The sequence below is a fragment of the Marinobacter sp. PE14 genome, assembly GCF_053566155.1.
In genome coordinates this window covers 1-55,710 of record NZ_JBQXNY010000006.1, presented here as the reverse complement: position 1 = coordinate 55,710, position 55,710 = coordinate 1, and the positions used below count along the sequence as shown (strand labels likewise).

Annotated in this window: 57 protein-coding genes and 1 tRNA gene (1 of these 58 only partly in view); 20 read left to right on the top strand and 38 right to left on the bottom strand. The window is 55.8% G+C overall.

The genetic code is table 11. From position 1 onward, the window contains the following. Positions 1–882 carry the 3' portion of a phospholipase A gene (locus tag ACWJ62_RS17560; RefSeq protein WP_449287356.1) on the top strand. It extends 246 nt beyond the left edge of the window, so the window shows 882 of its 1,128 coding nt (coding positions 247–1,128); the start codon falls outside the window, past its left edge; its stop codon occupies positions 880–882. 157 nt (positions 883–1,039) lie between these two features. On the opposite strand, the gene ACWJ62_RS17555 is transcribed toward ACWJ62_RS17560, so the two are convergent. The 12 genes from ACWJ62_RS17555 to ACWJ62_RS17500 all read right to left on the bottom strand — a co-directional run bounded on the left by ACWJ62_RS17555 (position 1,040) and on the right by ACWJ62_RS17500 (position 12,417). Then, positions 1,040–2,398: a phosphomannomutase gene (locus ACWJ62_RS17555; RefSeq protein WP_449287355.1), complete on the bottom strand. Its 1,359-nt coding sequence runs from the start codon at positions 2,396–2,398 to the stop codon at positions 1,040–1,042. 9 nt (positions 2,399–2,407) lie between these two features. Beyond that, positions 2,408–2,884, bottom strand: coding sequence for a bacterioferritin (bfr, locus tag ACWJ62_RS17550; RefSeq protein ID WP_349520715.1), 477 nt, complete (start codon positions 2,882–2,884; stop codon positions 2,408–2,410). 89 nt (positions 2,885–2,973) lie between these two features. Next, positions 2,974–3,180: a bacterioferritin-associated ferredoxin gene (locus tag ACWJ62_RS17545; RefSeq protein ID WP_449287354.1), complete on the bottom strand. Its 207-nt coding sequence runs from the start codon at positions 3,178–3,180 to the stop codon at positions 2,974–2,976. A gap of 108 nt (positions 3,181–3,288) precedes the next feature. Next, positions 3,289–4,575: a Xaa-Pro dipeptidase gene (pepQ, locus tag ACWJ62_RS17540; protein ID WP_449287353.1), complete on the bottom strand. Its 1,287-nt coding sequence runs from the start codon at positions 4,573–4,575 to the stop codon at positions 3,289–3,291. After that, positions 4,568–5,482, bottom strand: coding sequence for a LysR family transcriptional regulator (locus ACWJ62_RS17535; RefSeq protein WP_449287352.1), 915 nt, complete (start codon positions 5,480–5,482; stop codon positions 4,568–4,570). The genes pepQ and ACWJ62_RS17535 overlap by 8 nt, the downstream gene beginning before the upstream one ends. A 75-nt stretch (positions 5,483–5,557) precedes the next feature. Then, positions 5,558–6,568 (bottom strand): ABC transporter ATP-binding protein, encoded by a 1,011-nt coding sequence (locus ACWJ62_RS17530; protein WP_449287351.1) that lies wholly within the window; start codon positions 6,566–6,568, stop codon positions 5,558–5,560. Next, the gene (locus tag ACWJ62_RS17525) at positions 6,565–7,563 is read right to left on the bottom strand and encodes an ABC transporter ATP-binding protein (RefSeq protein ID WP_449287350.1); all 999 of its coding nucleotides are present in this window, start codon (positions 7,561–7,563) and stop codon (positions 6,565–6,567) included. Before ACWJ62_RS17525 ends, ACWJ62_RS17530 begins: the two co-directional genes overlap by 4 nt. Positions 7,564–7,567: 4 nt before the next feature. Further along, positions 7,568–8,500: an ABC transporter permease gene (locus ACWJ62_RS17520; protein ID WP_449287349.1), complete on the bottom strand. Its 933-nt coding sequence runs from the start codon at positions 8,498–8,500 to the stop codon at positions 7,568–7,570. Next, on the bottom strand, positions 8,497–9,546 hold the full coding sequence (locus ACWJ62_RS17515) for an ABC transporter permease (protein ID WP_273046249.1): 1,050 nt from the start codon (positions 9,544–9,546) through the stop codon (positions 8,497–8,499). Before ACWJ62_RS17515 ends, ACWJ62_RS17520 begins: the two co-directional genes overlap by 4 nt. A 77-nt stretch (positions 9,547–9,623) precedes the next feature. Further along, positions 9,624–11,186 carry an ABC transporter substrate-binding protein gene (locus ACWJ62_RS17510; RefSeq protein ID WP_449287348.1) on the bottom strand — a complete coding sequence of 521 codons (1,563 nt, stop codon included), beginning with the start codon at positions 11,184–11,186 and terminating at the stop codon, positions 9,624–9,626. 156 nt (positions 11,187–11,342) lie between these two features. Next, on the bottom strand, positions 11,343–12,068 hold the full coding sequence (locus ACWJ62_RS17505; protein ID WP_449287475.1) for an LrgB family protein: 726 nt from the start codon (positions 12,066–12,068) through the stop codon (positions 11,343–11,345). Next, on the bottom strand, positions 12,058–12,417 hold the full coding sequence (locus ACWJ62_RS17500; protein ID WP_449287347.1) for a CidA/LrgA family protein: 360 nt from the start codon (positions 12,415–12,417) through the stop codon (positions 12,058–12,060). Before ACWJ62_RS17500 ends, ACWJ62_RS17505 begins: the two co-directional genes overlap by 11 nt. 75 nt (positions 12,418–12,492) lie before the next feature. Between ACWJ62_RS17500 and ACWJ62_RS17495 the strand changes: the two genes are divergently transcribed. Beyond that, entirely contained in the window at positions 12,493–13,038 is a 546-nt protein-coding gene (locus ACWJ62_RS17495; protein WP_449287346.1) for a YaeQ family protein, read from the top strand. A 194-nt stretch (positions 13,039–13,232) separates the two neighbouring features. Further along, positions 13,233–13,309, top strand: a tRNA-Arg gene (locus tag ACWJ62_RS17490). A gap of 439 nt (positions 13,310–13,748) precedes the next feature. Here the strand turns inward: ACWJ62_RS17490 and ACWJ62_RS17485 are convergent. The 3 genes from ACWJ62_RS17485 to ACWJ62_RS17475 are packed head-to-tail and all read right to left on the bottom strand — an operon-like array spanning position 13,749 to position 19,437. Further along, positions 13,749–16,871: an efflux RND transporter permease subunit gene (locus ACWJ62_RS17485; protein WP_449287345.1), complete on the bottom strand. Its 3,123-nt coding sequence runs from the start codon at positions 16,869–16,871 to the stop codon at positions 13,749–13,751. Then, the gene (locus ACWJ62_RS17480) at positions 16,868–18,163 is read right to left on the bottom strand and encodes an efflux RND transporter periplasmic adaptor subunit (protein WP_449287344.1); all 1,296 of its coding nucleotides are present in this window, start codon (positions 18,161–18,163) and stop codon (positions 16,868–16,870) included. Before ACWJ62_RS17480 ends, ACWJ62_RS17485 begins: the two co-directional genes overlap by 4 nt. 5 nt (positions 18,164–18,168) lie before the next feature. Further along, positions 18,169–19,437, bottom strand: coding sequence for a TolC family protein (locus ACWJ62_RS17475; RefSeq protein ID WP_449287343.1), 1,269 nt, complete (start codon positions 19,435–19,437; stop codon positions 18,169–18,171). Positions 19,438–19,703: 266 nt separating this feature from the next. On the opposite strand from ACWJ62_RS17475, the gene ACWJ62_RS17470 reads away from it, so the two are divergent. Continuing rightward, positions 19,704–19,988: a hypothetical protein gene (locus ACWJ62_RS17470; protein WP_449287342.1), complete on the top strand. Its 285-nt coding sequence runs from the start codon at positions 19,704–19,706 to the stop codon at positions 19,986–19,988. 149 nt (positions 19,989–20,137) lie between these two features. Then, on the top strand, positions 20,138–20,404 hold the full coding sequence (locus ACWJ62_RS17465) for a hypothetical protein (RefSeq protein ID WP_181259083.1): 267 nt from the start codon (positions 20,138–20,140) through the stop codon (positions 20,402–20,404). Positions 20,405–20,523: 119 nt separating this feature from the next. Here ACWJ62_RS17465 and ACWJ62_RS17460 read toward each other — a convergent pair whose 3' ends face one another. From ACWJ62_RS17460 to ACWJ62_RS17415, 10 genes are read right to left on the bottom strand one after another with little or no spacing between them, the layout of a single operon-like run. After that, positions 20,524–21,012 carry a hypothetical protein gene (locus ACWJ62_RS17460; RefSeq protein WP_108019656.1) on the bottom strand — a complete coding sequence of 163 codons (489 nt, stop codon included), beginning with the start codon at positions 21,010–21,012 and terminating at the stop codon, positions 20,524–20,526. Continuing rightward, entirely contained in the window at positions 21,000–22,130 is a 1,131-nt protein-coding gene (locus tag ACWJ62_RS17455) for a hypothetical protein (protein ID WP_449287341.1), read from the bottom strand. Before ACWJ62_RS17455 ends, ACWJ62_RS17460 begins: the two co-directional genes overlap by 13 nt. Continuing rightward, positions 22,123–24,630 carry an FtsX-like permease family protein gene (locus ACWJ62_RS17450; RefSeq protein ID WP_449287340.1) on the bottom strand — a complete coding sequence of 836 codons (2,508 nt, stop codon included), beginning with the start codon at positions 24,628–24,630 and terminating at the stop codon, positions 22,123–22,125. Before ACWJ62_RS17450 ends, ACWJ62_RS17455 begins: the two co-directional genes overlap by 8 nt. Beyond that, positions 24,627–25,313: an ABC transporter ATP-binding protein gene (locus ACWJ62_RS17445; RefSeq protein ID WP_449287339.1), complete on the bottom strand. Its 687-nt coding sequence runs from the start codon at positions 25,311–25,313 to the stop codon at positions 24,627–24,629. Before ACWJ62_RS17445 ends, ACWJ62_RS17450 begins: the two co-directional genes overlap by 4 nt. 9 nt (positions 25,314–25,322) lie before the next feature. Beyond that, positions 25,323–26,069 carry an outer membrane lipoprotein-sorting protein gene (locus ACWJ62_RS17440; RefSeq protein WP_449287338.1) on the bottom strand — a complete coding sequence of 249 codons (747 nt, stop codon included), beginning with the start codon at positions 26,067–26,069 and terminating at the stop codon, positions 25,323–25,325. Between the two features lie 41 nt (positions 26,070–26,110). Then, positions 26,111–26,530: a c-type cytochrome gene (locus ACWJ62_RS17435; RefSeq protein WP_449287337.1), complete on the bottom strand. Its 420-nt coding sequence runs from the start codon at positions 26,528–26,530 to the stop codon at positions 26,111–26,113. A gap of 37 nt (positions 26,531–26,567) precedes the next feature. Next, positions 26,568–27,482 carry a DMT family transporter gene (locus ACWJ62_RS17430; RefSeq protein WP_449287336.1) on the bottom strand — a complete coding sequence of 305 codons (915 nt, stop codon included), beginning with the start codon at positions 27,480–27,482 and terminating at the stop codon, positions 26,568–26,570. A gap of 60 nt (positions 27,483–27,542) precedes the next feature. Next, positions 27,543–28,193, bottom strand: coding sequence for a methyltransferase (locus ACWJ62_RS17425; RefSeq protein WP_449287335.1), 651 nt, complete (start codon positions 28,191–28,193; stop codon positions 27,543–27,545). Further along, the gene (locus ACWJ62_RS17420; protein ID WP_163982083.1) at positions 28,186–28,416 is read right to left on the bottom strand and encodes a DUF2933 domain-containing protein; all 231 of its coding nucleotides are present in this window, start codon (positions 28,414–28,416) and stop codon (positions 28,186–28,188) included. Before ACWJ62_RS17420 ends, ACWJ62_RS17425 begins: the two co-directional genes overlap by 8 nt. Before the next feature lie 41 nt (positions 28,417–28,457). After that, on the bottom strand, positions 28,458–29,528 hold the full coding sequence (locus ACWJ62_RS17415; protein ID WP_449287334.1) for a YncE family protein: 1,071 nt from the start codon (positions 29,526–29,528) through the stop codon (positions 28,458–28,460). A 188-nt stretch (positions 29,529–29,716) separates the two neighbouring features. On the opposite strand from ACWJ62_RS17415, the gene ACWJ62_RS17410 reads away from it, so the two are divergent. After that, positions 29,717–31,009: a hypothetical protein gene (locus ACWJ62_RS17410; protein WP_449287333.1), complete on the top strand. Its 1,293-nt coding sequence runs from the start codon at positions 29,717–29,719 to the stop codon at positions 31,007–31,009. 41 nt (positions 31,010–31,050) lie between these two features. Here the strand turns inward: ACWJ62_RS17410 and ACWJ62_RS17405 are convergent, their stop codons facing one another. After that, positions 31,051–31,509: a hypothetical protein gene (locus ACWJ62_RS17405; protein ID WP_041338076.1), complete on the bottom strand. Its 459-nt coding sequence runs from the start codon at positions 31,507–31,509 to the stop codon at positions 31,051–31,053. A 784-nt stretch (positions 31,510–32,293) separates the two neighbouring features. On the opposite strand from ACWJ62_RS17405, the gene ACWJ62_RS17400 reads away from it, so the two are divergent. Next, entirely contained in the window at positions 32,294–32,806 is a 513-nt protein-coding gene (locus tag ACWJ62_RS17400; protein WP_449287332.1) for a DUF411 domain-containing protein, read from the top strand. Between the two features lie 50 nt (positions 32,807–32,856). Then, positions 32,857–33,579 carry a cytochrome c biogenesis CcdA family protein gene (locus tag ACWJ62_RS17395; RefSeq protein WP_285359621.1) on the top strand — a complete coding sequence of 241 codons (723 nt, stop codon included), beginning with the start codon at positions 32,857–32,859 and terminating at the stop codon, positions 33,577–33,579. A gap of 85 nt (positions 33,580–33,664) precedes the next feature. Here the strand turns inward: ACWJ62_RS17395 and ACWJ62_RS17390 are convergent, their stop codons facing one another. The 8 genes from ACWJ62_RS17390 to ACWJ62_RS17355 all read right to left on the bottom strand — a co-directional run bounded on the left by ACWJ62_RS17390 (position 33,665) and on the right by ACWJ62_RS17355 (position 41,691). Next, complete coding sequence (locus ACWJ62_RS17390; protein ID WP_449287331.1) at positions 33,665–34,051, bottom strand: DUF302 domain-containing protein; 387 nt, start codon at positions 34,049–34,051, stop codon at positions 33,665–33,667. Between the two features lie 31 nt (positions 34,052–34,082). After that, the gene (locus tag ACWJ62_RS17385; RefSeq protein WP_449287330.1) at positions 34,083–36,449 is read right to left on the bottom strand and encodes a heavy metal translocating P-type ATPase; all 2,367 of its coding nucleotides are present in this window, start codon (positions 36,447–36,449) and stop codon (positions 34,083–34,085) included. Then, positions 36,442–36,669, bottom strand: coding sequence for a hypothetical protein (locus ACWJ62_RS17380; RefSeq protein ID WP_022990675.1), 228 nt, complete (start codon positions 36,667–36,669; stop codon positions 36,442–36,444). Before ACWJ62_RS17380 ends, ACWJ62_RS17385 begins: the two co-directional genes overlap by 8 nt. A gap of 27 nt (positions 36,670–36,696) precedes the next feature. After that, positions 36,697–38,052, bottom strand: a complete 1,356-nt coding sequence (locus ACWJ62_RS17375) for an APC family permease (RefSeq protein ID WP_108019680.1) — start codon at positions 38,050–38,052, stop codon at positions 36,697–36,699. Between the two features lie 11 nt (positions 38,053–38,063). After that, on the bottom strand, positions 38,064–38,420 hold the full coding sequence (locus ACWJ62_RS17370; protein WP_449287329.1) for a hypothetical protein: 357 nt from the start codon (positions 38,418–38,420) through the stop codon (positions 38,064–38,066). Between the two features lie 152 nt (positions 38,421–38,572). Next, positions 38,573–39,322 carry a copper resistance protein B gene (locus ACWJ62_RS17365; RefSeq protein ID WP_449287328.1) on the bottom strand — a complete coding sequence of 250 codons (750 nt, stop codon included), beginning with the start codon at positions 39,320–39,322 and terminating at the stop codon, positions 38,573–38,575. After that, positions 39,319–41,076 carry a copper resistance system multicopper oxidase gene (locus tag ACWJ62_RS17360; RefSeq protein ID WP_449287327.1) on the bottom strand — a complete coding sequence of 586 codons (1,758 nt, stop codon included), beginning with the start codon at positions 41,074–41,076 and terminating at the stop codon, positions 39,319–39,321. Before ACWJ62_RS17360 ends, ACWJ62_RS17365 begins: the two co-directional genes overlap by 4 nt. Positions 41,077–41,163: 87 nt before the next feature. Continuing rightward, positions 41,164–41,691, bottom strand: a complete 528-nt coding sequence (locus tag ACWJ62_RS17355; RefSeq protein ID WP_449287326.1) for a cupredoxin domain-containing protein — start codon at positions 41,689–41,691, stop codon at positions 41,164–41,166. A 200-nt stretch (positions 41,692–41,891) separates the two neighbouring features. Here ACWJ62_RS17355 and ACWJ62_RS17350 point away from each other — a divergent pair, with 200 nt between their 5' ends. Beyond that, positions 41,892–42,557, top strand: coding sequence for a response regulator transcription factor (locus ACWJ62_RS17350; RefSeq protein ID WP_061331749.1), 666 nt, complete (start codon positions 41,892–41,894; stop codon positions 42,555–42,557). Next, on the top strand, positions 42,544–43,899 hold the full coding sequence (locus ACWJ62_RS17345) for an ATP-binding protein (RefSeq protein WP_449287325.1): 1,356 nt from the start codon (positions 42,544–42,546) through the stop codon (positions 43,897–43,899). Before ACWJ62_RS17350 ends, ACWJ62_RS17345 begins: the two co-directional genes overlap by 14 nt. On the opposite strand, the gene ACWJ62_RS17340 is transcribed toward ACWJ62_RS17345, so the two are convergent. Both ACWJ62_RS17340 and ACWJ62_RS17335 read right to left on the bottom strand, forming a co-directional pair. Continuing rightward, complete coding sequence (locus tag ACWJ62_RS17340) at positions 43,893–45,200, bottom strand: MFS transporter (RefSeq protein ID WP_449287324.1); 1,308 nt, start codon at positions 45,198–45,200, stop codon at positions 43,893–43,895. The genes ACWJ62_RS17345 and ACWJ62_RS17340 overlap by 7 nt on opposite strands. Before the next feature lie 13 nt (positions 45,201–45,213). Further along, the gene (locus ACWJ62_RS17335; protein ID WP_449287323.1) at positions 45,214–45,492 is read right to left on the bottom strand and encodes a metal-sensing transcriptional repressor; all 279 of its coding nucleotides are present in this window, start codon (positions 45,490–45,492) and stop codon (positions 45,214–45,216) included. An 80-nt stretch (positions 45,493–45,572) separates the two neighbouring features. Between ACWJ62_RS17335 and ACWJ62_RS17330 the strand changes: the two genes are divergently transcribed. The 10 genes from ACWJ62_RS17330 to ACWJ62_RS17285 all read left to right on the top strand — a co-directional run bounded on the left by ACWJ62_RS17330 (position 45,573) and on the right by ACWJ62_RS17285 (position 53,527). After that, entirely contained in the window at positions 45,573–45,935 is a 363-nt protein-coding gene (locus tag ACWJ62_RS17330; protein WP_449287322.1) for a hypothetical protein, read from the top strand. A 46-nt stretch (positions 45,936–45,981) separates the two neighbouring features. Beyond that, positions 45,982–46,716, top strand: a complete 735-nt coding sequence (locus ACWJ62_RS17325; protein WP_197463823.1) for a HupE/UreJ family protein — start codon at positions 45,982–45,984, stop codon at positions 46,714–46,716. 15 nt (positions 46,717–46,731) lie between these two features. Continuing rightward, positions 46,732–47,433: a hypothetical protein gene (locus ACWJ62_RS17320; protein WP_449287321.1), complete on the top strand. Its 702-nt coding sequence runs from the start codon at positions 46,732–46,734 to the stop codon at positions 47,431–47,433. A gap of 482 nt (positions 47,434–47,915) precedes the next feature. Continuing rightward, positions 47,916–48,623, top strand: a complete 708-nt coding sequence (locus tag ACWJ62_RS17315) for a c-type cytochrome (RefSeq protein ID WP_449287320.1) — start codon at positions 47,916–47,918, stop codon at positions 48,621–48,623. Between the two features lie 5 nt (positions 48,624–48,628). Then, positions 48,629–48,985 (top strand): c-type cytochrome, encoded by a 357-nt coding sequence (locus ACWJ62_RS17310; protein ID WP_449287319.1) that lies wholly within the window; start codon positions 48,629–48,631, stop codon positions 48,983–48,985. A 21-nt stretch (positions 48,986–49,006) separates the two neighbouring features. Next, positions 49,007–49,984, top strand: a complete 978-nt coding sequence (locus tag ACWJ62_RS17305; RefSeq protein WP_449287318.1) for a transporter — start codon at positions 49,007–49,009, stop codon at positions 49,982–49,984. Between the two features lie 57 nt (positions 49,985–50,041). Then, the gene (locus tag ACWJ62_RS17300) at positions 50,042–51,160 is read left to right on the top strand and encodes a multicopper oxidase domain-containing protein (protein ID WP_449287317.1); all 1,119 of its coding nucleotides are present in this window, start codon (positions 50,042–50,044) and stop codon (positions 51,158–51,160) included. Positions 51,161–51,184: 24 nt separating this feature from the next. Next, positions 51,185–52,135, top strand: coding sequence for a multicopper oxidase domain-containing protein (locus ACWJ62_RS17295; RefSeq protein WP_449287316.1), 951 nt, complete (start codon positions 51,185–51,187; stop codon positions 52,133–52,135). After that, positions 52,132–52,707 carry an RrF2 family transcriptional regulator gene (locus ACWJ62_RS17290; RefSeq protein ID WP_449287315.1) on the top strand — a complete coding sequence of 192 codons (576 nt, stop codon included), beginning with the start codon at positions 52,132–52,134 and terminating at the stop codon, positions 52,705–52,707. Before ACWJ62_RS17295 ends, ACWJ62_RS17290 begins: the two co-directional genes overlap by 4 nt. Positions 52,708–52,792: 85 nt before the next feature. Continuing rightward, complete coding sequence (locus ACWJ62_RS17285) at positions 52,793–53,527, top strand: Crp/Fnr family transcriptional regulator (protein ID WP_449287314.1); 735 nt, start codon at positions 52,793–52,795, stop codon at positions 53,525–53,527. A gap of 358 nt (positions 53,528–53,885) precedes the next feature. On the opposite strand, the gene ACWJ62_RS17280 is transcribed toward ACWJ62_RS17285, so the two are convergent. Continuing rightward, complete coding sequence (locus ACWJ62_RS17280; protein WP_449287313.1) at positions 53,886–54,422, bottom strand: hypothetical protein; 537 nt, start codon at positions 54,420–54,422, stop codon at positions 53,886–53,888. Between the two features lie 77 nt (positions 54,423–54,499). Beyond that, positions 54,500–55,357, bottom strand: coding sequence for a hypothetical protein (locus ACWJ62_RS17275; protein ID WP_449287312.1), 858 nt, complete (start codon positions 55,355–55,357; stop codon positions 54,500–54,502). Between the last annotated feature and the right edge of the window lie 353 nt (positions 55,358–55,710).

The window sequence follows — 55,710 nt, the reverse complement described above, 5'->3', positions numbered from 1 at the left end:
CTGGCGCCCAATGGTAAAGATCTAGATGCCGTTGCCGGCAATGGCCTGGAAGGCGATTCCGACGCAGGGGTCATGTCTGCGCTGGTGGACCGCTATGTGGCGGCCGAGAAAGCCGTGTTCTCCTTCTCTGGCAGCTTTGTGGGGCACCGGCCCACCTACATCCTGCCGGTGAGCTGGGTGAAAGACCCGAACGAATCACCATCCAGCCCCCGGCTCGGGTCCATCGGTTATGACTACGACCTGGAGCGCGAAGAAGCCAAGTACCAGATCAGTTTCAAGGTACCATTGCTGACGGGGATTCTGGATGACCGCACAACGCTCTGGTTTGGCTATACCCAGACCTCGTTCTGGCAGGTGTACAACCAGGACGACTCCGCGCCTTTCCGGGAGACCAACTACGAGCCGGAGATATTTGCCCGATACCAGGCCGACTGGGATATCGGACCGGGCCGACTAAACGGGTTGACTCTGGGGTTCAACCATCAGTCCAACGGCCAGTCGGATCCTCGTTCCCGAAGCTGGAACCGGATAATCGGTTCTGCCGCCTACAGCTATGATCGCTGGCTGTTCATGGTTCAGCCCTGGTATCGCATTCCCGAGAGCAGTGAGGATGATAACGCGGATATCGAGCGCTATCTGGGGTATGCCAATTACCATGCGGTATACAAGCTGACCGAGGATCGGACGTTTTCGTTGCGCCTGATGAATAATCTACGGTCGGATGATAACAAGACGTCGGTGGAGTTCGGGTACAGTTTCCCGGTGGGGGATACGGTTAAGGGGTTTTTCCAGTACTACAACGGGTATGGGGAGAGTCTGATCGACTATAACCACCGGATTCAGCGGTTCGGTATCGGGATTATGCTGAACGACTGGCTCTGACTTTGCCTTGACGCTTCGGTGCAAGACCGCTCGTCACGGTTCCCCTTCCTGAAACACGCTCCTTGCGGCACATCCCTGTGGCGCTTGGGCTCCGCCATCCATGGCTCCGCACAGTTTCAGGAAGGGGAACCGCGCCGATCGGCCCCAAGCTGCAGCGCTAACCCTCTTCATTCAATCTCTGCATTTCAGCCAGCAACTCTTCCGTCTTTTCTTCCATCAACGGAATATTCGCCCTTGATTCTACATTGAGGCGCACAACCGGCTCGGTGTTGGACATTCGCAGGTTGAAGCGCCAGTCGTCGAATTCGATGCTTACGCCGTCCACGTGGCTGACGTTCTTGGCGCCAACGCTGTATTTGGCTTCGATTGCAGCGATGACCTTGGGAGGATCAGCGATGGTGCGGTTGATTTCGCCGCTGGCCGGGTAGGCTTCGATTCGAGCGTCGATGAGCGACGACAGGGTCTGACCTGACTGGCAGAGGCGCTCGGCGACCAGCAGCCAGGGGATCATGCCGCTGTCGCAATAGGCGAAGTCGCGGAAGTAGTGGTGGGCGCTCATTTCGCCACCGTACACGGCATCTTCGTCACGCATTCTCTGTTTGATGAAGGCGTGGCCGGTCTTGCTCTCGATAGCTTCGCCACCGGCGGCTTTCACCAGATCAAGGGTGTTCCAGGTCAGACGGGGGTCGTGGATGACTTTGCCGCCGCCAGTTTTGCGCAGGAACTGGTCTGCAAGCAAACCAACAATGTAGTACCCCTCGATAAAACGGCCGTTTTCGTCGAAGAAGAAGCAGCGGTCGTAGTCACCATCCCAGGCGATGCCCATGGCGGCGCCTTCGGCGATAACGGCGTCGGCCGTCGCCGCCCGGTTTTCCGGGAGGATTGGGTTCGGTACGCCGTTGGGAAAATGGCCGTCTGGCTGGTGGTGCACTTTCACGAATTCAAAGGGCAGGTGCTGTTCGAGTTCGTCGATCACCAGGCCGGCGCCGCCGTTACCGGCGTTGCAGACAATGGTCAGCGGGCTGAGAGAGCCGGCATCGATGTATCCCAACAGATGGTCCACATAGGCGCTCATCACCTCAAGCGGTTCGTAGCGGCCCTGCTGGGGTGCATCACCGAACGGTTCCAGCACCCGGTCGCGGATTTCGTTCAGGCCGTTGTCGGAGCTGATAGGCCGGGACTCAGGGCCGACCATTTTCATGCCGTTGTGATCTTTGGGGTTATGGCTGGCAGTCACCATGATGCCGCCGTCCATCTTGTAATGGCTGGTGGCAAAATACACCTGCTCGGTGCCGCACAGGCCGATATCGAACACGTCTGCACCGGCGGCCATCAATCCGGAGCTGAGCGCTTCGGCAATGTCAGGGCTGGAGAGACGAATGTCGTAGCCCACAATCACTTTCTTCGCACCGGTGATTTCCACGTAGGCGCGTCCGATTTTTTCAGCCAGGATCGGATTCAATTGGTCCGGTACCCGGCCTCGCAGGTCGTAGGCTTTAAAACAGGACAAGTCCATTGTCTGGAGTTACTCCGCGGCGGATGACTGAAGCTGGATGTAGTTCTGGATACCCATCTGGGAAATCATTTCCAGCTGGGTTTCCAGCCAGTCGATATGCTCTTCTTCGCTATCGAGAATGCTGCGGAAAAGTTCACGGCTGGTGAAATCCTGCACTTCCTCGCAGTAGAGGATCGCTTCTTTCAGGTCAGTGTGAGCAATTTCTTCCAGTTTGAGATCGCAGGAGATCATTTCCTCGACGTTCTCACCAATCAGCAATTTGTTCAGATCCTGGAGATTGGGCAGGCCTTCGAGGAACAGGATCCGCTCGATAAGCTGGTCTGCATGCTTCATCTCGTCGATGGATTCTTCGTATTCCTTGGCGGCCAGCTTGGCAATGCCCCAATCCTTGTACATGCGGGAATGGAGAAAGTACTGGTTAATCGCGGTCAGCTCGTTACCGAGGACCTTGTTCAAGTGCTGGATGACCTTTTTATCGCCTTTCATGGTCGGGCTCCCTGATGGCCGAATGAATCAGCCTCTTAGGATAGCCCCTTATCGGACAGGAGAAAAATAGAACCGGACAATCGTGCCGGTCAGGCAGGCTGGGCGAGCATATTGGCCATGGTCAGGTAGTCGGGCGTGCGGCTCTCGCGCAGGATTTCGCGTGCAGTGCAGGCACAGCGTCCACACTGGGTGCCCACGCCCAGCTCTTTGCCAAGCTGGCGCATGGATGACACGCCGTTATCGGCAGCTTGGCGAATTTCCCGGTCGGTTACGCCGTGGCAAAGGCAAACGTACATAGCAGTGACTCACCCATGGCAATAAAAGTTAGTGATAATTATTGTCATTGTCATCTAGAAATGCAAGCTTTCTGGCTTAAATTTGTGCAACATTTTGCGTTGCGAGACTCACGAACCCCGGGTCAGATTCCGGGAGCCGGCCTCGGTGACCACCACGTTATCCTCGATACGAATACCCCCGCAGCCTCTCAGAAGGCCAATCAGCTCCCGATTCAGGTGCTGCCCCAACTCCCCTTCCAGCAACGGATCCAGCAGGGAAGGAATGAAATAAAGACCCGGCTCGATGGTTACCACCATGCCGGATTCCAGCCGGCGGGTCAGGCGGAGAAATGGCGCGTCTTCCGGAGGCGGCGTTGGTTTCCCAGCCACATCGTGAACCTGGACGCCCAGAAAATGACCGATGCCATGGGGGAAGAACACACGGGTGATGCCTTTTTCGACAATGTCCGCGTCGTCCAGGCCGGTGACCAGACCGGTGGCCGACAGCAGGGCAGCAAGCCCCTGATGGGCTTTGCGATGGATGTCGATGTAGTCCACCCCGGGCGCGACCATATGGCAGAGCCTGATCTGAAGTCGGTCGAGACCGTGGATCAGCGCCGCGAAGTGCGACTCTTCCGGGCCTGCCGTGGTGCGGGTGATATCGGAGCAGTATCCCCGAAAACGGACCCCGGCATCGATCAGCAGACTGCGGGGCTGCCCCGGAGGCTGAGTATCGTAATACTGGTAGTGCAAGGTGCCGGCGTGCTCGTTCAGGCCGATAATGCTGTGATAAGGCGCTTCGGCTTCCCGCTGACCAGTCGCCTGCTGGTAGGCCAGGTTGATGCCAAACTCGCTCTCACCGGCGAGGAACGCATCCCGGGCCGCAGCATGGCCTGCCAGAGCCAGTCTGTTGGCCTGTGCAAGACACTCGATTTCATACGAGGTTTTGCGCACGCGGGTCTCATCCAGTTCCCGCAGCAGGGCCTCCGGGTTTTTCTCACCCGGGATATTCGAAATCAGGGCAGGATCCCCGATCACCGCAAGGCTTTCGGGATCATCCAGCAACGGTGCCTCGGGTGAGGCACTGCTGCGAACCTCGATGAATTGCTGCCAGGGCTCTTCCGTCAATGGCGAGTTGGCGTGCCAGAAGTCGATCGGCTCGAACAGCCAGAGCACGGGCTTGTGCCCGGTCCGGATCCAGAGCCAGCAGTGTTCGCGACCGGCCATCCCGGTCCAGTGCAGAAACGGACCATAACCCTGGAAATGCCAGGCCTGGTCATCTCCATAACGGTAAGGCGCGGCGCCAGAAGCGATGAGCAGGCTGTCGTAGCCATGCTCTGCCAGGGCCGATTCGTATCGGGCCTGCAGTTCTTTCAGGTGATCAGTCTGCAGCAACGACAGGGCATCATCAGGCATAGCCATCTTCCAGTGTTTTCCAGAGCGTTAAAAGATCGTCCGAGCGGGTGTCACGGAGACGGATCAGGCGAATTTCCAGGGGGACATCCCAGCCTTCGTCACCGGCTCGCACCAGACTCCCGAACTGCTCGCTTTTTTCCGTCATTCGCCGGGGCAACCACCCCATGCCGAAACCCTGCTTCACCAGTGCCTTGATGCTGGCGGACTGGGTGTTCTCGTTCAGAGGTAACAGATTGGCGGTCAATCTGCTGCGGGCAAGATGGCCCTCAATTGCCGATTGCAGGAAACCACGACTGTGATAAGCAATCAGCGGCACGGGCTGTTCCGGGCTGCCGGGCAAGGCAAACCGGGGATGCCCCTGATCGTCAGCAACACTGACCGGAACCAGAGATTCGCGAGCCAGCACCAGCCAGTCGTAATTGTCGGCAGTCAGCCTCCCGCCCCAGGGCAGATCGGGATGCCAGTAGCACAGCACCAGATCACACTCGCCACTGTCCAGCGCTTCCAGAAACTGTTCGCCAACCCAACTGGTGGCATTCAGGTTCAGCTGCAAACGCTCGGCAATGCCCGCGTCTTTCGCCCAGCCCTGGTAAAAGTGCGAAAACAGACCCTGCGTGGAACCCACACTGATCCTTGCCGACACCTCGGCTTCAAGGGCGCTGATTCGATCACGGGTATCCCGGACATCCCGGGTGATCCGCTCGCACAGTTCCCGGAATATTTCGCCAGCGGGCGTCAGCGAGAGTGGCAGCGTCTGGCGGTTGACCAGCGTGCTACCCATGGCTTCTTCCAATAATTTGATCCGGCGGCTGAACGTAGGCTGGCTCACATGCTGCAACTCGGCAGCACGTGAGAAATGGCGCGTACGGGCAAGCGCCAGAAAATCTTCCAACCAGCGTACTTCCATGGAGTCCCCTGAGGGTATGTCGTTGTATCGATGCGAATTCTGCTGCTGGCATCATAGCCTATCGCAGCGGCGCCGTTACAACCTGCCCTCTTCCACCGCGTGACAGGCAACCTGAGTTCCGCCATCGGTAGTGATCAACTGGGGCACTTCCTGCCGGCATCGCTCGTTGGCATAGGGGCACCGCCCATGGAATACGCAGCCCGACGGCAGATTCACCGGCGTGGGCACCTCTCCTTTCAGGCGGATGTGGTTGGGGCGGTCGTCCTCCAGTTTCGGAATGGCCGACAACAGCGCCTGGGTGTAGGGATGCCGGGGCGCGGAAAACAGCGTTTTTGTATCCGCCAGCTCACAAACCCGCCCCAGGTACATTACCGCCACCCGGGTGCCGAAATGCTCCACCACCGCCAGATCGTGGGTAATAAACAGGTAGGTCAAGCCCCGGCTTTCCTGGGCGTCCATCAGCAGGTTCAGCACCTGGGCCTGGATGGACACGTCCAGGGCCGAGATCGGCTCGTCGGCCACGATGAACTCCGGGTCCACCGCCAGGGCCCGGGCAATGGCGATCCGCTGGCGCTGGCCACCGGAGAACTCGTGGCCGAAGCGGTTGCCCCAGTCCTGATCAATGCCCACCGAATGCATCACCTCGTGGATCTTGTCCCGCACCTGGACCTGCGACCAGTCCGGATGATGGAACCGGATCGGCTCCTCCAGGGTCTGCTGGATGGTCATGCGCGGGTTCAGGGAGGCATAGGGGTTCTGAAAGATCATCTGCATCTTGCGACGGTAGGGCAGAGAATCCTTGCGCTCGAGATTATCGATACGCTGACCGTCGTAGTGGATCTCGCCGGCGCTGGGCGAGAGCAAGCCCATGACGGTTCGGGCCACGGTCGACTTGCCACAGCCGGATTCGCCCACCACGCACAGGGCCTCGCCCTTCTGCACTTCCAGGTCCACGCCGTTGATGGCGTGGACAGCCTCCTGTTTGCGGCGGAAACGCCCGCCTTCGAAGGTGATCTGCTCCAGCAGGCTGCCGGATAGGTCGAAGCGTTTCTCGAGACCGCGGATACTTACCAGAGGGGAGGTCATGATTCGGCCTCCTGCATGCGTTTCTCCTGTTCAATCAGGTTGGCGACTTCGTAACAGGCCACATTCACATTGCCCGAGCGCACATACTCCGGCATTGCCTGCTTGCACTGCTCGGTGGCGAAGTTGCAGCGGGGGTGGAACGGACAGCCCGAGGGCACGTTCTTCAGTGACGGCATGGAGCCGGGAATCTGGAACAGCCGCTCGCCGGGCTCGCCCATCTGGGGCAGCGCGTTGATCAGGCCCTGGGTGTAGGGGTGCTGGGCATCGTTGATAATTTCCCGGGTCGGCCCCTGCTCGATGATCCGGCCGGAGTACATGACCAGCATCCTCTGGGTCACCTGGGAGACCACGCCCAGATCGTGGGTAATCAGCATCAACGCCACATTCTCCTGCTCGCACAGGTTCAACAGCAGGTCCATGATTTCCGCCTGGATGGTGACATCCAAAGCCGTCGTAGGCTCATCGGCGATGATGATTTCCGGATCCAGCAGCAGGGCGATGGCAATGATCACCCGCTGACGCATGCCTCCGGATAGCTCATGGGGGTATTGGTCCAGACGTTTCTCCGGCGACGGAATCTGCACCTTCTGCAGCCGGTCCAGAGCAATGGCACGAGCTTCTTTTTTACTGATTTTCCGATGGGCCAGGATAGCCTCCACCATCTGGGTTCCAATGGTGAGCACCGGGTTCAGGGTCATCATCGGATCCTGGAAGATCATGGCGATACGGTTACCACGGATTCGGCGCAGCTCCCGCTCGCTCATGGCGGCCAGGTCCTTGCCCTCGAACAGGATCTGCCCGCCGGCGATGTAACCGGGTTGGGCAATCAGGTTGAGGATGGAAAAGGCAGCCACCGACTTGCCGGCACCGGACTCCCCCACCAGACCCAGCCGCTCCCCCTTGTCCAGGGTGAAACTGATGCCGCGTAGCGCTGTCAGGTCGCCGCCGCGCACGGCGAAGCGCACATCCAGATCTTTTACTTCCAACAGTGCCATGGTGTTACCCCTTGTACAGCCGTGGGTTCATCACATCCCGCAACCAGTCACCCAACAGATTGATGACCAGTACGAGCACCACCAGCACCAGGCCCGGGATCAACGTGATCCACCAGGAGCCGCTCTGGATGTAGTCAAAGCCGGATTTGATCAGCGAGCCCAGCGACGGCTGGGTTTCCGGCATGCCAAGCCCCAGGAACGACAGCGCCGCCTCGGAGATAATGGCGTTGGCAATCTGGACCGTGGCGATAACGAAAATCGGCGACAGCGTGTTGGGCAGGATGTGCCGGAACATGATCCGTCGGGTTCCGAAACCCATCACCTTGGCGGCGTCGACGTACTCCTTCTTTTTCTCCGCCAGCACCGAAGCACGGACGGTCCGGGCAATCTGGGGCCACTCGGCAACACCGATGATGAAGATCAGCATGTAGATGGCGATCTCGCCGAACATCAGGTTACCGAAGCTGGCCTTGAACACCGCGCCCACAATGATGGCAACCATCAGGGTGGAGAACGACAGCTGCACATCGGCAATGCGCATGAGCACCGCATCCACCTTGCCACCCAGGTAGCCGGCCAGCAGACCGAACAGAATGCCCAGAAACGCCTGCAGGACCACCGCCCCAAAACCGATCATCAGGGACACCCGGGTGCCGTACAGAATGGTGGACAGCAGATCCCGGCCCTGGGCGTCGGTGCCCAGGGGAAATGCCGGATCGGCACCGCTCATGCCCACCGGGGGCAGTTCGGAATTCATGATGTTGATCAACGCCAGATCGTAGGGATCGGCGGGCGCCAGCAGCGGCGCAAACACCGCCGCCAACACCATCAGCAGCAGCACGGCAAAGCTGACAATAGCCACCTTGTCGCGCTTGAAGCTGTACCAGAAGAAGGACTCGCGGAAGCGGTCCCAGCGGGAAACCGTTGCCGTTGTCATGCTTTCTTTCCTGTCAGTTTGACGGTGGGATTCACCAGACCGTAGATCAGATCCACCAGAGTATTGGTAACCACGAAGATCAGGCCCACCACCATCAGGTAAGCCACGATCAGCGGAATGTCACTGCGGGTAATGGCCTCCAGGAACATCAGGCCCACGCCCGGCCACTGGAACACGGTTTCTGTGAGAATGGTGTAGGCCACCATGATGCCGATCTGCACGCCACCCACAGTGATCACCGGCAGCATGGTGTTCTTGAGTGCGTGCAGGAAGTTGATGCGGCCGGCGCTCAGGCCCTTGGCCCGGGCGTAACGCACATAGTCGCTCTGCAGTACTTCCATCATCTCGGCCCGGATCAGCCGGATAAACAGCGGCAGCATGATCGAGGCCAGCGACACCGACGGCAGGACCAGATGCATCAGCCCGGTACCGGTAAAGAAACCGGACTCCCAGGTGCCGAAAAGGTGAGTCAGCTCATCACCACGGCCGTAGGAAGGCAGCCCGCCTTCGGTGCTGAAGAAATCGTTGAGCCACTGACCCCAGCCGGTGTCCGACGGGAACCAGTTCACCGTCACACCAATGGAGAACAGCTGAATCAGCACAATGGCCGTCAGGAACACCGGTATGGAAATACCCACAGTACTGATGCCCATAAAGAATTTGGATAACCATGCCTGGGGCCGGATAGCGGCATAGACACCGATCGGCACGGAGAGAAACACAATAATCAGACTGGCACCGATGACCAGCTCCAGCGTCGCCGGCAGGTGTTCGGCGATCACCTCCAGGGTCGGCTTGCTGTAGAAATAGGAGTTACCCAGGTCGCCCTGGAGCGCATTGCCTGCAAACCGCAGGTACTGCACCACCATCGGGTCGTTCAGGCCAAGCTCCTCTCGAATGGCTTCCCTCTCCTCTTCGGAGACGGACATCCCCACCATTTCCTGAAGCGGGTCCCCGAGGCCATCCTGAATGGCAAAGGCAATCACGCTGATCACAAACATGACCAGAAACGCCTGGGAAATCCGCTGAACCAAAAACGCTAACATGGAAAGCTTCCGGATAAGGCTTGCAAACAAAAGGCCGGCGCCGGATCACTCCAGCGCCGGCCGGCCATCAAAGGCAGTTACTCAACAACCAGGTCACCCAGGTACGGGAAGTTCATGACGTTGAGCACCGGCTCAATGTTCACGTTCTTCTTCGAGGCCCAGGCCAGGTCCTGCCAGTGCAGCGGAACAAAGGCGGCATCGTCGTAAAGACGCTGTTCCACTTCCTGCAGCATGGCGGCACGCTTATCCAGGTCGGTCTCGACGTTGGCCTGCTGCACCAGAGCGTCAATTTCTGGGTTGCAGTAGTTGCCGGCGTTGTACTGGCCAGAACCGCTGTCGGCATCCGGGCAGAAGGTCAGGAACTCGTAGAAGTTGGCGGAGTCCTCGGTATCCGCGTGCCAGCCGATCATCATCATGTCAGCGGCGCGGTTGTCATATTCCGGCCAGTACTGGGCTTTCGGCAGGGTCTTCAGATCCACCTTGATGTTGATGCGTGCCAGCATGGCAGCCACCGCCTGAGCGATCTTGTCGTCGTTCACGTAGCGATTGTTCGGCGCCATCATGGTGATGGTAAAACCGTCCTCGTAACCGGCTTCCTTCATCAGCTCCTGGGCCTTGGCCACATCGAAGCGCGGTGTCAGGGACTCGTTGTAGCCCTGGTAGCCTTCAGGCGACATCTGGGCGGCGGGGGTAGCGAAGCCTTTCATGATCTTGGCAGCGATGCCTTCCTGGTTGATGGCGTAGGCAATCGCCTGGCGCACCTTCGGGTTCTTGAAGGCTTCCACCCGCTCCTGGTTCATGTGGAACAGGATGATGCGGGTGCCACTCATGGTGACCAGGTTGGCGTTCTTGTCGTTGCGGATCCGCTCCAGATCATTGGGCGGAACCGGGGCGATAAAGTCGACACCACCGGACAGCAGGGCAGACACCCGGGTGTTGTTCTCTTTGATCGGAGTCAGCACGATCTTGCCGACGTTGCCCGGGGACTCGGTATCCCAGTAGTCGTCAAAGCGCTCGAACTCGACGCGGACACCCTGCTTGCGTTCAGTCACGGTGTAAGGGCCGGTGCCCGACAGATTCTCGGATGCGAAGGAGTTGCCATGCTTGAGGATGGCGCTCTTGTCTTTGCCGTCTTCGGTCTGGCCGCTGTAGAACTCGCTGTCGAACGGGAAGATATAGGTGGCGGTGTTCAGCAGCAGCGGATAGGGCTCGCTGGTGACTAGCTCGAAGGTGTAATCATCGATGATGTTGATGCCGCTGAAGGGCTTGAAGATGGCCTTGAAATCTTGGCTCTGCTTCAGGCGGTCGAAGGTGAACTTCACATCCGCGGTCGTCAGCTCGTTGCCAGAATGGAACTTCACGCCCTCGCGGAGTTTGAAACGCATGGTGTTTTCATCAACCCGGGTCCAGCTCTCTGCCAGGCGCGGCTCGAAACCAAGATCCTTGGTCCAGCGCAACAGCGGATCAAAGGTCATGTGGGACAGCTGGAGAATGCCACCAGACAGCTGCTCATGAATGTCGAGGGTCACGGGGTCGGCGTCGTACGCCATCTTCAGTTCCTTGGTCGCCTCGGCAGACAGGGCTACCGGCGCCGATGCCAGGGCCATGGAACCGACAAATGCTGCAATCAGTTTTTTCATCGCGTTTTCCGTCGCTGTTTTAGGAATTTTCACGGAACATCGGCGCAGAACGGCGCCGAATACCTGGCCAACAAGCTAGTCTCGGAAAACACTTAGGGCAATCGAAATTGCGACATGGGGTTATACGCCAGGTGAATGACCTGATTTGGCGCAGTCTTAAAGCCGGAAAACCAGAGGCAGGATCAGGGCAGTAAACACGCCGGTAAGCCCCATCCCCAGAGACGCAAACGCTCCCGCGGTGTGGCTGATTTCAAACGCCCGGGCAGTGCCAATGGCATGGCCGTTCAACCCCAGGGCAAAGCCCAGAATCCGCTCGTCTTTAACGGGCAAAAGCCGCGCCAGCAGGTCAACGAAGAGGGTTGCCACCACGCCCGTGATCAGAAGCCCGCCCATCATCAGAGGCACCGAGCCACCCAACTGCTCGGTAATACCGATGGCTATCGGTGCCGTTACCGACTTGGGCGCCAGCGAGGCCAGGACCTCCGGCGTCGCGCCCAACGTCCAGCCAATCACGACGGCGTAAACCGCCGCCATGGTGGCGGCAATCGGCAGAGTGACCACAATCGGGCGCCACATGGCACGGATATGGTGCATCTGCTGGTACAGGGGAATCCCGAGGGCCACAGTGGCAGGACCCAGCAGCACCGTCAGCCAGTGGGCGCCCTGCTGATAGTCCTGATAATCCACCGTCAAAATCGCAATGACGCCGGCCAGCAGACACGCCGACAAGACAACCGGCGGCAGCCACAAGGGCCGGCCAATGCGGGAGAACAGCCAGTTGCCGGCGAAAAAGGCGCCGAGCGTCAAGCCGATTGCCAGAATCGGGGTGGCGGCAAGCAGATCCGGCAAGGCCTGGAAGCGGGCGAAGACTTCACTCACGATCGCTCACTCCCCTCGCCGTCACTGCCTTCATCAACAATAAGGTAGTCAGCACACTCAGAAAGGTGCCCATCAGCAGTGCCGCAGCAACAGCCAGCCATTGCCCCGAGAACTGATCGGCAGTGAAAAACACGCCCACAACCCCCGGCATGATCAGAAGCACAAGCACCGATATCAGCCCCTGGCTGGCCCGAGCCAGATCATCACTCACACTGCCTTTGACCATCAGCGTGAAGGTAATGACCACCATCCCCAGCACGCCTCCACTGACCGGCAACGCCAGAAGAAGGCGCACAGACTCACCAAGAATAAAAAACAGCACCAGAACCAGAAAACCACGCAACATCGGCATGCGCTTACACTCAACCGGGAAAGAATTGCATTACACTAGCCCAAACCACTATCCCGATACCAATGCAGGAAGCCCATGGCGCTCAAAGCAACCATCCTCAAGGCGACGTTAAACATCGCCGATATGGACCGCCACTATTACGCGGACCATCAGATGACCATCGCCCAGCATCCGTCGGAAACCAACCTGCGCGTGATGATCCGGCTGCTCGCCTTTGCCCTGAACGCCAGTGACACCCTGGAATTCACCAAGGGCCTGAGCACCGATGACGAGCCAGAGCTTTGGCAGAAAGACCTGACCGGCGAGATTGACGTGTGGATTGAACTGGGCCTGCCCGAGGAAGACAGAATAAGAAAGGCCTGCAATCGCGCCGGGAAAGTGATCCTCTATACCTATGGCGATCGAGCCTTTCCCGTATGGTGGGACAAACACCACGGCAAGCTGGAACGTTTCGACAACCTCACCATTGTTCACCTGCCGGGCGACAGCACTGAGGTCCTGGCCGAGCTCGCCGACCGCTCCATGAGCTTCCAGGTGACCATCCAGGACGGCGAGGTAACCTTCAGCAACGACAACAACCTGGTAACGATTACCCCCGAGCAGCGACTGCCCCAAAACTGAAGGCGGGACTTGCCTTCAGGGGCTGGACAGAGACCGGCTACGCACGTAAGATTGCGCACTCGAAATCGGCGAGCCATCGTCGAACTCGAAGCGCCCGTAGCTCAGCTGGATAGAGCGTTGCCCTCCGGAGGCAAGGGTCAGAGCAAAAATCCGGAACCGAAGGCAACGGTCAAACATGCCAAACTTGTTGAAATCCGCCCGTAGCTCAGCTGGATAGAGCGTCGCCCTCCGGAGGCGAAGGTCTCAGGTTCGAATCCTGACGGGCGGGCCATTAACATGGCAAATCAATGAGTTATCACCAAGGCAATACCCTCACCTGTATCGCTCGCGCTTGAGCAGTCCGAACACCTCCGATTCGATCAGTGACCTTTGCACGGTAAGATTAAAAGCAGGAATTTTTCTCGATTATTGCGCCTGTGCCCAAATGGTGCCCTGGCAGTGCCCAGTTATTTTAGGTGAATGCATCGCAACCTACCGACGTGACCTTTGCACTGTTTTCACCTGACTCTCTTCATGGCACAGCCGCGCTGCGCCATCCAAGCAGACATTTTCACTTGGCACCCTCAGCTTTGGTCGCGAAGCGAACGTTCAGGCAAATAGATTTAGGAATATGCGCAGTAGAGGGGTAGGCACCCTGCGAATGATCGTGATAACCGGTATAGACGTGATAGCAAGGTGCCAGGCCGAATCCTGGCACCTTGCTATCGGCGTTACTCACTAAGAGTTCGCTGTTTCCAGAGATAAAAGAGCACAGGAATCACTAGCAACGCCAGAATGACAGCGGAAATCATACCGCCCACCATGGGTGCTGCAATCCGGCCCATCACCTCCGACCCTGTACCGGTGCCAATCATAATGGGCACAAGCCCCCCGATAATGGCGGCCGCCGTCATCATGATTGGCCGAACCCGCATACCGGCACCGTGTAGTACGGCATGGCGGAGGGTTTCTCGCCTTGGCTTCAGCCCTTTGTCTTCACACGTTTCCAGCATTGCGTTATAGGCCTGGTTCAAATACACCAACATTATCACTCCAATCTCCACGGCAACGCCGGCCAGCGCGATGAAACCGACACCGACGGCTACCGAAAAATTATAGCCAAGCAGATACATCAGCCAGATAGCACCGATCATCGCAAACGGCAGCGTGCCCATAATAATTCCCACTTCGGCAAAACGGCGGAAGTTAAGAAACAGCAGGATGACGATGATAGCCAGCGTTAACGGCACCACATAGGTCAGTTTTTCCTTCGCACGGAGCATGTACTCATACTGGCCAGACCAGTTGATTGAATAACCAGCCGGCAGATCCAGTTCTTCACCAACCGTGGCCATGGCTTGCTCGACATAAGTTCCCACATCAACGCCTTCAATATCCACAAAGGTCCAGCCATTCAGCCGCGCGTTTTCACTCTTAATGGCCGGCGGGCCATCCTCCACGCCGATATCCGCCACATCTGCCAGGGCAATACGCTGGCCGGATGCGGTCACGATGGGCAGTTGTTCCAGCTTCTCGGGCGAATCCCGGTAATCTTCCGGATAACGAAGATTAATGGGATACCGCTCAAGTCCCTCGATGGTTCGGGAAACGTTGATGCCACCAATCGCCGAGGCCACAACCTGTTGAACATCCGCGATATTCAGCCCATAACGAGCGGCACGCTCACGATCAATATCCACCTTGATGTAGCGGCCCCCAGCGACTCGCTCAGAGTAAACGGAGGCTGTACCGGGGATGTCGACCATGACTTCCTCAAGGCGTTTACCGATGTTCTGGATGACGGCAAGGTCCGGACCGGCAATCTTGATGCCCACCGGCGTTTTAATACCCGTTGCCAGCATATCGATACGCGTGATGATCGGCATAACCCAGGCATTGGTTACCCCCGGGAACCGAATCAGAGTATTGAGCTCCTGCTTCAGCTTTTCGGTGGTCATGCCCTCCCGCCATTGATCCCTCGGCTTGAGCTGGATGAAGGTCTCGATCATCGTCAACGGCGCCGGATCGGTAGCGGTATCCGCCCGCCCCACTTTGCCGAACACGGTTTCGACTTCGGGGACGGTGGCGATCAGCTTGTCCGTTTGCTGCAACAGCTCCCGTGCCTTACCAATGGAAATGCCCGGGTAGGTAGTGGGCATGTACATCAAGTCGCCTTCATCCAGTGGCGGGATGAACTCACTACCGATTTTGGTGGCTGGCCAAAGGCCCACAGCCAATACCAGCAACGCAGCAATAACCGTCGTTTTCGGGAAGCGTAACACCAGCTTCAGAACCGGCATATAAACGCCAACCAGCAGACGGTTCACGGGGTTCTTGTGCTCCGGCAGCACCTTGCCACGAATGAAATAGCCCATCAGCACCGGCACCAGCGTCACCGCCAGGGCAGCACTCGCCGCCATGGCGTAGGTTTTGGTGAACGCCAGGGGCGAAAACATCCGCCCTTCCTGCGCTTCCAGCGCAAACACCGGCACAAAACTGACAGTGATGATCAGAAGCGAGAAAAACAGCGCTGGTCCGACCTCAGAGGCCGATCTGGCCACGACCTCCCATCGGTTCTCAGGGGTTAACGGGGTTCGCTCCATGTGTTTGTGCATGTTCTCGATCATGACGATGGCGCCATCAATCATCGCCCCGATCGCAATGGCAATCCCCCCGAGTGACATGATGTTGGCGTTGATTCCCTGCCAGTGCATGACAATAAAGGCCGCCAGAATACCCACGGGAAGGCTGAGAATCGCCACCAACGACGAGCGGACATGGAACAGGAAGATAATGCACACCAGGCCCACCACCAGAAACTCTTCAAGCAGCTTGAACCCGAGATTGTTGACCGCCCGCTCAATCAGACCAGAGCGATCGTAAACCGTCACCACCTCGACGCCTTCAGGCAAACTGGATTTCAGGTCTTCCAGTTTCGCCTTCACGCCATTAATGGTTGCCTGAGCGTTCTCACCAAAGCGCATCACCACAACACCGCCGACGGTTTCACCTTCCCCATTCAGTTCGGCAACCCCACGCCGCATCTGCGGGCCAACTTCAACGGTGGCCACATCTTTCAGCAATATGGGGGTACCGTTATCATCGAGGCCTAATGGAATCGACAGAAGATCCTCACGAGACTTTATATAGCCAGACGTGCGCACCATGTATTCCGCCTCGGCCATCTCGATCACGGAGGCGCCCACTTCCTGGTTGCCTCTCTTGATGGCGTTCTGGATGTGAGCCAGAGGAATTCCCAGCGCCCTGAGTTTTTCCGGGCTGACCTTGACCTGGTACTGCTTCACCATACCGCCTAGCGCAGCCACCTCAGAGACACCCGGCACCGTTTGCAGTTCGTACTTCAGGAACCAGTCCTGCAGGCTGCGCAACTGGCTTAGGTCCTGGTTCCCAGTGCGGTCTACCAGCGCATACAGGTAAACCCAGCCAACTCCGGTAGCGTCTGGCCCGAGCTGAGGCCTTGCAGAGTCTGGAAGGCTGGGCGCAACCTGGGACAGGTATTCCAGTACCCGTGAGCGGGCCCAGTACATGTCGGTGTCTTCATCGAAGATCACGTAAACATAGGAGTCACCGAAGAACGAGTATCCCCTGACCGTTTTCGCGCCCGGTACCGAGAGCATGGCTGTCGTCATCGGGTAGGTCACTTGGTCTTCCACCACCTGCGGCGCCTGGCCCGGGAAACTGGTTTTGATAATGACCTGCACATCGGACAGATCCGGCAGAGCATCCACCGGCGTTTGTTTCAGCGAATAAAGGCCGAGCCCTGTGATAAGCAACGTCGCCAGCAACACCAGGAAGCGGTTACGAATAGACCAGTGAATAATAGCGGCAATCATGACTCGCCCCCGCCATGGCTCATGGTGCTGTGATCCATGCCTTCATGATCCATCCCCTGCTCATCCATATCCTGAGGGGATGACATCCGTTGGAAGTCCGAGGTTTTGCTGGATTCCGAATCGATCAGGAACTGGGCGGATGTGACCACCGTGTCGCCTGGCGAGAGGCCATTGAGTATTTCCGCATACTTGTCGCCGACGCGCCCAACGGTCACGTTAACCGACTTGAAGGCGCCCTCTTCCATCGCCAGAACCAGTCGGTCGCTCTGTCCGGTGCGGATGACCGACTCCCGTGGCACCAGAAACTGCCGCTGTCCCCGTTCGCCCTGAACATCCAGGCGAGCGAACATGCCTGGCATCAGGACACCATCATCGTTATCAAAGCGCATCCGCACTTGCGCCGTCCGGGTTTTCGGGTTCACTTCGGGGTAGACGTAATCCACGTTTCCGCGCCACTCGCGACCGGGCATGTAATCCAGTGTCATCTGCACCCGGTTACCAGCCTCTACGGCGGAAAGCTGGCTTTCAAACACTTCGCCGATCACCCAGACCTCATCCAGCGCGGCAATCGATAAAACCCGGTTTCCGGGCTTGATGAACATACCCTCACGAACATTCAGATTCTCGATCACCCCGGAACCCGGAGCGTAAACCGTCATGGTTCTCTGGACTTCGCGCTTCTGGCGCAGTTGGCTGATCAGACTAGCCGGTACGTTCAGCGCCAACAATCGCTCGGTAGCAGCATCAACCAGTCTCTGATTGCCACGGTTCATCGCGAGAAGCAGTTCTTCCTGCGCATTCACAAGGGTGGGCGAGTATAGCGTGTACAAAGGCTTGCCTTGCTCAACAGGCTCGCCCTCGGCTTTGACATAAAGCGCTTCGATCCAGCCTTCAACACGAGGGTGCACGTGGGCCATCTCGTCTTCGTTGTACTGCACGTAGCCTAAGGTAGTAATGTTGTTAGGCAGGCGCCCCTGAATCACCGGCTCCGTTCGAACCCCAAGGTTGTTGACGACCGTTGGTGAAATTCGGACCGTGCCGGCTGGATCCTCAGCTGACCCACCCTCCTCGTATACCGGGATTAGATCCATCCCCATCGGGGATTTTCCGGGTTTGTCACTTTTGAAATTGGGGTCCATCGGGGCTACCCAATACAGCGGCTCCTTTGGGCCAGAAGCGGCCATTTCAGCTGCAGGCGTCGAAGTCGCGTCAGTGTCAAGCCAGTACGTGGCCCCTGCACCGGCGAGGCCGCCGAGCAATACAAAGCCCAAAGGGCGAGCAAAATTAGCCATGATGGTCAATCCTGATAACGATTCAGTGAAAAGGAAGGTATGTCGGAAGTGTCGGACGTCAGATAACGGAAACTCGCCAGATTCTTGGCCCGCTCGGCCATCATCTGTATCAATTCAACCTGGGTATTAAGCTCTGCAATTCGCGCTCGTACCGCTTCGGCGAAGTCGCCGTCATCGTTGTTGTAAGCAGTCAATGCTGCGCTTGCCTGCGCCTCCATTTGCGGCAGCAAGGTCTGTTCATAGAGCTCTATGCGGTCATCCAGTCGTTCGATCCGGGCCACGGCCGCACGGGCTTTGGCATGAAGTCCCCGGATCTGCAAAATACGTTCTGTTTTTGCCGCCTCCAGTCGCGCCACTGATGCATTCAGTTTTCGATCCTGCCGGTTGCCCGTAAAGATCGGGAGATCAAAGCCAATGCCTACAGAAAACAGGTCGGCCCTGTCCTGACCGTTTGGTGCCCGCTCCCTGTATCCATATTGTGCAGATACTGACCATTCCGGCTTGTAGGCCTGGCGAGCCAGGTCAACGTCAACACTCTGGGCATCAATCAACTGATCAGTCGCGCGGATTGACGGATGGCGGATCAGTGCCTCTGCGGATGTTTCAGCCCAGCCCAGAGGAAACACTCTCAGCAACTCGTTGGGTACATCTTTACTGACAGCCAGCTTGGCCTGGTCCGGGCCTATCCACTCTGCCAACGCCTCGCGGTTCGATGCCTGTTGCGAATGCAGCACCGTCAGCCGGTCCTCAAGTCGAGTCAATTCTAGCGAGGCACGGATAACATCCTGCTGCCTGGAGCCCATGCTTGCTGAGGCATACCCAGCCTCTGCGACATCCTCTAACTGTTGAAACAGCGTGCGGTTATCTTCAATCAGTCCGATGCTTTGCTGGGATCGCCAAACCTCAAGCCAGAGATGGGTTACCGATTCCTTGACCTGCGCCCGGCGGTTCTCGCGTCGAAAAGGCTGAACGCCTGCCATTTCCTGTTTTTTTGCGCTGGCCAACTGACGGCTATTACCTCGCGGAATTCGCTGGGTAAATCCAATGGTGGCCTGAGTCATTGGCTCCTGTCCGGTATCAAAAGTATCCGTGGGCAAATTCGCGGCACCAATCGTCATCCGGGGGTCCGGGAGTGCCCCGTCGGCAACAGCTTCTTCCAACAGCGCATCCTGCATCTGCACACTCTGACGCAGCCAGGGATCGTTCTCGATGGCCGCATCAATCGCGACGGTTAACTCAAGTCTGGGTGCCGTCCAAGCGGGCAAACTGGTCAAAACCAGAGCACCGAGAAAGGCCGGCTTTATAAGGTGAGGAAGAATGGACAACGTTATATCTCCATTAAAATTTTTCTGAATCGCAATCTTATAGCGCTTATCTGAAACCAAACTGAATTGCAGAACGAAAATGCACAATTTGATTTACATCAAGACACTGTTATTCCTGAAAAAAGTTACTTTATTTTATATTATTTAGTTTCTTTCAGGATCAATTCAGAAACCGATGTTTTAATTAACTCACCAACCAACTAGGAGGTGTAAACATGAAAACGTTACTTATATTTGCAGCAGCAGTTACTGTTTCAACATCCGTACTCGCCGGCAACATGTCAGACAATAAGGACATGAAGGCCATGCACAGCCAAATGATGGACAAATCATCTATTGAAGAAATACTTAAGAATGAAGAGATGCAGCGCTTACACAGAGACATGACACGTAATGCGATGTCCGAAGGGGGCTTTGAGGCTCGCGTGCAAATGATGACGGAAGAAGGCCGGGCTTATCATAAGGCGCTGAAACAAAGGCAAAAAAATACCGCAGGGTAATTCCTACGGTAAAGTCAACTGGTGGAGACGCAAGCGTCAGCTGGCTCGGGCTTCGAGCAGTCGACGCTCTGATCACGCTCAAGTAAACCACAGAAACCTGAAACTGAACTGAATTTCTTGAACGGTTTAAGGCAATTAAGGAGAGCATCATGAAAAAAATCATTATCGCTGCCGCAGCTGCCACTTTATTTTCTACCATGGCCACTGCCAATTCAGGGTTGGCCGACCGGATTAATGAAGCGCGCACTTACCCGAACAAAACAGCCAGCACCGAAAGTACGCAAATGCACTGTATGAAAAACAAACAAAGCGATCGGCATATGGGTAAGCATCAGGTAATCCGGGGTGAGTTACGACATTTAAATTACGAAGCAAAGGATTCAGATGCCCATTCCATGGGTCATACTCATTCCTGATAAAAGCAGTGATTATTAAGTAAATAAATAGTCGATCACCTTTTATAAAAGGTGATCGACTATTTATTGAATATTTAAACTTTTAAAGGTACCTCCCCTCAGTTTCCATAGTGAATCTTTCATTTGGCTCTCAAGGTCAACCATCCAAGAAACATCCATTCGACGACTAATACCGTTAGCAGTGGCAGGAAGACCCATTGAGCGAGAGGGAGCACCCCGGTGCCTGTCCATGAGAGCACGGGCATCAACTCACTATAGTTCCACCTTTCACCTTCCCCTGTCGCCCAATACTCAAAAACGATCGTTACAACTAGTCCGCCTGCAAGGTAAACCGACAGACTGGTTCGTCTCCAGCCGCTCACTGCCCAAAACCAGTCCCTTGATATCAATGCCGCAACGGCATATGCGCCGATGGCTATATTGGCATCTCCGATAGTGGCGCGGGTGCATAACCACACCACATCCAAATGACGGGCCTCAGTCATATCGGTGAAGAACGGAACCTGCACCATTTCCCAGAAAAAGTGCAGAAAAAAACTGACGCCCCAGATCATCAGAACGAGTACAACAGCGGCTCCTGGCCGGTAGGTACTATTCAGAAAAACCACTGCACCTCCATCAATCCTAATGGTTCAAGTCTTCCGTACTCGCTCTCTCTGTCACCCCCGAACCACTGGGCCCCAGCAGTGAAATAGATCTCGTGGCTCAGCGGTAGTATCCACGTGGATCTCGGGTAAAGCACCCAACTGGCATCATCGACATTCCGGATGGTCACCAGCCGATACTGCCAGAAGGGGGTGATATCCTGCCATACCAGAAGCCCGGCATAATGGCGCCCTGCATAGACTGGTTGCGTGGACACCAGGCCGGCCAAGCCAGGAAGTCCCGGTGATACGGGCCGACCATTGTAGAAATATTCAACGGCTAGGTTGAGTCCGTTGCGAAATGCCCAATTCAAATCTGCAACTCCTTGCCAGTAGCTGTCCCCGGCATCCGGCTCGCTCCAGACGAGCTCAGAACGCCAACCGGTGCCAGCCACTGAGCCACTGCCGCTGAAACCCGCTTTGGTGACGTCGGCGAACTCACCCACCATCAATCCTGCATCAACGCCGGCGAAAAAACGCTTGGCCCGCACCGCCGTGCTGGCATTCTCGCTACTATCCTGCAGTGCATGAACGGCACTGAATCGGCCGGTTGCGCCCCAGGATCTATCCCATAACAGGGCGTCTACGCCAATCCGTTCATCGGGCTCCAACTGAAGAGGGCTGACAGGATTGAGGATGTCCATGGGGTTCCATATCAGGGCAGTGGACCAGTTGACCTGTTGACGCCCCAGTCGGAAGTCGCCTACCGGCGAGCGCCATTGCAAGGTACCCCGGTAGAGTTGGTGGCGGGCGACCAGATCCCCGGACTCATGGAACTCGTCTTGCAGCGTCCAGTAGCGCGGGTCCGGCGCACTCTTGAGTATTGCGAATTCCGGTGAATCCAGGAAGCTGCCGGTAAGCAGCTCCAGATCGTAAGCCGCCTCCAGAGTCCAATCGCCCTGACGGTAGCGCGGCTCCAGGCGCAGCCGGGTCAGATTGGACAGGTAATGGTCACCGTCCACCAGCGAGCGTGAACCCACTGTCTGATTCTTGAGGGAGCCAGAATGGCTGAAATCCCCCTGGACCCCGGACGCTGAAAGGGCCGCCAGAAGCCCCAGAATGGGGCGAAACCGCCTAACCATGGCGAATGGCCTCCACTGGGTCCAGCCGGGCTGCCCGTCGCGCCGGGTACAGCGCCACCAGCACCGAGCAGGCGAACAGCAGCAGGCTGGGCAACCAGACATGGTCGATGATGAGCACCGGGTACACCTTGTCGGTGATGCCGGGAATGGTCTCGAAGGAGCCAGCGATGGCAGACAGGTCGATGCCGCTGCGGTTCAGCCAGGTGACGAGCAGCCCGCCCAGCACTGTGCCCGCCACCATGCCCAGCAACGCCAGGAACAACGCCTCGAACAGGATGGTCAGCACCAACTGGCTGCCCCGGGTGCCCAGGGCAAGCATGACCCCCAGTTCCCGGGTGCGTTCCATCACCGACATCACCATGGTGTTCATCACCCCGATGGCCACTACCACGAACACCACGGACAGAATCAGGTAAAAGTCGATCTGGGTCATTTCGATCATCTGCACCACCACCGGCAACAGGGTTTCCCAGTCCTGGGCCATCAGTTGGGTATCGGCCAGTTCGCCATTGAGCCGTCCGGCCAGCGGCGTGCTCTGAGTGCGGTCCTGCAACCGCAGGGCGATGCGCGAGGCCTGGTCCGGGGCGAACCCTGCCAATTGGCGGGCCTGGGCGATGTTCAAGAACACGTATTCGCTGTCGAACAGGTCACTGCCGGTACGGTAGATGCCACGAATGGGATAGGCGCCGGAGGCCAGGTCACCGCCGGCCTGCTGAACGGTCACCACCAGCTTGTCGTTCAGGCGGGCGCCCAGCTCGTCCGCCAGCTTTCGACCGATGACGACGCCATCACCACCAGTCTGAACGTACCGGCCTTCCACCATGTAGCGGGCCAGTTGGGTAACCTGCTGCTCCTGATCCGGCGCCACGCCCACCAGCTCCATGGGCTGGCTGGTTTTGGGATTGGCCACCATACCTTTCAGCAGGATACGCGGGGCGGCGGCCTGAACGGCGGGTTGATCGCCCAGCGTCGTCAGCTGTGCGCTCACATTGTCGATGCGTAGTTGGGGCGAAAGGTCCACATCGTGCCCCTTCGCCATCACCTGAACGTGGCCACTCAGTTGCTGGGTGGAATTGCGGATCATCTGCTCAAAGAAGCCGTCGGCAAAACCGTAGAGAAACAGATAGGCCGCCAGACCGAAGGCCGTGGCCGAGGCGGTGATGAGCGAACGGCGAGGGTTGCGGAAGACCGAACGGAGGGCCATCTGGGCAAAGATCACGACCATCCGGTTAGACGTCACCTCGCTATGGATGCGACGTAACCGGTTGGTGGCACTGCGGTGGGCATCCATAGCCTCCAGGGGCGTATGACGGCTGGCAATCCAGGCCGGCAGTATTGCTGCCAGCAGGGCCACCACGATGACCACCACGCCGATGATCGCCCAGCGATCGGGGCTGGTGGCGGGATAGACGATGCCGCTCAGGCCGGGCATGGTATCCATCGCCTTGATGTAGGCGGTGAAGTCCAAGCCATGGCTGGCAAAGTAGGCGGTTACCGCCAGCCCAAGGGCCAGGCCGAGGGCATAACCCACCAAGGCCAGCAGCGCAGTCTCCAACAACACCAACTGCACAATGCGCGAACCCGAGGTGCCCACCGCCATCATGACGCCGAACTCCCGCCCGCGCTCCATCACCGACATCAGGATCGTGTTGACGATACCGGCGGCCACCACCACAAACACCACCAGGATAACGATGTAGGTCACGGCATTGTGAAAGTCCACCATCTGCATCAAAGACGGCATCAGCTCGGGCCAGCCCAGCACCTCCACCTGTCGCGCCTGTAATTGCGGTTGCAGGCGGTCTATCACACTTTGCAACTGGTCGGGGTCGGCCACCCGGGCGGCCACTTCAGTGACCCGGCCCCAGAGCGCGTAAAGGGCCTGAGCCGCCTCCAGGGGAACCTGAGCAACCTGGCCGTCTATGCGTTTGACGCCGGTTTCAAACACCCCCACCAGGGTGAAACGATCTGCGCCGATGGAGCCGTCGGCGGCCTGCACCACCAGCGCCAGTTCGTCGCCCACCTCAGCTTCCATGGCGTGGGCCGCGCCAGTGCCGAGCAGGATTTCGTTTCCAGATTGCAGGTAGCGACCTGCCACCAGGGAGCGGTCGAGCCGCGTCACCGCTTTTTCCCGGGCGGGGTCAACGCCGATCACCTGCATCGCCCGGGATTGGTCGGCCAGGCTGGCCAGGGCGTGGCCGGTCAGGCGCGGCGCTGCGGCCGTCACCCCTTCGGTTTCGGCCACCGCCTGAGGCAGATTCCATTGTTGCGGCAGGGCGATGTTCATTTCCCGTTCGTCATGGAAGCCGCGCTTGTGAACCTTGAGATCACCGGTGACATAGCCGGTCATGTTGTTGATCATCTGGGCGTTGATGCCGTCGATGAACGCCCACAGAAACACCAGGCCCGCCACACCCACGGTCAGCGATAACAGGGTGATCCCCGTGCGCCGTCGGTTGGTCCGCAGGTTACCGAGAGCCAGCCGCAGCGAGGCCATCATGGGCGGCGTTCCTCGCGTTCGATCTGGCCGTCCTTGAGATGGACCACCCGCCGGGCACGCTCCATAACCATGGGATCGTGAGTGGAAAAAACGAAGGTGACGCCCTGCTCGTCGTTGAGTCGGCGCATCATGTCCAAGAGCGCCGCGCCAGTCTTGGAATCCAGATTGGCCGTGGGCTCGTCGGCCAGCACGATGGCCGGTTTGCTGACAATGGCCCTGGCCACCGCCACCCGCTGCTGCTGGCCGCCAGAGAGCTCATTGGGCAGTCGGGTTTCCAGCCCGCCCAGCCCCACGTCAGCAAGGATCGCCCGGGCCAGCCGGCGGCGCTCGCCAAAGGGCACACCCCGCAGCATCAGCACGTATTCCACGTTTTCCTGGGCCGAAAGTACGCCAATCAGGTTGTATTCCTGAAACACAAAGCCGATCTTCCACAGGCGCAGGACGGTTCGCTTCTTGCGGCTCAGGCCGGTGATCTCCTGGCCATTTATCTGAATTTTACCGGAGGACGGTTCATCCAGCGCTCCGATCTGGTTCAGCAGGGTGGTCTTGCCGGAGCCGGACGGCCCCACCAGCGTGGTGAACTCCCCGGCCTCGATGGCCACCGACACATCGTCCAGAGCTTTCACGGCAACGCTGTCCTGGCGGTAGATGCGGGAGGTGTGTTCGACATTCACAAGCGTCATGAGCATGCCTCACTGTGGATTGCGCAAGCGGCGCAGAGTGAACAGGTCGTCGTCAAGCGGAAGATCGAACTCGATGGCGTCAATCTCAATCACCGTGCGGGACTTGGGGTTGTCCGCATCCACCATGGTCCAAACGGTGGGAATTTTCCGGCCGCCCAGACTGTTAATGTCGCTGTAGGTGATGGTCTTGATCGCCCGGTCCCGTTCGCCGAAATAGGTCATGGCAACCGGAATGTGATCGTCACGGATCTGGAATTCCAGGCGGCTCCAGACCACCGGCGCGTCGGGCCTGGGGGTGGAAACCACGCGATAGGTCGTCGCCCCGCCCTGCTCTTCGCTGTCGGTCACTTCATGGGTGTAGTCATCAACAAACGAGCTTTCCTTGACCAGGTCGTCGTTGCTGAAGTTCGAGCCCATCCAGGGTTGCAGCATCATCGAGGGCGGGATTTTGAGGGTGCGGTCCACCTTGGGCAGGTAGTTCCACATGGCATCGCCTATTCGTAGCGAGCCGATGCCGGCTTCCTTCCTGGGGGCGTGGATGCGGATCAGGGTTTTGTCCGGCCGGTCCATCCAGGCTTCCAGGTCCAGTTCCCGGGTCCAGTATTCGGTTTCTATACGCATGGTGAAACGGCCGTGGTTGCTGTCCGACCACAGGGTGGCCTCCATCCCCTCAATCAATGATTCCGCCGAAGGCGCACCACCCAGCGCACTGCCCGGAAAAACACTTAGAAAAGCCACCACCCATAAACATTTCATACCCTGCCTCCTTGAGTTAATCGTCTGATTACCGAGAGAAATCAGAGCCCACTCCTTTCAGACCATGCCTCATAGATCCGCTTTTCCCATTTGCTCTGGAAATAGGCGATAGCGGCTTTTTGATCGTCCCTGGAGAGCTCGCCTGCGAAGGCCGGCATTTTCCCACCCATGGGGGCGCCACCTTGATTGATCGTACCCATCAGCGTGTCGAACGAATGGTGCCAGGCATGGCCCCTTCCGTTGAGCGGTGGCGGCGGATAGGAGCCATCCCGCAGGGGCTTTTTCCAATTGAAAGCCCCTTGGGCATTGCCGCCATGGCAGCTTGCGCAGTTGTCGTCGAAGACCATTGCGCCGCGCTCGACCTGGGCCTGTGTGTACCAGCGGTCATCCACCGTCTGTTTACCGCAGCCGCTGATTAGCGCGACCAAAAGAACGCCTAGTGAGATTTCTGCCATATGCATCATTTTGCTCCTCGACTTCATGGGCACCAGAAGCACGCTACCGATAAACCTTATTCGGTGCACTTTTCCTGATTGGAACCAGGATAATCACCATAAGCCCAACCACAGTGATCACGACCCCCGTAATTTCAACTGCACTGAATGTCTCACCAAAAAATAGCGCTCCGATCATTAATCCGAAGGCCGGTGTCAAAAACGTAAAAGGGTTAAGCTTATTTAAAGGCGCTCTGGCCAGAAGCTCGTACCAGAGCACAACCATTAACGCAGTTGCCGGAACGGCAAGCACGAAAACAGCTCCGGAAAATGACCAGGTCCAGTCCACCTCAAAGCCTTCACCCACCAACATGGAAGCGACAAACAAAAACGCGGCGCCCAGGACCAACTGAATTCCCATCGGCCAGTACACCTCCCCCTCGCCAGCCTGAAGCTTTAACAGAACGTTACCAATTGCGGTCCCTACGGCACCAACAAGCACATACACCGCCCCTATGAAGCGATCCGTTCCGAAGTCAAAACCGGGTGACGCGAGAACAGCAACGCCAACAAAACCAATGAACAAACCCAAAAACAGACGGACTGTGATGGCTTCCCTGAGTACAAAAATCGACAGTATCGCTGCGAACAAAGGTTGCGCATTCGCCAGCACGGTGGCGACGCCTGGCCCTACATTGCCCGCCCCGAGAAACATGCCACCCAGACCTAGGGCGGTGTAACTGAAGCCAATTAACGCGAGCATCGCCAGGCGCCTGAATGAACAATGGAAGCTGTGCCCCATTTTCAACCCGATACCAATCAAACAGGCGCCAGCAAAAAATGCTCTCAGCGACGCAAACAGTAACGGGGGGGCATTCGGCAACCCAACACTTATAAATGGAAAGCAGATGGCCCAAAGAATCGCCACCACCACCATTCCGACAACCGTTTGCGATGAAAGTGACTGATTAGATGACAACTAAGAACCGCTCCCTGACAATCATTCTGGACCTATGCCCCCCCGCGGTAAAAACCACCGCTACGCCTTGCGCCTCAAATTCCCCAATCGCGGAATAAAACGGGGAGTTCTGGCTGCATAGGCCCGCCAATCGGAGCCGAACGCTTTTTCTGTTTCACGCTCCTCGTAAATAGACAGGCGCGAGTACATCCACACCAGCACCGGGAACATGGCCAGCGTCAGCAGCGTTGGCCACTGCAGCAGAAAACCGAACATGATGAGCACGAAGCCGGAATACTGGGGGTGGCGAACGTGGGCATACAGGCCGGTTGTGGCCAACTGCCCTGCCTTTTGCGCGGCATACAGGGTACGCCAGCCAGCCGCAATCAGATAAAACCCGAGGCCAATAAACACTGTGCTCAAGAGATGAAACGGCCCAAAGTGTGGGGACCCCTTCCAACCAAACAGCATTTCCAGCAAGTGGCCACTGTCGTGAGCCAACCAGTTAACGTTGGGATACTGGCTCTGCAGCCAGCCGGAGAGGAAGTAGAGCGTCAGCGGGAACCCGTACATCTCGGTGAACAGTGCCACCAGAAACGCGCTGAAGGCACCAAACGAACGCCAGTCCCGGCGGGTCTGTGGTTTGAAGAAACTGAAGGCGAAGAATATGAAAATCGCCGAATTCAGCACCACCAGGCTCCAAAGGCCATAATCCGATGCACCATCAGTCATCACGCTGCTCTCCACTCTTTCCCGGTTGCTCTGCCTGGTGGTTATGTCCGCCATGCCCTCCATGCCCTCCATGCCCTCCGTGCATAAAAATATGGATCAGCGGACAAGCAAGCAGTATCAGCCAGGGCAAGGCGCCAAGCAGATGAACCTTGTGTTCTCCCCAGAGTAAAACCAGTGCGATCACGGCAAATATTGCCAAGGTAATTTTAAAGCGTCGATCCATGAGCGGTTCCTTTGCGAAAAAACCAGTGTCAGAACAGAGTACTAATGGGCTTCAAGGGATATCTGATGGCCTATGCCGCTCAGCGCGATCTCATCAACCACATCGAGGGATTCCGGGTCGAGCACCCAAAGCTTGTTCTCTGCCCGACTGGTCACCAGTAGCTGGCCATCGTAGGGAGAGACCGCAAGATGATAGGGCGCAGGAGCCAGCGGTCTGGTGTGGCGGGCGCCGCTGGCTAGCTCAATCCGGACCACCTGGTTGCCGCCCTGGCTGGTGGCATATAAGGTCTGGCCATCTACGCTCAAGCCAACGCCATGGGGCGCCTCCCCAACCTCGTACCGGTTCTCCACCGCGCCTTTGGCAAGCTCAAGGGCAAGAACCTGGCCGGATGCAGCATCATTCACGTAGAGCCGCTGGTTGCCGGGGGCAAGCACCATATGCTCTGGGTTGCCGCCAACCCGCAGGTTGCGCTCGACGAACCAGTGCTCGGTATCCACTTCGCTGACCGTGCCATTACCGGTATTGCTGACCAGGAGGGATTGGCCGTCGTCGGTTTGCACCAGATAGTTGGGGGCCGGCCCCGTCGCCACAGTTTTGACCAACTGACCGGAATCCAGATCCACAACGCTGATACTGCCACTAGCAGGATGCGTGGAAACGGCATAGCGACCGTCGGAAGTCGCCAGCACATGGTGCACCGGCCCCGGCACTTCCAGTTTGCGGTCAATCGTCTTTGTGGCCGTGTTCACCAAATAGAGCAGCCCGGTACTCCCTGCTTCCAATTCAGTAGACTTCCCGCCCCCATGATGAGCGGCGTGTTCATCTTCTGAAACGCCTTCGGGGCGACTAACCGGCTCCTGACGATCATGCGCCGACAAACTACCCACCACCAGATACCGGCCATCCGGGGTCAGTGCCGAACCGTGGGTATTCCGTGTGCCGCCAATGGACGACGTCACCTTGCGGTTTTCCAGATCAATAACGCCGACGGCATCCGCTGTGCCCATGGGAACAAATGCCCGGTTCGTGTCTGCGGCCACCATCAGCGAAAAACTCATAGCGACACTGGCCGTAATTCCAGCAATCCACTGTTTGCGCAACGAATGTTTCATAGCGTGCCCTTTTTGGTCAGAGAGTTTCAGTAAGATTTCCTCGCCCGGTTAGCAAAATCCCGAACAGGCATGGTCATTACTTGGCAGTCCATCACACCAAGCTGAAACAGGCCTGAAAACAGTTGCGAAACATGCATCCGTTTGACCAGAATCAAGGTGGAACGATTCACAATGACCATGGACGACCAATGCAAGACGAGCCCCAGGAAAACCAGCGAACAACCAAAACCCACGCCGACCAGCTCAACCGGCAGTGTTACTGCATCACTCTTGATCGGAAAGCCCTCACCGATACCCTCAAAAAGCAGTTTTCAGACGCCGGGAACGAATCGTCGGCGGTTCCCGAGCTCCACCACCTGTTTTCAAACACGCCGGTTTTTGTACCCCGGGCGGACATCGCGACGATGGAGCGGATCGTTCAGGCGATCGAATCGGCTGCCGAGCTTCCGTTCTACCGGGAACGAGCTCTGTCCTGGGCGCCCGGCATCGCGGGTTTTGATCCAGGCCCCATCGGGGCCTTCATGGGCTACGACTTTCACCTGGGCGAGAACGGACCTCAGCTGATCGAAATCAACACCAACGCCGGCGGCGCATTTCTGAACACGGTATTGGCCCGGGCTCAACACCGATGTTGTGACCCGTCCCAGCAGACCGCTGGCACCAACCGTGCATTGGATGGGTTCGAGGACGCGGTGTTTTCCATGTTCCAACAGGAGTGGCAACGCCAAGGTGGCGACTCGACGCCCGGTTGCCTGGCCATTGTGGACGATGCCCCAGAATCCCAGTTTATGTTCCCGGAATTCCAACTGGCCCAGCAGTTATTCCAGGCCAGAGGCATTGAGACCTTGATCCTCGACCCATCGGAGCTTGAGTATGTTGATGGCGCTCTGAGCGCCCACGGCAAGCCTATCGACATGGTGTACAACCGCCTGGTGGATTTTGCCTTGGAGGCCCCGGCTCTTGGAGCATTAAGGCGCGCCTACCTCGACGGCGCGGCGGTCGTCACGCCCAATCCACGCGCCCATGCGCTTATGGCCGACAAACGGAACCTGATCCTGCTATCTGATGCCCAAACCCTGCGCGACTGGGGCCTGAGTGAAACCGAGGCAGGATTTCTGGATAGAGCTGTACCGAAGACCCGGCTGGTTTCAGCAAGTGATGAGGCGGAGTTGTGGAGCAACCGGCGTAAACTGTTTTTCAAACCGGTGGCGGGCCATGGCAGCAAGGGCGTCTATCGGGGCGAAAAACTGACCCGCCGCGTTTTCGAAGAGATCCTGAAGGGTGATTACATCGCGCAGAACTTCGTTCCCGCCGGAGAACGCACGCTGAGAGTGGATGGCACGGTCACCACCAGAAAGGTCGATATCCGTTTGTACACCTATGCTGGGCAACTTCTGCTTTCCGCCGCACGGGTTTACCAAGGCCAGGCCACTAACTTTCGTACCCCAGGCGGTGGGTTCGCACCCGTCTTTCAGGTGTGATCACTACCGCTTACCCTGGCCTCTCGATCTATTTGGTTGCTTTAAAGGTCGTCCATGCGCCCTACCTGGCGAGCGAGACGCATGGATTCGTTCTGCTCCATGGTCAACAGTGATTCCAGCAGTTCCTTTGCTTCTGGAATCTCGGCCTTTCCAACCAGTGTCTTGTAGAGATCAATAATCTGATCGTGGAAGTCAAAGACCTCGCGGGAGATGCCAGCAAAATCAAGCTTTGCGTAGGGCTCGTCGCAGGTTCGGTGAGTTTTGATCGGGTTATGAGAGAGGTAGTCGATAACTCGGGTCTCCAGGGCCTTCGCATCTCCCTGGCGCTCAAACTCGTTTACGATGCGCTCCATCTCGGACTCATGGGTTGCCAGGTAGTCCAACAGCGCCCTTGCCCGTTCCTCTTCATTCTTTGTTGCGCAATGGGACATGCAACGTGCCAGGTTCGCATGAAGATCACGTGTCCACTCAATCAGCTCTCGAAATGTTCTAATGTCCATTCCAGATTACCTCTTACACATGGTTAATGATGTTGGATGCAAAAACACGTCCTTGTTCGGGCCCAGGAGGGAGTCGGTGACGTTCTGTCAGCAAACCACATTCACCTGAATTCAAACTGAATGACCAGAGCGGTCCGGCTCGGACGTTGATCTCAATCAAATGCCTCATCGCCCGACAAAAATAACATTGTCGTAGCTTGACGTATGACCAGATCAAAGGTTTTATATTGAATAAAAGGGACATCAGGATCGCTATAGCCGTTCAACTCATGGAAACCAACATGCCTTCTCGCCAATTCCTTGCAGCATTGTTAAGCATTCTGCTGTTAATCGGCGGCCCGACTCAGAGGCTTGCCGGGGTAGCGAATACCGATGCGGCGAACACGAGCATCAGCGCAGCCGACTGGGACGGAATGACCCAGACCAGGGCCAGTACCTCAGGCATAAATCATTCCAAAATGGCTGTGGATTGCGATACCTCCGAGCAACAAAATTGTCACCGGGCGGCCTCTCACTGCGCTTCAGCTTCGGTTTATGGCATGGCCACAGCAACATCAGTGCCTTCCATTCAAACTGCTGCCCACGTTGACGCCATACCTTTCTGGGCGGTTTACCGCAGCCCGATTTCCGATGTCCTGACACCCCCACCTGACACCCTCTCCTGATCCTCTCACAGCTTCATCACCGTGGGCCGCAACGCCCGGAAAACCGGATTTACATTCATATTAACAGGCTGGACCGGCTTCACAGAGTCATAGGCGGGCAAGCCTGTCAGGAGATCACCATGAAGACCAGAAAACTTGCCCTTTACACTGGCGTAGCTGTCATTGCGCTCGCCGCCGGCGCCACCACGCTGGCAATCCAGGCCAACGAATCCGCCGAAACATCACCCCCTCCGGCCTCGGTCAGCCAATCCGGGCCGGCCATTACCATCTATAAAAGCCCAAGCTGTGGCTGCTGTGAGGGGTGGGTTGAGCACCTTGAGGCTAGCGGCTTCAAGACCCGGGTAATCGATACCGACGACGTCAGTGCGATCAAGCAGACCCATGGCGTACCCGGAGAGCTAGCCTCCTGTCACACCGGGCTGATCGGTGACCTGGTAATCGAGGGCCATGTGCCGGCGGACGATATCCTCGCTTACCTGGAAAACCCCCAATTCAATACCGTCGGACTGACAGTTCCGGGTATGGTCCAGGGCAGTCCCGGCATGGAAACCGGGCGAAAGAACGACTACCAGGTTATCGCCTTCCGCGCCAACGGCCAGCAAAGCGTATTCCGCGAACACAGCGATTACTGAGACCAGTCCCTGCCAACGGCAAGGAATACCACGGATTCTGGAGATTCTGAATGCCAGACCTTGCAACCTGGGGCACCCTGGCCGCTTTTCTCGGCGGCCTGGTGTCCTTCTTCTCACCCTGCACCCTGCCACTGGTTCCGGGCTACTTGTCCGTGGTTACCGGTGGTGCCGTAACCGAGGCTTCGAACCGGCTCAAAGCCCTGTGGCTGAGTGTCTGTTTTGTGCTCGGCTTCAGCCTGGTATTTGTAGCCCTGGGCGCAAGCGCAAGCCTTCTAGGGCAATGGCTGATGGCCTACCGTCAGGAAGCCAATCTGGTGGCCGGCGTACTGATTATTCTCATGGGCCTGTTCATGCTGAGCTGGTGGAGCATGCCAGCCCTGCAACGGGACTGGCGTCTAGGGCATACGCTGGAGGGCGGGCGACCGACCGCCGCTTTCGTGCTGGGGGTGGCATTCGCCGTCGGCTGGACGCCATGTATCGGCCCCATACTCGGAGCCATACTGGCACTCAGCTCAACCCATGCCAACGCGGAAACGGGCATGCTGTATCTTGCGGTGTATTCGCTGGGTCTGGCGCTGCCATTCCTTGGAACCGCACTGTTCATCGAGCACTTTCGCGAGCGAATGCGAGGATTCAGTCGTTGGAGCAGACCACTGAGGGCAGTGGCGGGGCTGGGGCTGGTGTTAATGGGCGTGATGGTGTTAACCGGCCAGATGACCCGCTTTGCTTCGTGGATGCTATCCACCTTTCCGGTTCTGGGGGATCTGGGCTAGTAGATAAACAAACTCCCGGCTCAAATATGCCGGGAGGTTTTTATGGTTTCGGGTCGATAACAGATTCCTCTTCGTGTTAAGACAATCAGATCGCCTGAACGACTTCAGAAAGCATATCCCTGACTTTCCCGGCAACCTGCTTGAGATCTTCATTATCAATGGCGGACATGGAAGCCACCGGATCCACTGCACTTACCTCAATACCCTCCGAAACCTCACGAAGAATAACGTTGCAAGGCAGCATGGCACCTACGCGAGGCTCCACACCGATGGCTTCCCAGGCCATGCCAGGATTGCAGGCCCCGAGAATCCGATAAGACGACATGTCCTTGTCCAGCTTTTTCTTCATGGTGGCTTTGACATCAATTTCCGTCAGTATCCCGAAACCGTGGTCGGTAAGGGCCTGGCGCGCTCTTTGATCTACGCCCTCGAAATCTGCATCTTTGATAATTCGATTGATCGTGTATGACATGGCTATCTCCAATGATTCGGAAGTTCATTGTTTATTGATTGAGCTTCACCACCCTCAAACGCAGCGCATTCACTATCACGCTGACTGAGGACAGCGACATAGCGGCCGCTGCAAAAATCGGCGAAAGCAGTATGCCGAAAAACGGATACAGCACTCCTGCCGCAATAGGAACGCCAGCAGAGTTGTATATAAATGCAAAAAACAGGTTCTGCCGGATATTGCGCATGGTCGCCAGAGACAAACGGCGCGCTTCCACAATACCCATCAAATCGCCGCGCAGCAGGGTAATGCCGGCGCTTTCAATGGCCACATCGGTGCCGGTGCCCATGGCCACACCGACATCCGCCGTTGCCAGTGCAGGCGCATCGTTTACGCCGTCACCCGCCATCACGACAACACGGCCTTCATCTTTCAGACGCTGGACGATCTTGCCCTTATCTTCCGGCAGGACTTCCGCTTCCACTTCGTCGATATGCAGTTTTCGGGCAACTGCTTCAGCTGAAGTGCGGTTATCGCCGGTCAGCATGACCACCCGGATGCCGTCTTTTTGCAGCGCGGAAATAGCGGCTTCGGTGGTTTCCTTGACGGGGTCGGCGATGGCCAACAACCCCGCGATGCTTCCGTCGACGGCGGCAAAAATCACGGTAGCGCCATCTTTACGGAGCTGGTCGGCTTCCCTGTCAAATCGAGTCGTGTCGACATTCTCTGACTCCATGAGAAGGCGGTTGCCAAGTAGCACCCGCTTGCCGTCGATTCGACCGGTGACCCCTTTGCCATTCGGGGAGTCAAAGTCTTCCGCATCCGGAAGCTTCACGTCCATGCCCTTGGCTTTATCGAGAATGGCGTGAGCCAGTGGATGCTCACTGCCTTTCTCCAGGCCGCCGGCAAAGCGCATCAAATTACTGTCATCGAAACCATTTGCCGCGACGATTCGGGTGACTTGCGGCTTGCCCTCCGTCAGCGTGCCGGTTTTATCGACCACCACGGTGTCCACCTTTTCCATTCGCTCCAGCGCTTCCGCGTCGCGGATCAGCACACCACTCTGGGCACCGCGCCCGACACCCACCATGATCGACATGGGCGTTGCCAGACCGAGCGCGCAGGGACAGGCAATGATCAGCACGCTAACTGCAGCAATCAAACCGAAAGCCATGGGCGGTGCTGGCCCAAAGAAAGACCAGGCAATAAAGGCAACAATGGCAATTACGATCACAGCGGGCACAAACCAGCCTGCTACCTTGTCAGCCAGCCCCTGGATCGGTGCGCGGCTACGCTGGGCGCTGGCCACCATCTGCACGATCTGGGACAGCATGGTATCCCGGCCAACCTTGTCGGCCCGCATGATAAAACTGCCCTGCTGGTTGATACTGCCACCGATCACCTGATCGCCGGATTTCTTGCTGACCGCCAGGGGCTCGCCGGTCACCATGGACTCATCCACGTTGGAGCTGCCTTCAAGCACCTCGCCGTCCAGCGGCACCTTGTCACCGGGGCGCACCCGCAGGCGGTCACCGACCTTTACCTGATCCAGCGATACATCGGACTCACCGCCATCATCGTCCAGTTTTCTGGCGGTGGCGGGCGCCAGGTCAAGCAGAGCCTTGATGGCACCGGAGGTTTTCTCCCGGGCCCGTAACTCCAACACCTGCCCCAGCAGCACCAACACCACGATGACCGCTGCCGCCTCAAAATACACTGCCACCGAGCCATCGTCCTGCCGGAAGGCGCCCGGGAATACCTGGGGTGCAAGTGTGGCTACCAGGCTATAGATCAGCGCTACGCCGGTGCCAATGGCAATCAGCGTGAACATGTTCAAATTTCGACTGACCACGGATTTCCAGCCCCGGACGAAGAAGGGCCAGCCGCACCAGAGCACCACGGGCGTTGCCAGCACTAACTGAATCCAGTTGGACATCTGAGGAGCAACAATATGGTCAAGCCCGGTCAGGTGCCCGCCCATTTCCAGCACCAGGACCGGCAATGTCAGCACCAGGCCAACCCAGAATCGGCGGGTCATGTCCTTGAGTTCTGCCGACGGCCCGTCGTCCAGGCTCACCTGCTCTGGCTCCAGGGCCATCCCACAAATGGGGCAGTCCCCCGGTCCTTGCTGGCGAATTTCCGGATGCATAGGGCAGGTATACATGGTCCCCGGCGCTACCGGCTCTTGCTGCTTCTTTTCCTCACCGAGGTACTGTTCCGGGTCCTCGTCAAACTTGGTCTGGCAGCGTGACGAGCAGAAGTACCAGGTTTTGCCACCGTGTTCGCTACGGTGCTCTGCCGAGTGGGGATCCACCGACATGCCGCAAACCGGATCCTTCACTGCGTGCTCCCCGGCAGCTTTTTGATCATGACTGTGGTTATGACTGTCATGGTGATGGGCGTGATGATGCTCAGCCATTCTGATCTCCTGTTTTATCGGCGGGCCAGTCTGCAAATGCAATGAAATACAGCAGAACCAGATTGACGATAGGGATCAGTATCAGTACACCCATCCACCCCGGATACCCCGTGCGCTGGCAAATACGCCAGGCCGGAATGACGACCACAATGGCAATCACCAGCATCCACAGCCAGTGGCCTGCCCACATGGTGTTCCCGAACATGTTATCTCCCATCATGGCAATAGCCTCTCTTCCTGATTCTGGTTAATGGTGACGATGCGCGTGACTCTCTTCCTGTTTCGCTTGCGCGGATTCCGGCGATCTTTTCAGGAAAATCTGCTCGGAAACTGCAAGCACAATCATGGTGACCACTGCCACACCAATGACGAACGGGTCCGTATTCAGTTTTACCCAGACAAAGCCGCCAAGCACCAGCAGATCCAACAGGATGGCTGTCGCCGGTACCCACACATTGGACTTCACGTCCTCACGCAGGTAGCGCAAAACGCCCCAATGGATGGCAATGTCCATGATCAGGTAAAAAATGATGCCTAGCGCTGCAATCCGGGAGAGGTCAAAGAAGGCCGTCAGAATCAGCCCCAGGACCACGGTGTAGACCAGCGTGTGCTTTTGGATACTGCCCGGCATACCGAAATGACGATGCGGAACCAGCTTCATTTCGGTCAGCATGGCCAACATGCGCGAAACGGCGAATATGCTTGCGAGGATGCCACCCGCGGTGGCCATCATGGCAATGGCGACGGTGAACCAGACCGCATACTCTCCCAATGCCGGGCGCGCTGCGGCAGCAAGCGAATAGTCCTGCGTTTCTATGATTTCAGCCAGCGACAGGTTGCTGGCCACAGCAAAACCAACCAGGGTGTAAATCACCACGCAGGCCGCGATGGAAATAATGATGGCTCGCCCTACATTTCGCTTGGGATCTATTACTTCGGAGCCGCTGTTAGTGATCGTGGTGAAGCCCTTGAAGGCGAGTATGCCAAGTGCTGTCGCACCCAAGAAATTACCCGTTGCTCCGGCTTCGCCCGCGCTTGAAAAGTCGACCGACAGACTATCGGCAACCCAGACACCCACCAGCCCGAAGACCAGAATGCCGCCAATTTTCAGAATGCCGATGAACGAGGCCACCCCCTGAATCATCCGGTTACCCAGCAGATTGATCAGAAACGCGGCCAGGATCAGAGAGACGCCAAGAATGGGCACCATGCGGCCGCTGTCATCACCGCCGAACAGCTGCATGGTGTAGGAACCGAAGGTACGCGCTAGAAAGCTCTGGGCAATCACCATCGAGAAATACATCAGCAAAGCGTTAAACGCCGTCGGCAGGCGGTTGCCGTAGGCTTTGTGAAGGTACATGCCAATGCCCCCGGCTGACGGGTAGGCATTGGATATTTTGATGTAGGAATAAGCGCTGAAGCTGACGATTACCGCCGCGGCCAGAAACGCCAGCGGGAAAAGCACGCCGGTCATCTGTGCCATCTGCCCGGTCAACGCAAAGATACCGGCGCCAATCATGACGCCGGTACCCAGCATGACAGTTCCTGCGAGTGTGAGACTGCCTTCCTTATAACGAGTGGTTCTGTCCTGCTCCCCGCTCATCTAACCTCCGGTTATTTTCGCTTCATGGGTGGGATTTTTGAACAGCAAAACGGCTCATGCTTGGCATTTGCCCGGACGTTGTCGTCGGTAAACCGGTACCAGGCCAATTTACGCCGGGTCCACCATCCGGTTTTCAATCGGCCACCGTAAGCCTTGATCAGTTCCAGTAATTCATCGACGGACCAGTGGGTTCCGTCGTACGTCACCTGCAATGTGCCATTCGGCTCACGCTCGGCGTAATCAACGCAGGGGTGGTGATTAAGATCGTGGATGAGCCCCTCCCACTGATCCTCTCCAAGCCCCTCGACGGCCATTTTTCGGCGCAACAAAAACTGCTCCTGATTGGTTGCTTTGTGTGCTTTGGTCATGGGGTGGCACCTCTCTTCCTGATGACTTCTCCCTGTATCAAAACACTTCAATCTGAACTGCGACTGAAAATGGACACAGACTTTCGCTGGATTTGAGTTACATCAAATCATAGACGAAAAAGGGCCGTGGGTTTCCCCATGGCCCATCAGCATCAGAATGCGATTCGAGCGCCGATCACGGCAAACCAGTCTTCTGTCCCACCGCCTTCAGCTTTCGTAAAATCGGCCGTATCGCCGTACTTGCGTTCATGCACCACGCCCACGTAGGGAGAGAACGCACGATCGATCAGGTCATACCTCAGCCGAAGGCCAGTTTCGGTGGAAACCAATCCCTTCCCGACACCGATTTCTTCATCCTCGCTAAACGCAAGAGTGGCATCCAGCGTTGCGGCCAGGATCCAGTGGTTCGTGAACAGCAACTCGTACTCTGCGTCAAGTTGGGCTGACGTATCGCCATCTTTGCTCACATAAAGGTTCGCATCGATCTCAAACCACTGAGGCGCCAACCCTGCTACGCCCAATACCGCGTAGGTCCGATCCGGACCCTCGGGGGTATCGAATCGAACACCTGCCTTGGCATCAAAGAACTTGGAGATGGGCACTTGGCCTACAAGCTGGTTTTCCAACGTTTCGTAGGCCTTTTCTTCAATCGCATACTCACCTTTTGTCAGCCACCGAACTTTCAAATCGTCCGTGCCGTAGAAGGCATCTGCATTCCAGACACCCAACTCCTCATCGTCGTCGCTGTAGCGGTATTCAAATTCCTCGAACTGAATGCCCCAGATTGTGAGCGGCTGTTTGCGAGCGGTGGTGTCGGAGATCATTTCCTGAGCTGTCGCCGCCGCTGAGAATCCAATGGAGGCAAGAAAACTGACAGCAACAAGTGATCGAATAGATCTCATGCATCACCTCCTTCCGCGGTTGTTGCGTCCGCCTTTGCTTGAGTCGACTCGGGGCCACCCTCAACAATCACTTTGCGGAACATACCGGCCGCCGCGTGATAGGACAGGTGGCAGTGGAAAGCCCACTGGCCAGGCTCGTCCACCTCGGTTTCCATATACACCGTCGTGCCCGGCTGGACGCTGACCGTGTGTTTGATCGGGTTCCACTGACCAGCGCCAACATCGAGGATGGACCACATGCCATGCAAGTGCATGGGGTGCGTCATCATGGTTTCATTGACGAACTTGAAGCGAACGCGCTCACCGTATTTCAGGCGAATGGGGTCAGCGTCCTCGTACTTCACGCCGTTAATACTCCAGGTGTACCGTTCCATGTTGCCAGTCAAACGAAGCTCGACTTCCCGCGTCGGTTCGCGGTCTTCATACAGTGGGTCCTGAGCCTTCAGGTCTGCGTAAGACAGGAACTTGCCGCCATTGGCTGCCGTGGGCACAAGGCCGCTTCCCTTGGCATAGAAGGGATCGCTTGGGCCTTCTTTTCCCATCGCCATGGAACCATGGTCCATGCCGGACATGCTCGAATGATCCATGCCTTCCATATTCGACGGGTCCATTCCTTCCATTGAGGAGTGATCCATGCCCGGCATCTCTTCTGAGCTATTCATATCCATGTTGCCATGATCCATGCCAGCCATATTGCCGTGGTCCATGCCGGGCATACCGCCCATATCCGCCATAGTCAGACGGGCAGGCTCGCGCAGTTGCGGCACGGCGGCTTCCATACCCTCTTCAGGGGCCAATGTGGCTCTCGCATAGCCTGAGCGTCCCATGGATTCGGCAAAGATGGTGTAGGCCTGTGCATCCTTCGGACGCACGATGACATCGTAGGTTTCCGCCACACCAATCCGGAACTCGTCTACATTGACAGGCTGAACGTTGTTGCCGTCGGCCTGGACAACGGTCATATCGAGACCGGGGATCCGAATGTCGAAGTAGGTCATCGCAGAGGAGTTGATAAACCGAAGCCGGATCCGCTCGCCGGGCTCAAAAAGTCCGGTCCAGTTCTGGGCCGGCCCTTTGCCGTTGATCAGGCCGGTAAAACCTTGGAGGTCCTCAACATCCGCTTTCATCATACGCATGTCACCCCAGGCCATACGGTCACTGACGGTGTTCATCAGGCCGTTTTCGGACACGTCCGAGAAAAACTCGCCCACGGTCTGCTGCTCGCGGTTGTAGTAATCGGGCATCATCTTCAGGTTGCGCATGATGCGGTCGCCGGAGTGCGGATGCTTGTCAGTGAGCTGCACCACGTATTCGCGGTTGTAACGGAACGGCTCACGGCCTTTAGGCTCAATCACAATGGAACCATAAGCGCCATCTGGCTCCTGGAAACCAGAGTGGCTGTGGAACCAGTAGGTGCCCGCCTGCTGGATCGGAAACTCGTAAGTAAAGGTTTCACCCGGCTTGATACCCGGAAAGCTGATGCCTGGCACACCGTCCTGATCAAAGGGAAGGATCAGGCCGTGCCAGTGGATTGATGTCATCTCATCCAGGTTGTTGGTCACATTGATCTTGACGTTTTCGCCTTCCTTGAAGCGCATCACCGGTCCAGGGGATTTTCCGTTGTATCCAATGCCCTCCTTAACGAAATCACCGGTGTCAATTTCAACTCGGTCGACCGTCAGGTCGTATTCTCCGGCCAAAACCATTACCGGCATCAACAGGCTCAGAAGCCCCGTCAGTAGACGTGTTTTCATCTGTTTTACTCCAAACTGCACTTCGTTGAAGCTGGGCTGGGAAACTTTCGCCAACCCTTGCATTCGCATGCTCTTCAGCACACCAAGTCACTCAAAGTTAACGTCACCGTACATGCCAGCCTGGTAATGGCCCGGCACATTGCAGGCAAACTCAATATCGCCCTTTTCCGTAAACTTCCAGACAACTTCCTTACTTTTACCCGGTTCCAGCAACACGCTGTTCGGGTCGTCGTGTTTCATGGAATGCCCGTTGCCCATATCCATGTTCATCATGTGCTGATTGAGCTTGCCGCCCTGAATCACGCCATGCTCGACCATCATCATCATTTCCTTCTGATGGCCTTCATGCATGGAAGGCGTACCAATGTTGAACTCGTGGACCAGGCTGCCTTCGTTCTTGACAACAAAGCGTACGGTTTCGCCGGGTTCAACATTGATTTCTTCCGGTTCGTAGTAGTTGTCATACATTTCGACGGTAATAGTGCGCGAGGCTTCTGATGCCTTGCCCGGTTCGCCACTGCTGGCGCCGTGGCCACCGCCATGGGCACCAGCGGCGAGGGTCACTGCCGACATCGACATGGCAACGGCTGCGACAATCAACTTGGATGCATTCATCTTGTCTTCTCCTCAGATTACTGGCCGGAAATACCGGCAACGGTTAGCCCTGAACTCAGAGCAGTGCCAAAATACGAGTGACACCATCGCGCACCAACCTGAATTCTTGCTGAAAATACCCAACTCTTTTGTTGTTCAGCCTGAATTCAGGTAAGTGGGCGACACTGTTCGCCCATCCGGTTCAAGAGAAGGACAGCCCGATGCGATTACTGCTCGTTGAAGATGACCGTTTGCTGGCTGATGGATTGAGCGGCCAGCTCGAAAAGGCGGGATTCAGCGTTGATACGACCTACACGGCCAGAGAAGCCATGGTTCTGGGAGAACAGGAGAATTATCGAGCTGTTATCCTTGATCTTGGCCTCCCCGATGGCAACGGTCTGGACATCCTGCGAAAGTGGAGAAGAAATCGTATCGCCTTTCCGGTGCTCATCCTGACCGCTCGTGGAGACTGGCACGACAAGGTGGAAGGGCTCAAAGCGGGGGCCGATGACTATTTGGCGAAACCCTTTCAGACCGAAGAACTGATCGCCCGCCTGAATGCCATTGTGCGTCGAAGCGAAGGCCGAATTCACTCGATGGTGAAAGCCGGGCGATATGAGTTGGACGAAAATCGCCAGAGCCTGAAGTCGGACGATGGCACTGAACACAGTTTGACCGGCACTGAATTTCGCCTTCTACGCTGCCTGATGAGCCGCCCGGGCCATGTGTTTTCGAAAGAGCAGTTAATGGAACAGCTCTACAACCTGAACGACACCCCGAATGAGAACGTGATCGAAGCTTACATTCGCAGATTACGAAAACTGGTTGGCAACGACGCCATCTCAACCCGTCGCGGCCAGGGGTACCTGTTCAATGACACTGTTTAGAAAGCCCACATCCGTCAAGGGCACCCTGCTGGTACTGCTGTTGCCTGCGGGCATCGCTCTGATGGGGCTGGCCTGGCTGGTTCATGGTCTGCTGCTGGACCGCATGTCACGGGAATTCGTAGAAACACGCCTAAAGGATGAAGTTGCTTTCCTGGAACACCAAATCCGTGATTCTGGCGGTAAGCTGGATAGTCTCCAGACCGGTGATTACTTTCAGGAAGTCTTCCACCACGCCTTTGCCATCCACGCTCCTTCCAAAACCATCCTGTCACCAGATTCCTGGGGGCCGGTACTGAGGTCGATGATCGAATCCGGGCAGGACGGAACCCTTCGTGTACAGGGGTTGGAAAGTGCCGGAGCGCCGGAGGATATTCTTGCGTATCGCAAAACATTTCGCCTGGGCGAGACCCCCATCGTAGTGATTGTGTCGGAGGATCTGGGCGCACTAAAACGCAGCCAGGCCGAGCTGCATGCCTGGACCGCCATCGTCTCCGTATTGCTGATTCTGCTTCTGGTTGCGGTGATCTGGTTCGGAATCAACCTGTCCATGCGGCCCGTTGTCGAGCTGAAGGCCACATTAAAAAGGCTCCAGGACGGCGAGGTTTCGCGGATTCATGTGCAGGCGCCCGAGGAATTTCGCCCGCTGGTTCAACAACTCAACCAGCTACTCGATTCCTTGGATCAGCGCCTGGAACGTTCCAGGGATGCGCTGGCTAACCTGTCTCACAGCGTCAAGACTCCCATTGCAGCCGTCCGGCAGGTACTTGAGGACACGAGCCGCCCGCTTCCCAATGAACTCCGGCTCCAGATGACGGCGAGACTCAACGACATCGACAAACAGCTTGAAGCCGAAATGCGACGAAGTCGTTTTGCCGGACCACAGGTCGGGAAAAGCGCCTACCCACTGAAACAGGCACGGGATCTGCTCTGGATGCTGGGGCGACTGTACCCGGAAAAATCCTTTGAACTGTCGAGCTCTCTGCCAGAGGACGTCCGCTGGCCGATTGAGGAGCACGACCTGAATGAAATTATGGGTAATCTTCTGGACAACGCTGGCAAATGGTCAGAACGCTGCGTGGAGCTGTCATTGGCGCAACACTCCGGAACACTGCACATAGGTGTTATCGACGATGGGCCGGGCGTTGCTGACGCCGAAATCGGCAAGCTGGGTCAACGGGGATTGCGGCTGGACGAGCAGACACCGGGCCATGGCCTCGGGCTCGCCATAGTTCGGGAAATCGTCGAACGCTACGGAGGAACCCTTCACTTTACGGCCGTTAAGAAAAGCGGTTTGTGCGCGACAATCGACATTCCCACTGAGATATCTGTCGCCAATCAGTAACCCGGCCACCTCGGATGTAATTCATCGATCACATACCGATGAGAATGTTCTGGCCCGGACTCTACTCTGTGCGGATGATTGCTGGGCAGGTCGGCGTGACTGTGTGCTATCACGAGCGGATCATCAGCAGGCCAAAGTCGTATCGCAGCGAACATGAAAGCGAGCCCCAGGGTCGCCAGCACAATCAATGTTAGTTGAATGCCTGCACTCGATCCCAACCACCCCGCCAGTGGATAGGCGAACAGCCAGCCTGCATGGGATAAGGAAAACTGAGCAGCGAAAAGAGCCGGCCGATCTTCGCCGTGAGAGGATTGGGTAAGCAGCCGGCCAATCGGCGTCTGCACTGTTGAGAAACCTGTGCCAAGGAAGACCCACACTGGCAACAACGTTTCAATCGAATCGGCAAACAGGGCCGCTCCCAGGCCACCGAGTAACACCCACGCCCCTGTCAGCATGACCGGGCGATTCTTCCATCGTTTGAGCAGTGTGGGCAACGCGATGGCCGCAAGCATGGAGCCGCCGCCAAAAGCGGCAAACGCCATGGCGGTGTGCTGCTCCGTCAGGCCGAAGCTGCCACGCACAATCACGACAGTGTTCACAATCACCATCGAGCCAGCCATGCTGACCACGACGTTCAATGCCATCAGGCCTCTAAGACGTGGCGTAGCAAAGAAGATGCGAAACCCCCGGCGCGCCCGCTCAAAAACCCCACGACGTTTTTGGGGTGCAGAACCGGATGGCAAAACCACAGACACCACCAGGAATGCAGACGCAATGAAACCCACGACCGTGCCGGAGAACAGCGCCTGCCAACTGGTCGCCAGCAGGATTAACCCAGCCAAAGCCGGGCTCACCAGATTCTCAAGATCATAGGCGAGACGAGAAAGAGACAAGGCTTTGGTGTAGTCGTCCTCGTTCGGGAGCGTGTCCGGAATGGTGGACTGAAATGTAGGGGTGAACGCGGCAGACGCGGACTGAAGTACCGCGATTAGGACATACACCTCCCAGATTTCCGAAACGAACGGTAACGCCAGGGCGGTAGCCGCTCGCACCAGATCCAGCGACACCAGCATCATCCGGCGGGGCATTCTCTCGGCAAGCGCTGAGGCCAGCGGTGCGATCAGCACATAGGCCACCATTTTTATGGCCATCGCGGTGCCCAACACCTGGCCTGCGTCCTTCCCTGCCAAATCAAACGCCAGCAGGCTCAAGGCCACCGTCGCCAATCCAGTTCCCAGAAGGGCCACCACCTGAGCGAAAAACAGATGGCGATAGATTCGGTGCTGGAGAATCCCCAACATTGGTCAGCCTAGCTCAGAGATAACGTGCAATCGCCTTGAACTCATCAACCCGCCTTTGCTGCTCAGGCTCCATCGCTCCAAACGCGTCGTCCAGGCAATGCTCGATATGATCCTGTACCAGCACACGTTTGGCCTGCTGGATGGCTCTCTCTACCGCATGAAGCTGTTGCGCAAGCTCCAGGCAGGGCTTTTCCTGTTCGATCATGTTGATCACGCTCTGAAGGTGCCCGTTGGCCCGCTTAAGGCGTTTCACGATCTCTGGATGCGATTGATGTTTGTATTCATTAGCCATTCTTCATTCCTATCCCCCCTAGGGGGATGCTATCCTTAACCAGTCTTCGAATCCAATTGCCAGTGGACATCGCCACACTTATGGTCACAGCGATCCAGGGTAAAAATCTGCTTCAAATGCTCGTCATGCTGTTCGCATTGATAGGCATGTCGTTGTCGGTTATCGGCGAAGCCTCTTCACATGGTGTTGCTGAACTCGCTGTCCCGACCACACTGGATCAAGAAAGCCACCCACACAGCCATAACAGTGGTGGTGAAGACTCTGAGAATCACATTCACCATGACACTGGCAACCACACCCATGAAACCATGGGTCACCTGACCAACCGACTGCTCGCGAACCAGTCGATGTCACTCCGGCAGATTATTCCATTTGCCGCAGACTCCCCTCGCAGTTTTCGTTACCGGCTCGATCGCCCCCCGAAAGACTCCATGACATTCTGATATTCGCTGCGAAGCAGCTTTTGTAATCAAATCTATTGGAGTCACTATGTTGTCAAATCTCTTTGACGGCCATTGGCGCGCGCATGTCGGCGCCGGCGGACACCGTCTGTTATGGATGATCCTGACCATTGGCCTGTTGGGCATGAGTACTGACGTGCTCGCCCACGCGGTTGCCCAGGGAGACAAGGGGTACATTCAGGAAATCACCGGTATAAACCTCATTGCGTTCACTTACCTCGGGGCCAAACACATGGTCACCGGTTATGACCACCTGCTGTTCCTGCTAGGCGTCATCTTTTTCCTCTATCGCATGCAGCACATCGCGATCTACGTGAGCCTGTTCGCTCTGGGACATTCCACAACGATGCTGTTAGGTGTCTACTTCAACGTCGGCATCAACAGCTACCTCATTGACGCGATTATTGGCCTGTCCATTGTGTACAAGGCATTGGACAACATTGGCGCCTACCAACGCTGGTTCGGATTCCAGCCCAACACCAAGGCCGCAACTCTTATATTCGGGTTCTTCCACGGCTTTGGGCTCTCGACCAAGATCATTGAATACGACATCTCACCGGACGGGCTGATACCCAACCTTCTTGCATTCAACGTAGGCGTCGAAATCGGTCAGCTCGTTGCGCTGGCCATGATCCTGATCCTTATGAGCTTCTGGCGCAAAACGGATGGCTTTTTTCGACACGCCTACACCGCCAACGTGGCCATGATGAGCGCGGGCTTCTTGCTCATGGGCTACCAGCTCACCGGTTATTTTGTTGCTTAATTCTGGAGACGATTTATGTACAACACAGATATGCCTTCACGCAGTGATCTGCCCAGCACCGCAAAACTGATTCGTTCCACTATCATGGCTGCGATAGTGGCATTGGTGCTGCTAGTGACCGTGGTTATGCCGGCCGAATATGCGCTGGACCCCACCGGCGCAGGCCGCCTTTTGGGCCTGGCAGAAATGGGCGAGATCAAGGAACAGCTCGCCGAAGAAGCAGCTGCTGACGAGGCTGCCCAGATGGTTGCGGTGCAATCATCGGTTGATCGAAAGGTCCCGGAAGTCACAGAACCTGTCGTGGCTGAAGCCGTTGAGGAACCAGCTCTCTTACCTGAAGCAGAGGTTGCACCTGCTGGGCCAGAGCCAGAGCCTGCGTCTGAACCAGAAATCGCGAAGCCGCAGTGGCAGGATGAAGTGCGCGTGGTTCTTACACCGGGAGAAGGCACAGAGTTCAAACTTACTATGGAGGAAGGTGCTACAGCCCGGTTCTCCTGGGTATCAGAAGGTGGTCCGATCAACTTCGATACCCATGGTGATGGAAGTGGTCAGTCAATTTCCTACGAAAAAGGCCGGGGAGTACCTGAAGACGAGGGCGAGCTAGAAGCAGCCTTTACCGGCAATCATGGCTGGTTCTTCAGAAATCGAAATGACAACGACATCACTTTGGTGCTTCGTACCGGTGGAGACTACGAACAGTTAAAGAAGATGTTGTGATTAACCATTAGATAAATGTAACAACATCCGGTCCCGTGTGCTCACAGGGCCGGATGTCTTTTGAGCAGCTAAAGTGTGCCTTGTTTTCAAATAGCCGGCCGGGAAAAACCTATCTGAAAAAGGTCTGCTTTTATCAGCGAACGGCCACGTTGGTCGCAAAGCGGACATTCGGGTAAGGCGGTCAGTACCAATGAAATAGCCTCCGTTTGAGGCTATGGGCGGTTAAGCGTTACCGCCGTATTTCCACTATGGAATTCGCTCCGCAAATTCGAACAAAGTAATTTGAGAAGCCCGGGGCGAGCCTTTGGCGAATGTTCGACACCGCTGTTACACGAACGCTAGCTCACTACCCCTTTTTCCTTTTTTGCCTTGTCATTGACATTGGTCATGAACTGGCGTTGATCTTAACGATGTATTTTAAATACATTGTAATGGTTGAAGGCGAACCGCCTATCCAAGGTTAGTTAAAGAGGGTAGAGATTATGATCCGAGGCATACTTCCTCACCGCCCAACCTTTGCATTACTGATAAGCATCGGTTTGGGACTTTCCTCCCCACCGGTATCTGCCAACGATTCGGCGCAAGAGTTTGTGTCAACCGAATGTGCTGGCTGTCACGCGATTGAAAAGCCGGATTCGTTCAGCATAACGCGGATTCAGGAGCGAAAAGCCCCGGACCTTTACTACGCGGGCAACAAATTCCAGGAAGAATGGATGGTGAATTGGCTGCAAGCCCCTACTCCACTGAGACCTGGTGGCACGTTCTTTGGGCAGAAAGTGGTTGCTGGAGAGGATCGAGACATTGTTCCTGAAGAAAAATTACCTCCCCATCCGACGTTCAAAGAATCGGAAGCACAGCTTGCCGTCTCCTATTTAAAGACCCTCAAGCCATACGAGGATCTCATCTCACAGACAGATTATTCGCCCAAGCCAATCTCGGGTGCCATGGGACGAATGAACTTCACCAAATTTAAAGGTTGCGTCGCATGCCATGAGTTGGAGAAGGGTTATGGCGGAATATCCGGGCCGGAAGTCTACACAGCTGGCGCGAGATTGAAGCCTGACTTCCTATTCAGCTTTATCAAGAATCCTCAAGCATGGGAGCCCAAAACATTTATGCCTAACGCCCATTTGAGTGACGGGGAAGTTCAGAAACTGGCTGACTTCATCCGCACGCTAGCTGAGGAGTAACTCTGATGATGAACTACTGCTTTCGATTCATGATGCTTGCGTTGATCCCCTTTGCAGTCAACGCGGAGTCGGATCCGACCGGAAAACAGCTTTACGACACTTACTGCACTCAATGCCACGGCATTTACGGCGACGGCTGGGGCGTGAACTCCAGAGACATTGAGGTACTTCCCAGAGATCACACTGAATCAGGCGAGATGTCAGCCCGTTCAGATGCCGACCTTTTCAAGGCAATAAAAGACGGCGGGCAGGCCGTGAACAAATCGATTCTCATGCCGAACTGGGACGCGAATATGTCTGACCCAGAAATTAAACGGGTTGTGCGGTATCTACGCGAGCTCTGCGATTGTGAACCACAGTAAACCATTACTCAGGAGTAACCAATGAACAAGACACTGCTTGTATTCATAGCCGTTAGTTCGTCAAGCGCATTTGCTCACGGCTGGGACAGTAGCCGGGTCGACAGTCATGCACCGATTGGCGTCATGGGGGATCACACGCACAAAACCGGCGAGTGGATGGTTTCCCTGCGACACGGCCAGATGAAGATGGACGGGTTGCGCCATAAAGATCACGAGGTTTCTGTGCAATCCGTCCTTAGCGATTACCTTATGGCGCCAATTGAGATGGATACGGAAATGACTTCGCTTGGCATGATGTACGCGCCATCAAATGCGCTGACATGGATGATCATGGTGCCACACGTGCAAAAGCATATGCGGATGACGATGGGCCAGGGAATGTTTAATGAGACCCACAGTAACGGCATTGGAGACCTTACTGTAAGCGCGCTACTCTCGCTGCCGGATCTGCACCAACCGCAGATACACTTTACCGCCGGTCTGTCTCTGCCAACCGGTTCTATCAGCGAAGAAAACAGCGGTAGTGTGCTGCCCTACGGAATGCAGTTGGGGTCAGGCACTTTCGATATGCTTCTTGGTGCAACACACCTTTGGCAGAGCGGAAACTGGTCAGGCGGAGAGCAAGTTAAAACCACCATTCGCATTGGCAGAAACGAACGAGACTATTCATTCGGGAACGCTGTTGAGGGAACAACATGGATTGCACGCAGACTCTCTGCCAATTGGAGCCTCTCTTCGAGGCTGAAGGCAACCTACCAGGGGGCAATTGATGGCAGGGACGATGCTCTCAACCCTCAAATGACACCACTGGCCGATCCGCAAAACTACGAGCGGTCCTCATTGGATGCCTTTATCGGTGCAAACCTATACGTGAAATCAGGATCACTCAAAGGGCACCGTTTTAGCTTCGAGTTTGGCCAACCTTTGTATCAAAGAATCAGTGGCGTCGCTCTTCAAAAAGACTGGCAAGCTCTGGGTGGTTGGCAATACGCCTTTTAATTTCGCCCCAAACGATGTCCTTTATATACATCAGATCAGAGAAACGTGGAGGGAAACATGAAAGCAACAGCGAGCAGACCTTTCCTTACCAGAAAGCGCCCGGGGCTTTGCCGAATTGCTTTGGCGGTGGGCGGCCTGGCAGCGCTTGGCTCACCAATGCCCGCCCTATCAGAGACACACCAGTTTCAGATGACGATCGAGGAGCGGGAAAAGGATGTCGCTCCAGGTTTCAAAGCTAAAGTCTGGGCCTACAACGGACAGGTGCCGGCTCCACTCATTCGTGTCAAAGAAGGGGATACGGTCGAAGTTGAGCTAACTAACATGACCACCCTCGCGCACACAATCCATTGGCACGGAATCTACCAAACCGGCACCTGGAAAAACGATGGAGTGCCTAATGTTACTCAAGAAGCGGTGCAACCAGGTGAGTCATTTACCTATAAATTCGTCGCCGACAAGCCTGGGAGCCTTTGGTACCACTGTCACGTAAACGTTCCAGAGCATGTCGGTCTGAGAGGTATGTGGGGCCCCTTGATCGTCGATCCAAAGGATCCAATCCCTATTGAGAAGGAAGTTACCAAGGACGCCATCCTGATGTTTTCAGGTTGGAATCAGGAGGTAGCCCAAACCTACGGGAAAGGAGGGCATCCGGCCGAGAAACTGACTTATTTCTCTATCAATGGACAGTCGTTCCCCAACACCCAGCCAATCCGGGTCAAGGAAGGTGACGTTCTCCGGTTGCGCCTTTTTGCGACTGGTATCGAGACGGCGTTCCACCTGCATGGCCACGACATGCTCGTCACACATAAGGATGGACTCCCTCTGGATTCTCCTTTCTGGGCGGACGTCGTGGATATCAATCAGGGCGAGCGTTACGACGTTATCGTCAGAATGGATAACCCAGGACGCTGGTTTGCCCACGATCATATCGAACATCACGTTAGCAATAATGGAAAAGCGCCCGGCGGGGCCGTGATGATCGTCGAATACGAAAGCATTCAGGACGATGACTGGTACGTCTGGAAGGACAAGTCATATGACCCCAATTTCTACTACAGCCAGAGTTTGACCGAGGGAAGTGGCCTCTTTAATCACGATGGTTTCGAGGCTCAAAAAATTGAGACCTCGGGTTCCTCCAGTCGTAGCCGAAGCCGTGGCAGAAGCAATTCAGAGTAATTTCACCCAAGAAGGAGAACAACGATGCTATTAAGTAAAGTCTTCAAGAAAGCCGCCGTTGCTGCGGCAGTTTCAGCAATTCTTGCTACCCCGGCATTAGCTGAAGTCGTCAAAGTCGAAATCCCGGTTATCGAGCAAGAAATCGCAGTTGATAACAAAGGAACCAAACAACAGATGTGGACTTTCGGAGGCACAATCCCTGGTCCAGTTGTTCGCGTGACGGAAGGCGACACTGTAGATTTCACGTTGATCAATGAAAAAGGTAACAAACAGAGCCATTCAATGGATTTCCACGCCGCCATCGTTGATGTGCTCGACGAATTTGAAGCCGTCAAACCGGGCGAGGAAAAGCATTTCCAGTTCGAGGCCACCAGCCCAGGCGTATTTATATATCACTGCGGCGCTGATCCAATGGTCGAACATATCGGTCGCGGGATGTATGGGGTTATTATCGTCGACCCAAAAGAAGGGCATGATGAAAACTATCCTAAACCGGACCGAGAGTACGTCATTGTTCACAGCGATCTCTTTGAACCTGGCACCACCGCAGAACAAATGCTTGATGGGGAAGGTTGGAAAAACACGTTGGTCAACGGGAAGGCCTTCCACTACGATCCACTCCATGATCCGAACGCTGGTCTGACGCTTCAGTCAGAGCCAGGAGAGCGAGTCCGCTTTTACTTTGTTAATGCCCATGTCAATAAATCGGTGGCCCTACATCCCATAGCAGGGATTTGGGAACGCGTTTATAACAGCGGACATCCATTCAACCTCGAAAAGGGACTCCAGACCTACCTGGTACCGGCTGCCTCCGGCGCGACTCTGGACCTCGTTAGCCCATCAGACAGAAGCACCAACAATGCCATCGTAGATCATGAGATGAAGGGCGCACTTAATGGTGGTATTAGCGTTCTGATGAACACCGAGGGAGCTGACCCAACGCTCGGAACAAAAGGAAATATTCTGATCAGGTGACCCGCGCCTCACTCGCAGCTTTGATGTTTGGCATGCGAGGCGGTTTTGCCGGCCCAACCCGGGCCGGCCTTTTTGCTCCTCCAAAAGATATGATGTATAATATATATATCGTTAAAGTTATCCATCATGAGGGCAATACTACGATGCAACTCAAGACCTATACGGATTACGGATTGAGGGTTCTTGCATATGTCGGAGTTCGTAGAGAACGATCAGTTCCCCGTAGTGAAATCGCGAGGGCCTATCATATCTCTCCTGAACACTTGCGTAAGGTAATCCATCGAATGGGCCAACTCGGGTATCTCGAAACAACGCAGGGGAAATCGGGGGGGGTCAAATTAGGACGCTCCCCAAGCCTTATTCGATTGGGAAACTTCGTTCTGGAGATGGAAGAAAGCATGGAGATCATTGATTGCAGCAAACAGGACTGCCCGTTACAAGGCGGGTGCACCATCAAAAGTGCCGTGAATTTTGCCCGCGATGCGTTTATTTCCGCACTTAACGAATACACATTGGAGATGATACTTGACGACACGAAAATGGCTAAGCAACTTCGAATAGTCGAGCCGTAGCTTGAATCATGGTCTTCTCGGCTATTAACGATGTTTTTTATGAACATTGATATTGACTGAATGACTTTATCCAGGATTGGCGGCTATGAATTCACAAACAAATCCCATAAGTTTTGAGCTTTCTACAATCGAAGGCGTCTTAAAAGGTGATCCTATTTTTTCCTGTCTGCGGAAGCATGAGCGCTCCGCTCTCCTCAAGACTGCGCACAGGCATGTCTTTGAAAAGGGTGATACTTTATTGTGCGAAGGAAATGTAACGGATCGTTTTTTTCTTATCGCAACCGGCGAATTATCAATTTTTAAAGCAACACCCTCAGGTGACGAAAAACTCTTCGGCTACTTTCGAGAAGGGCAAATTGTTGAGTTATTCTCTGCATTTCTGGATGAACCAGTTTTTGCGCTTAGTGGCCGCGGTTCACAGGACGGAATTGCATACAGCTTCGCGAATGCAACGCTCATGAAAATCGTCGAGGGAAATTCGTTGCTTGCGCGCCGATTGCTCAAGTACACAAGTGAAAAGGTTCAGTCATTCGTAACACAGGTTGATTTTTTTACGAGCAGCAGCGCGACAGAGAGACTGGCAGTATTTCTCTATGCACTCAGCAAGGCACAGAACACGAGCAACCTAACTCTCCCCTGTCGCCAGAAAGAGATTGCATCACGGTTGGGAGTCCGTGAAGAGACTATCTCCCGCATTCTCACCCGATTTAGGGTGAGCAAAATTATTGACCAACGCAACGGGAACACCATCATCCTTGATTTCAGGGCGCTAGAGGAGTTGATCGGGGAGCAATATACTCGCCTAGACATACTCTTATAGGAGCCTATAAAACGGAGATCTTTTGATTTTTTGCACAAAGATAGTCCATCGAAAATAGCCAATCTACACTGACTAACAACCTTCAAATATTCCAACCACTTCCCTGCACCTGACCTATCCTTCCAAGACTTCATCTTCTGTGCTTGTGTGAATTCCAGCTTGGCATGGACGGCATGTTTGGCATTTTGTGCAAATAAGGAAGTGGAGCCGGTCACCAAAGGCGGATTTGCGGAGGCGCAAAAGCGGAGCAGGTCGCAAAGCGGACATTCGAGTAGGACGACTCATGCGAAGCCAAGCGACGCTTTAACAAGGGCGTCAGATGCAGGCTTTTGGGGCCCCAACAAACTTAAGCACCTAGTTAATCTTCCGGCCACTCAGACTTAAACCGAGCCACCTCTTTGGACCATTTTTCACTGAGATCCCTGATCTCACTAGCGACAGGAGCCAGGAACTCTGGAGTAAAAATGCGCTCTCCGGTTTCAGGAACCTCCTGTATATATTCAAAGACATTCCCATGACAAAGGTTGTTCCTGTGCCTGACCAGCTCCACGGGGGTGCGTTTGTTTCCGAGCTTTTCCGTAAAGTCGGCCTCATTCTGGAAGGCTAGTAAGCCAACATCCAAACCAACATTCTGTGCCCGTGTAAGAAGACCATTGCTCAAAACGCTGCCTGTTAGATCGGTATTTTCAAATCCCTGATCCAGGTACATCAGAATTGCGCGAATGCTCGACTCAATGCCATTCAAAAAGCTCAGTGTTGAAGCTATGTAGAGACCGCTTTCAAAGGCTTGCGTTCCCTCGATAAAGTACCAGTGCGATTCAGCGCCATCGATTCTGTGAACAAAATTGTGCTTCACTGCAAAAGCTTTGAACTTCTCGTCCACACTCTGAGTCATGCTATTCCTTAAGATTAACGGTGAGCGAGGCGGCAGCGGAAAGCCGTCCGCCTTACGCGCCTTGTCGGGTTTGAGGCTTAGAACGGGATATCCGAGAGTTCGAGATTGAAATCAAATTCATGGTCATAGTTCCCGTCAGTTGTCTCTAGTCTGATGATGCCCCGACCACCTATATTGGTGCTTTCAGGTATTTCGTCACCGTTCCATGCCCTTGCGATGACCCTCTTCGCCTGAAGTCGAATCTGGGACCATCCACCTGCACCTAGCTTTGAAGCCTGGGGTGTAATCAAATATCGTCGTTTAAAAGGCATTATATCGGCCTCAGAAAATGGACAGTTCTTCCCTTCTTGAGTAATACGCCAATCATTGCCCGCGTAAAGGTATATCGCTGAAATTTCAGGAGAGTACTTGTTTGTTTTATTATGGAGGTCGATAGTGAAATTGATGATAGCTTCTGATAAGTGCTCGGTATTAGATAGGTAGCCCGTTGGCGGTTTAACGTCGACCTGGATCTTGCTGCTGGTACGTGCTTCTGATTCAGCTTTTGCCCACTCAATGTTTTTTTCTAGCTCGGATTTCAGATAAGAAATTGAATCACCGTAAACGACGTGCCGACGGTGCTTCAGATCAAAGGGAATATCGTCGGCATTTTTGGTAAGCAGGATGCAAATCTTATCTCTTGCATGGGCGTACCCCAATTCGTAAAAAACGTTGGGGTTCCTGTCTGATAAGTCAGCAATCACGAAATCCGCTACATCAATTTGTCTGTAGATCCGGTCCAGCATCCCTTCATTAAATAACTGCTCATCTAAGCGCTGGGCTAAGACATCACAATTTTCGGCAGCCTCTTTAATTCCAAGCTTGTAGACATCTTCAAACTCCCTGCTGAAGGGCATTAGTACAAAGGCAAAAGGTTTAGTTCTCTGGTGGCTCAAAACATCCTCCTAGTCAAACCCAACAGCAATTAGGCTGCGCGCTTTATCATTGCAGAAACTTGACTACATCACTAGTACTGACTTTGAACCATCAATTGCGCTGCACATGAGCCATAAAACAATAGCTTAGCCGAGCACTGCCATCTCTGCCATGTGATCATTCAGGGTCAGAAATTTGCTCCGCCAACCATACTGGATGAAATGACTGTGATTGGCTTGGAGCTTTTATATTAATGCCCTTACTCGAATGTTCGCTTTTGTTTAAAAGCAAACAATCCATGAGACCCTGGCCTATTTAAAGGACCTGTCTCTTATACACACTGACGCTGCCGACGAATTAGACGGTGTAAAAC

Bases quoted from the DNA above. Each gene is read 5' to 3' on its own strand.
- ACWJ62_RS17530 (WP_449287351.1), bottom strand. From the start codon at position 6,568: ATGACCTCCCCTCTGGTAAGTATCCGCGGTCTCGAGAAACGCTTCGAC.
- ACWJ62_RS17300 (WP_449287317.1), top strand. From the start codon at position 50,042: ATGAAAGCAACAGCGAGCAGACCTTTCCTTACCAGAAAGCGCCCGGGG.
- ACWJ62_RS17295 (WP_449287316.1), top strand. From the start codon at position 51,185: ATGCTATTAAGTAAAGTCTTCAAGAAAGCCGCCGTTGCTGCGGCAGTT.
- ACWJ62_RS17555 (WP_449287355.1), bottom strand. From the start codon at position 2,398: ATGGACTTGTCCTGTTTTAAAGCCTACGACCTGCGAGGCCGGGTACCG.
- ACWJ62_RS17525 (WP_449287350.1), bottom strand. From the start codon at position 7,563: ATGGCACTGTTGGAAGTAAAAGATCTGGATGTGCGCTTCGCCGTGCGC.
- ACWJ62_RS17390 (WP_449287331.1), bottom strand. From the start codon at position 34,051: ATGTCATACACGATCAATCGAATTATCAAAGATGCAGATTTCGAGGGC.
- bfr (WP_349520715.1), bottom strand. From the start codon at position 2,884: ATGAAAGGCGATAAAAAGGTCATCCAGCACTTGAACAAGGTCCTCGGT.
- ACWJ62_RS17285 (WP_449287314.1), top strand. From the start codon at position 52,793: ATGAATTCACAAACAAATCCCATAAGTTTTGAGCTTTCTACAATCGAA.
- ACWJ62_RS17370 (WP_449287329.1), bottom strand. From the start codon at position 38,420: ATGACCAAAGCACACAAAGCAACCAATCAGGAGCAGTTTTTGTTGCGC.
- ACWJ62_RS17355 (WP_449287326.1), bottom strand. From the start codon at position 41,691: ATGAATGCATCCAAGTTGATTGTCGCAGCCGTTGCCATGTCGATGTCG.
- ACWJ62_RS17545 (WP_449287354.1), bottom strand. From the start codon at position 3,180: ATGTACGTTTGCCTTTGCCACGGCGTAACCGACCGGGAAATTCGCCAA.
- ACWJ62_RS17330 (WP_449287322.1), top strand. From the start codon at position 45,573: ATGGTCACAGCGATCCAGGGTAAAAATCTGCTTCAAATGCTCGTCATG.
- ACWJ62_RS17520 (WP_449287349.1), bottom strand. From the start codon at position 8,500: ATGACAACGGCAACGGTTTCCCGCTGGGACCGCTTCCGCGAGTCCTTC.
- ACWJ62_RS17325 (WP_197463823.1), top strand. From the start codon at position 45,982: ATGTTGTCAAATCTCTTTGACGGCCATTGGCGCGCGCATGTCGGCGCC.
- ACWJ62_RS17320 (WP_449287321.1), top strand. From the start codon at position 46,732: ATGTACAACACAGATATGCCTTCACGCAGTGATCTGCCCAGCACCGCA.
- ACWJ62_RS17425 (WP_449287335.1), bottom strand. From the start codon at position 28,193: ATGACTGATGGTGCATCGGATTATGGCCTTTGGAGCCTGGTGGTGCTG.
- ACWJ62_RS17405 (WP_041338076.1), bottom strand. From the start codon at position 31,509: ATGGACATTAGAACATTTCGAGAGCTGATTGAGTGGACACGTGATCTT.
- ACWJ62_RS17305 (WP_449287318.1), top strand. From the start codon at position 49,007: ATGAACAAGACACTGCTTGTATTCATAGCCGTTAGTTCGTCAAGCGCA.
- ACWJ62_RS17350 (WP_061331749.1), top strand. From the start codon at position 41,892: ATGCGATTACTGCTCGTTGAAGATGACCGTTTGCTGGCTGATGGATTG.
- ACWJ62_RS17420 (WP_163982083.1), bottom strand. From the start codon at position 28,416: ATGGATCGACGCTTTAAAATTACCTTGGCAATATTTGCCGTGATCGCA.
- ACWJ62_RS17440 (WP_449287338.1), bottom strand. From the start codon at position 26,069: ATGAAATGTTTATGGGTGGTGGCTTTTCTAAGTGTTTTTCCGGGCAGT.
- ACWJ62_RS17310 (WP_449287319.1), top strand. From the start codon at position 48,629: ATGATGAACTACTGCTTTCGATTCATGATGCTTGCGTTGATCCCCTTT.
- ACWJ62_RS17335 (WP_449287323.1), bottom strand. From the start codon at position 45,492: ATGGCTAATGAATACAAACATCAATCGCATCCAGAGATCGTGAAACGC.
- ACWJ62_RS17535 (WP_449287352.1), bottom strand. From the start codon at position 5,482: ATGGAAGTACGCTGGTTGGAAGATTTTCTGGCGCTTGCCCGTACGCGC.
- ACWJ62_RS17455 (WP_449287341.1), bottom strand. From the start codon at position 22,130: ATGGTTAGGCGGTTTCGCCCCATTCTGGGGCTTCTGGCGGCCCTTTCA.
- ACWJ62_RS17500 (WP_449287347.1), bottom strand. From the start codon at position 12,417: ATGCCGATGTTGCGTGGTTTTCTGGTTCTGGTGCTGTTTTTTATTCTT.
- ACWJ62_RS17360 (WP_449287327.1), bottom strand. From the start codon at position 41,076: ATGAAAACACGTCTACTGACGGGGCTTCTGAGCCTGTTGATGCCGGTA.
- pepQ (WP_449287353.1), bottom strand. From the start codon at position 4,575: ATGCCTGATGATGCCCTGTCGTTGCTGCAGACTGATCACCTGAAAGAA.
- ACWJ62_RS17410 (WP_449287333.1), top strand. From the start codon at position 29,717: ATGCAAGACGAGCCCCAGGAAAACCAGCGAACAACCAAAACCCACGCC.
- ACWJ62_RS17515 (WP_273046249.1), bottom strand. From the start codon at position 9,546: ATGTTAGCGTTTTTGGTTCAGCGGATTTCCCAGGCGTTTCTGGTCATG.
- ACWJ62_RS17315 (WP_449287320.1), top strand. From the start codon at position 47,916: ATGATCCGAGGCATACTTCCTCACCGCCCAACCTTTGCATTACTGATA.
- ACWJ62_RS17450 (WP_449287340.1), bottom strand. From the start codon at position 24,630: ATGATGGCCTCGCTGCGGCTGGCTCTCGGTAACCTGCGGACCAACCGA.
- ACWJ62_RS17345 (WP_449287325.1), top strand. From the start codon at position 42,544: ATGACACTGTTTAGAAAGCCCACATCCGTCAAGGGCACCCTGCTGGTA.
- ACWJ62_RS17495 (WP_449287346.1), top strand. From the start codon at position 12,493: ATGGCGCTCAAAGCAACCATCCTCAAGGCGACGTTAAACATCGCCGAT.
- ACWJ62_RS17435 (WP_449287337.1), bottom strand. From the start codon at position 26,530: ATGCATATGGCAGAAATCTCACTAGGCGTTCTTTTGGTCGCGCTAATC.
- ACWJ62_RS17400 (WP_449287332.1), top strand. From the start codon at position 32,294: ATGAAGACCAGAAAACTTGCCCTTTACACTGGCGTAGCTGTCATTGCG.
- ACWJ62_RS17465 (WP_181259083.1), top strand. From the start codon at position 20,138: ATGAAAAAAATCATTATCGCTGCCGCAGCTGCCACTTTATTTTCTACC.
- ACWJ62_RS17485 (WP_449287345.1), bottom strand. From the start codon at position 16,871: ATGATTGCCGCTATTATTCACTGGTCTATTCGTAACCGCTTCCTGGTG.
- ACWJ62_RS17385 (WP_449287330.1), bottom strand. From the start codon at position 36,449: ATGGCTGAGCATCATCACGCCCATCACCATGACAGTCATAACCACAGT.
- ACWJ62_RS17395 (WP_285359621.1), top strand. From the start codon at position 32,857: ATGCCAGACCTTGCAACCTGGGGCACCCTGGCCGCTTTTCTCGGCGGC.
- ACWJ62_RS17365 (WP_449287328.1), bottom strand. From the start codon at position 39,322: ATGAGATCTATTCGATCACTTGTTGCTGTCAGTTTTCTTGCCTCCATT.
- ACWJ62_RS17340 (WP_449287324.1), bottom strand. From the start codon at position 45,200: ATGTTGGGGATTCTCCAGCACCGAATCTATCGCCATCTGTTTTTCGCT.
- ACWJ62_RS17510 (WP_449287348.1), bottom strand. From the start codon at position 11,186: ATGAAAAAACTGATTGCAGCATTTGTCGGTTCCATGGCCCTGGCATCG.
- ACWJ62_RS17380 (WP_022990675.1), bottom strand. From the start codon at position 36,669: ATGATGGGAGATAACATGTTCGGGAACACCATGTGGGCAGGCCACTGG.
- ACWJ62_RS17445 (WP_449287339.1), bottom strand. From the start codon at position 25,313: ATGACGCTTGTGAATGTCGAACACACCTCCCGCATCTACCGCCAGGAC.
- ACWJ62_RS17415 (WP_449287334.1), bottom strand. From the start codon at position 29,528: ATGAAACATTCGTTGCGCAAACAGTGGATTGCTGGAATTACGGCCAGT.
- ACWJ62_RS17280 (WP_449287313.1), bottom strand. From the start codon at position 54,422: ATGACTCAGAGTGTGGACGAGAAGTTCAAAGCTTTTGCAGTGAAGCAC.
- ACWJ62_RS17470 (WP_449287342.1), top strand. From the start codon at position 19,704: ATGAAAACGTTACTTATATTTGCAGCAGCAGTTACTGTTTCAACATCC.
- ACWJ62_RS17375 (WP_108019680.1), bottom strand. From the start codon at position 38,052: ATGAGCGGGGAGCAGGACAGAACCACTCGTTATAAGGAAGGCAGTCTC.
- ACWJ62_RS17480 (WP_449287344.1), bottom strand. From the start codon at position 18,163: ATGGCTAATTTTGCTCGCCCTTTGGGCTTTGTATTGCTCGGCGGCCTC.